Origin of the sequence: Streptacidiphilus cavernicola, from assembly GCF_042510955.1 — a bacterium.
In the GTDB taxonomy this organism is placed as follows: Bacteria; Actinomycetota; Actinomycetes; order Streptomycetales; family Streptomycetaceae; genus Streptacidiphilus; species Streptacidiphilus cavernicola.
The window spans coordinates 82,706-137,070 of record NZ_JBHFAB010000005.1; the positions used below are offsets into that span (position 1 = coordinate 82,706).

Sequence of the window (54,365 nt, forward strand, 5' to 3'; positions counted from 1 at the left end):
CGCGGCGTCCGCGGACGCCGCGCCCCTCCGGCCGTGCGGCGAGCGGGAGTCACGGCGGAGGCGTGATCGTCGTCGGTATGCTCGCGGTCCCGGTCCCGGCAGCCAGGAAGAAGAGGACCACGTGATCGAGTACGAGAAGGACGGCGCGGCCATCTACCGCGAGTCCTTTGCCACCATCCGGGCCGAGGCCGATCTCGGCGGCCTGCCCGCCGACCTCTCCCAGGTCGCGGTCCGTATGATCCACGCCTGCGGGATGGTCGACCTGGTCCGCGACCTGGCCTTCACCCCGCACCTGGTCTCCCGGGCCCGTGCCGCGCTCCGGGCCGGGGCGCCGGTGCTGTGCGACGTGACGATGGTGGCCAGCGGCATCACCCGCAAGCGCCTGCCGGCCGGCAACGAGGTGCTGTGCACGCTGGCCGACCCGTCTGTCCCGGAGCTGGCCGCCAGGCTCGGCACCACCCGCAGCGCCGCGGCCGTGGAGCTGTGGCGCGACCGCCTGGACGGCGCGGTGGTCGCCGTCGGCAACGCCCCCACCGCGCTGTTCCGGCTGCTGGAGCTGATCGAGGCGGGCGCGCCGCGCCCGGCCGCGGTGATCGGCGTCCCGGTCGGCTTCGTCGGCGCCGCCGAGTCCAAGCAGGCCCTGGCCGACCACCCGGCCGCCCTGGACCACCTGGTGGTGCACGGCCGCCGCGGCGGCAGCGCCCTCGCCGCAGCAGCGGTCAACGCCCTCGCCACCGAGCGGGAGTGACCGGGAGCCGACGGCCGTCGGGCGGTTCCCGGGCGTCACCGGTTCGGACTCCAGCGGGTGCCGACCCGTGCCCGCGCGTGGTGCGCTGGTGCGAGGACGACGAGCGAGGATGTGCGATGGCGCTGCCGGTCAACCCCCCGATCGAGCCGATGCTCGCCAAGTCCGCGGCGGCCGTGCCGACCGGCGGCTACCTGTACGAGCCCAAGTGGGACGGCTTCCGCTGCCTGGTGTTCCGCGACGGTGACGCGATCGAACTGGGCAGCCGCGGCGGCAAGTCGCTGACCCGCTACTTCCCGGAGCTGGTCGCCTCGCTGGCCGAGGCGCTGCCGCCGCGCTGCGTGCTGGACGGGGAGATCGTGGTGGTCAGCGGCAGCCGGCTCGACTTCGACCGGCTCGCCGACCGCATCCACCCGGCCGAGTCGCGGATCCGGCTGCTGGCCGAGCAGACCCCGGCCAGCTTCGTGGCCTTCGACCTGCTCGCGCTCGCCGACGAGGACCTGATGGGCCGTCCGCTGGCCGAGCGGCACGAGCTGCTGACGCACCTGTTCGCACCGCACCCGCGGGTGCGGGTGTCCCGCGCCACCCGGGACGCCGAGCTCGCCAGGACCTGGTTCCAGGCCTTCGAGGGCGCCGGGCTCGACGGCGTGGTCGCCAAACCGCTGGACGGCGCCTACCGGCCCGGCGAACGCGCCATGGTGAAGGTCAAGCACGAGCGCACGGCCGACGTCGTGGTGGCCGGCTACCGGCTGCACAAGAGCGGCCCGGTCGTCGGATCGCTGATGCTGGGCCTCTACCTGGACGACGGCGTCCTCAACTACGTCGGCGGCGCGAGCGCGTTCACCATGGCCAGGCGGGCCGAACTGGTCGACGAACTCGCGCCGCTGGTGCTGCGCGAGGGCGAGGACCACCCCTGGACCGGCGAGGACGACGGCGGGCAGCGGCGTCCGGGCACGCTCAACCGCTGGAACGCGGGCAAGGACCGGTCGTACGTCGTGCTGCGCCCGGAACGGGTCTGCGAGGTGCGGTACGACCAGTTGCGGGCGGACCGGTTCCGGCACAACGCGCGGTTCCTGCGCTGGCGGCCCGACCGCCGGGCCGAGTCCTGCGGCTACGGCCAGCTGGACCTGCCGGCCGCCTACGACCTCGCCGACGTGCTCGGCCCGGACACGCCCCGGCCCCCGGCCTCCTAGTCGGCCCCTGCCTCTGCTTCGTCGTGGCGGGCCCGGGACGGCTGGACCCGCTTGGGCTCGCCGGGCATCTTCGGGAACTCCGGCGGATAGGGCAGGTCGCCGAGCCCGCGGTCGCGCTGGTCCCGCTCGGCCATCTCCAGCAGCGCGTCCAGGGTGGCGGGCGCGTCGTCGATGTCCTGGTGCGCGTCGCCGCGCGAGGCGAACAGCGCGGGGACGGTGCGCACGGTGAAGTCGTCCGGGGCGACGTCGGGAAGCTCGCTCCAGCGCACCGGCATGGAGACCCGGGCGTTCGGCGCCGCGCGGGTGGAGTAGGCGGCGGCGAGCATCCGGTCGCGGGCCATCTGGTTGAAGTCGGCGAAGATCCGCTCGCCGCGCTCCTCCTTCCACCAGGAGGTGGTGAACAGGTCGGGGCGGCGGCGTTCGAGTTCGCGGGCGAGGGCGATGACCGCGCGCCGGGTGTCGATGAACGACCAGCGCGGTTCGATCCGCACCAGCAGGTGCAGGCCGCGTCCGCCGGAGGTCTTCACGAACGGCGCCATGCCCAGCTCGGTGAACAGCGCCCGTGCCTCCGCAGCGGCCTCCACCGCCTCGGCGAAGTCGGTGCCGGGCTGCGGGTCGAGGTCCAACCGCAGCTCGTCGGGGCGGTCGGTGTCCTCGCGGCGCACCGGCCACGGATGCAGCTCCAGGGCGTTCATCTGCACCGCCCACAGCGCCGTCGCCGGCTCGGTCACGCACACCTCGTGCCCGGTGCGCCCGCTCGGGAAGGTCACCTCCGCCGTCTGCACCCAGTCGGGCAGGCCCTTCGGCGCGTGCTTGGTGTAGAAGGAACTGCCGCCGTCGAGCCCGTTCCGGAAGCGGTGCAGCGCCATCGGGCGCCCGGCCAGCGACCGCATCAGCCCCTCGGCCACGGCGACGTAGTACTCGGCGAGTTCGAGCTTGGTGACCCCGACGGCCGGATAGCAGACCTTCTCCGGCGAGGAGATGCGCACGCGACGCCCGGCGACCGTGACAAAAGCCTCGCTACTGCTCATGTCCGAAGGCTAAGCGCCCGCTCCGGCCGCCGCACGCGGAGGTCAGCGGCCTGCCGCGGCGCCGATCCCGGCGACCGGCGCCCAGGCGAGGGCGCGCAGGCAGCCGGACCGGATGTCGTCGAGGTGGGGGGCGAGCTCCTCCGGGCTCTCGCCGTGGGCGCCCTGACGCACCGCCGTCAGGCCGGGGCCCAGCCGCAGGTGCAGCCCCCAGCTGAGGTGGGCCACGGCGAAGCCCCGGGCGACGGCCGGGCGCAGGTCGGCGCCGGCCAGCTCGCTGAGGGCGTCGCCGTGGACCGCGAGCAGCTGCTGCTCGTCCAGGCTCCCGGAGCCGCCGAAGGCCCGGTAGAGGGAGACGAAGGTGCCCAGGTCGAAACCGACCGGGCCGACGCCGACGTGCTCCCAATCGATCAGGAGCAGCGTGCCGTCGCCGTCCAGGCCCGCGTTGAGCGGCTGGAGGTCGCCGTGGACGAGGGTGGCCGGGAGTCCGGCGGCCAGGGCGTCCAGCTGTCCGGCCGCGTCCAGGCAGGCGTGCAGGGCGCGGACCTGCTCCGCTGTGAACAGGGTGCTGAGCCGGGGGTCGTCGGCCAGGGCGTCGAGGTTGTCGTGCCCGGACGGGATGTGGTGGGCGTAGGCGGCGTGGCCCTCGCGTTCCAGCCAGGGGGTGTCCAGCAGGTCCGGGTGCGCCGCGCCGGGCGCGTGGAGCAGGGCGGTGCGGGCGGCGAGCGCCCTGGCGGCGGCGGGGTCCCAGGGGCGGCGCAGGGCGGCGCCGACGTCGCGCATCACGATCCAGGTCAGGCCGTCGTGCCGGAGCAGGCCGACGTCCGGCGGCGTGGCCAGCCCGGAGGGCAGCAGACCGGGGATGCCGCTCGCGAAGAACCGGGCCTCGCGGCGGTCCAACTGGCTGTCGCGCGAGTCGAGCAGGGAGCCGTTCCCCCAGTCGGGGATCTTGACGATCCACTGGGCCGGACGCCCGTCCGCCGCGGTGGTGCTCACCCGCAGCACCGCCGCCCGGCCGAGCCCGGGGGAGAGGTCCTGCACCGCGAGCACCCGCCCGCCGACGCCCCAGGCGCCCTGGTGGGAGCCGAGGACGGCCTCGACCGTCGCGGGATCGGGCAGGTCGCGGTCGGTCATCTGGGCCCTTCGGGACAGCGGCGGGAAGGTCAGGAGAGCTGCGGGTCGCCGGACGCGGCAGGGGCGGCGGTAACGGCAGGGGCGGCGGTGACGGCGGGGGTGGCGCGGCCCTCGGGCTTGAGCCGGGCCAGCAGCGCCGGGAAGGCGATGGTCGGGAGCAGGTGCTGCCACAGCACCGTGATGCGTTCGCCCAGGTCCTCCCGCTTGCTGCGGGCCAGGGAGAACAGCTGGATGCCGGTGAAGGCGGCCACGAAGAGTTCGGCCGTCTCCCGGGGGACGACATGGGGCATCAGCTCGCCCTGGCGCTGTGCCTCGGTGAGCAGCTCCTCGATCACCTTGGCCCAGGCGTCCCAGGGGTTGATGGCGTCCTCGAAGGCGCTCTCGACGGCGAGCCTGGTACCGGCCCTGAGCATCGGGTCGTGTAGGACGCTCGCGGCGACGGCCTGGGTCAGGTCGATCGTGGCCTGCAGCGGCGACCCCTCGACCGGGGGGACTTCCACGCTGTCGATCTGCTCCTCCATCAGCGCTTTGGCCAGCGCCTCCTTGGAGGGGAAGTGGAAGTACAGGGCCCCTTTGGTGACCTGCGCCTCCTCCAGGATCTCCGCGATCGAGGCGCGGGCGTACCCGTGCCGGTCGAAGACGACGGCGGCGGCCCTGAGGACCGTGCGCCGGGTCTTCGCTGCCCGCTCCTGCTGAGCCATTGCCGTCTCTCCCACTCTTCCGAACCGGATCAGCATACGGGCGGATCATGGGGTGGATCAAACCGCTCGGTTCGTATTCTTTACGCCCCAATCAGTAAGGAATATGCAGCCTCTTATCAAGTTTTGGACCTAAATCCGTTGCAGATCCGACGGCCGTCCGCCTATAGTCCCCAAATAACAAACCGGATGGTTGGTTTACGGCAGTGTCCGCCTCAGAGAGTGGAGACAGCGTGAGAGCCCAGGAAGCGAGCTTCGTCCAGACGGTGCCCCGGCAGCTCGTCCACCGTGCCTCCGTATCGGAAGTCCTGGTCACCGGATGGGAGGAGACCGGCCCCGACACCTTCCAGGTGAGCGCGCAGTGGCCTCGGGCGCACAGCTTCTTCAGCCCGGTGGCGGGTACCTGGCACGACGGCATGCTGGTGGCGGAGACGGTCCGGCAGAGCGTGATGCTGATCGCGCACACCGGCTTCGGGGTGGCCCTCGGCGAACACTTCGTGATGTCGATGCTCGCCTTCTCGGTCGAGCCCGACGGCATGGAACTGGACGCGGTTCCGGCCGAGTTGACGCTGACCCTGGCCTGCGGCGACGTCCGGCGCGGGCGGCGCGGCCTGATCGGCATGCGCGCGGCCGTCACCCTGTACCGGCACGGCGTCGCCTTCGGCCGCGGATCCGCGCGGTTCACCATGGTCGGCTCGGCGGCGTACGCGCGGCTGCGGGCCGGGGCGGCCGGGGCCCGCGCGCCGCTGTGCCTGCCCGCCCCGGTGGACCCGGGGTCGGTCGGGCGGCACCGGGAGGACGACGTGCTGATAGCGGACGGCGGTCGCCCCGACAGCTGGCTGCTGCGGGTCGATCCGAGCCACCCCGTCATGTTCGACCACCCGGTCGACCATGTGCCGGGAATGGTGCTGATGGAGGGGATGCGGCAGGCGTCGCACCTGGTCTCGGGCATGTCCCGGGCGGTCCTGCTCGGCTTCGGCGCGGACTTCGCCCGCTACGCGGAGCTCGACCGTCCCTGCGTCGTCTCGGCCCGGCTGCGCGGGGTCAGGGCGGACGGCTGCGCGTCGGTCGCGGTCACCGTGGAGCAGGACGGGCACACCGCCGCCACCGGCCGGGCCCTGCTGATGCCGGTCGGCGCGGCCCGATGACCGGGAAGGCCGGGCGGCTGCACGGGAAGGTCCTGCTGGTCACCGGCGCCAGCAGCGGCATCGGCGCCGCCGCCGCGCGGATCTGCGCTGCGGAGGGGGCCAAGGTGGTCCTGGTCGCGCGCCGCGGGAAGCGGCTGGACGACCTCGCCGCCGACCTCGTCGCCCAGGGGGCGGAGGCGCTGCCCGTCGTCGCCGACGTGACCCGCCCCGAGCAGACGCTCGGGGCGGTCCGGGCCGCGGTGGAGCGGTACGGCCGACTGGACGGGGCGTTCAACAACGCCGGCTACGGCGAACCGCGTTCGCCGCTGCACCTGCTGCCGGAGGCCAGCTACGACGCGATCATGGACGTCAATGTGCGCGGGGTGTGGAACTGCCTGCGGGCGCAGATCCCGGCACTGCTGGCGGCCGGCGGCGGCTCCGTCGTCAACACCAGCAGCGTCGGCGGCCTGGTCGCGACCCCGGTGGCCGCCCCGTACGTCGCGGCCAAGCACGCGGTGATCGGGCTGACCAGGGCGGCGGCGGCCGAGTACGGGACCTTGGGCATCCGGGTCAACGCACTGGCCCCGGGGGCGACCAGGACCGAGATGCTGGACGACTGGATCGCCGCCTGCCCCGAGGTCGGGCCCCGGGTGCGCAGCACCGGGATGCTGCAGCGCACCGCCGCGGCGGAGGAGGTCGCCCGGGTCGCGGCCTGGCTGCTGAGCGACGAGGCGTCGTTCGTCACCGGTGCCGTGGTGCCGGTCGACGGTGGGGCGGTGGCGCTGTGACCGGCGGTCTGCTGGTGGCGGTCGACACCGACGGCGTGCTGCTCAACGACAGCTACAGCCCGGTGATCCGGGAGTTCACGGCTCGGCACGGCGTGCCCTACACCGCCGAGGTCGAGTTGGCGGTGTGGGGCCGCCCGCAGCGGGAGGCCGGGCGGGCGCTGGCCCGGATCTGCGGCCTGGACGCGTCCCCGGAGGAGGTCGTGGCGCGCTTCTTCGCCGACCGGGCGGCCTACCTGGAGCGCGAGCCGGTCCAGGTGCTGCCGGGCGTCCCGGAGTTCCTGGAGCGGCTGCGGAGCGCCGGGGCCCGGCTGGTCTGCTACGGCGGCCGGACCCGGAGCTACTTCGACGAGCATCTCGGGCACTTGGCCGGGTACTTCGACCGGGAGTGCCCGTACGTCGACGTCAACGCGATCCGGCCGGGGGTGCGGGAGATCCTCGACCGGTTCGGGGCCGCTCCCGGGCGGGCCCTGTTCATCGACGACGTCTCCCATGTCGCCTGGGCCTGCCGGGAGGAACGGGTCGGCTTCATCGGGGTGCCGCCGGGCGGTGCGCCGGGGGCGCAGCGCTCGGAGATGCGGCGCGCCGGGGTGCGGCACACGGTGGCCGGGGTGGCCGAGATCGACGACGCGCTGCTGGCCGCGGACTCCTTCTGGGAGTCTGACACCGTGAACTCGGCCGGGAGACCGTCCGGCTGAGTCGACGTCAACCGGGCCGGGCACCCCTTCGCCGGGGCGCCCGGCCCGGTCCGTGCCCCGACCTGTGCCCCGAGCCCCCGTTCAGCTGTCGCGGTCCGGGGTCAGGCCGGGTTCCAGCAGGTCCCACAGGGGTTCCAGCACGCCGGGGCGGAGCCAGTCCTCGCTGTTCCGGGAGAGCTCCTCCAGGCCGGCCAGCACCGCGGTCAGCAGCGCGGCCCCGGCCTGGGTCCGACGGTCCGGGGCCGCGCGGCCGGACAGCTGCTCCAGCGCGAAGTCCCGCCACTGCAGCCGGATGCCGCCGTCGCGGGCGGTGGACTCGCCGTCGCCGGCAGCGGACTCGCCGTCCAGGCGCAGCCCGGCCCGGAAGACCGGGTCCTCGGTGAGCCGCGCGGTCAGCGCGCGGGCGAAGACGAGCAGCCGCCGCCCGCCGCTGCCCGGCCCGGAGGCGGCCCTGCGCAGCAGCCGCCGCTGCGTCCGCAGGGCCTCGTCCCGCAGCGCTGCGCACAGCGCGTCCTTGGACGCGAAGTGGAAGTACAGCGAGCCCTTGCTGGCCCCGGCCCGCTGGGCGATGGCGGCCATGGTGGCGTCTCGGTAGCGGGACTCGTTGACCAGTTCCGCGGTGGCCCGCAGCAGCGCCGCCCGGGTGCGCTCGGCCCGATCCTGCATCTCGCCCCCTCTGTGTGCTCTGTCGCCTTCGTTGCAGGCTCAATAAAAACCTACCGCCTAAGCGGTAGGTTTTTCGGGCTCGGGCGGAAAAATCTTGACCGTCCAAGGGCTTCTTGACCGTATTTGCCAGGCTTTGCAGCGGTATAGATTGCCTAGACAAACCAACCGTCCGTGCGGTTTGCTTCTCAGGCAGGCCGACGGAGCACCCTCCGTCCCATGACTTGGAGGACGGATGGACACGAAGGTCGGGGCCGACACCCGAAGCATCGCCTTCGCTGAACTGTCGGCCCGCCGCGCCCCGCTGATGTGGGGTCAGCGTGCGATCTGGACCGGTCTGCTCTGGCGCGGGGAGCGGGCCTACCTCTACAACCAGCCGCTGCTGGTCCGGTTCGACCCCGCGGCCGAATCGTCCGTCCTGGCCGCCCTCGGCCGGCTGCTCGCCGAGAACGAGGTGCTGCGCACGGTCTTCCACCTCGACCCGAAGGAGCCCTGGCAGCAGGTGCTGGGGGAGGGCGTGTTGGAGCTGGACGTGCGTCCGCTCGGCGACCTCCCGGACGGCGCCGACGCGGCCGGGCCGCTCGCCGACCTGGTCCGGCGGCCCTTTGACTCATCGGCCGAACTGCCGCTGCGGGTCCGCCTGTTCGGCGACGGCGACGGCGGCGAGGTGTCGGCGGTCGGGATCGTGGCCCACCACCTGGCCCTGGACGGCTGGAGCCTGAACCTGCTGGCGGACCGGCTGCGGGCGCTCGTCGGCGGATCCACCGAACCCGGCCCGGAGGCCCAGCAGCCCTGCGACCGGGCCGAGTTCGAGGCGTCCGGGCAGGGCCGCCGGATCGCCGGGCGCACCCTGGCCTTCTGGGACGAGCGGATCCGGGCGGCGGACCCGGTGATGATCCGGGCGCTGCCCGACCCGACGCCGGACCAGGAGACCGCGACCCTGGTCTCGGCCCGGCTGGCCGAGGCGCTGCGGACCACCGCCGCACGGGCCGAGGTCAGTGAGACCGCCGTCCTGCTCAGTGCGGCGGGGGCGCTGCTGGGGGTGCTCACCGGTGCCCGCTCCGCCGCCTTCCGGGTGATCACGGCGCCCCGGTTCCGGCCGGGGACCCGCCACCTGGTGGGCGCCTTCAACCAGAACTCACTGCTCTGCACCGCCCCGAACACCCTCCCCCCTGGCGACGAACTGGCGGCCACCGCACGGGCGTTGATGGCCGCCTACCGGCACTGCGAGTGCGATCCGCTGGAGCAGGACCGGCGCATCGTGGAGGCCGGCGCCGCCCGCGGCGTGGCCACCGGCGGCTTCTGCTTCTTCAACGACATCCGCTTCGAGACCGCCTACCGGCCACCGGCTCCGGCGGCCCCGACGCCGCCCGCCGGCGACCGGCTGAGCCGGGGGAGCGCCCCGGCCAACTACGGCTCGATGTTCTTCCTGACCCTGGAGGAGCTCGGCCCCGGCGCCCGGCTGACCCTGGCCAAGGACCCGCGCTTCGTCGCCGACTGCGACCCCGCCGCCTTCCTGCGGGCCCTGGAGGAGTCGGTGGTCCTGGCCGCCCGCTCCGACGGTTCGGCCGCTCCCGCCGCCACCACCGATGTCCACGCCACCGCCGCGTCCCGCGCGGCGGCGGCCCTGGCGCTCACCGTACGAGAGGACGGAACGTCCCGATGAACCGACCGCACGACCGCCCGGCCCACTCCCTTCCGCTCGCCCCGCTCGTCTTCGCCGTGAACGACGACTTCGCCCTGCCGCTCGCCACGGCGCTGCAGTCGCTGGCCGACTGCGCGCCCGAGCTGATGGACCGGATCGACATCAGGGTGCTGCACGACGACCTGAGCACCGCCGCCCAGGACGGGCTGCGACGCCACGCTGACCGGCTGGGCACCCGCCTCGCCTTCCACCGGGTGGAGCAGCCCGAGTTGGCGTACAACCTGGAGTTCGGCGGCACCCACGCGCACTACCTGCGGCTGCAGATCGCGCACACGCTGCGCGAGGAGAGCCGGGTGCTGTACTGCGACGCCGACGTGCTGTTCCTGGCCTCCCCCGAGCCGCTGCTGCGGACCGGCACCGGCGGCCTGCCGGTCGCCGCCGTGCGCGACCCCACCAACCCGCGCTACCGGGGCGGCCAGGCCATGCCCGGCTGGGAGCAGCTCGGGGTGGACGGCGACGAGGAGTACTTCAACAGCGGCGTGATGCTGTTCGACCTGGAGGTCTGCGCCCGCGAGCAACTGTTCGAGCGCGCCTACGCGTTCATCCACGAGCACCCGGACAGCCTCCGCTTCTGGGACCAGGACGCGCTCAACTGGGCGGCCCGGCACCGCTGGACGCCGCTGGAGCGGCACTGGAACACCTTCCCGCTGTCCGCGCTGTTCCAGACCGAGTGGATGTTCTACACGGCCGACGACGTGGTGCCGCGGGCCACCCTGATCGCGGAGGAGCCCCGGGCCCGCATCCTGCACTACGTGTCGCCCGCCAAGCCCTGGAAGCCCGGCTTCCCGCCCGGCTGGGCGGACGACCTCTACCGGTCGGTGCTGCGCCGCACGCTCCCGGTGGAGGCGGCCGGATGAACGAGGAGCAGCTGACGGCCCGGATCGCCGAACTGCTGTGCGGGGTGCTCCGCGACCGTACCGCGGAGCAACTGCAGCCCGACAGCTGGCTGTTGGACCACCCCCGGTACGACTCGCTCGGCATGGTCGAAGTGCTGGTCCGGCTGGAGGAGGAATTCGACCTCGAAGTCGTCGACGAGATCGACCCCCGGGCGATGGCCACCCCCCGCGCCCTGGCCGCCCTGGTCGCCGCCTGGGCGCCGCGCACCGTCACCACCGCGAACGAAGGAAGCTGAGATGTCCGACCTGCTCGCACCCTCGTCTCCACCGCACGCCCTGGTCACCGGGGGCGCCGGCTTCATCGGCTCGCACCTGTGCGAACGGCTGCTCGCCGACGGGTACCGGGTGACCTGCCTGGACAACCTGTCCACCGGCAGCCTCCGCAACATCGCCGGGCTCACCGAGCGGCCTGGATTCGCGTTCCGGGAGCACGACGCCACCGAGGGCCTGGGCCGCACCGACCGGGTCGACCTGGTGTTCCACCTGGCCTCGGCGGCCAGCCCGCCGCAGTACCAGCGGCGGGCGGTGGAGACCCTGCGGGCCGGCTCGGTGGGCCTGTTCGCCGCCCTGGACCTGGCCGCCCGCGACGGCGCCCGGCTGGTCTTCGCGTCCAGCAGTGAGGTGTACGGCGACCCGGAGGAGCACCCGCAGCCGGAGTCCTACCGGGGCCGGGTCAGCACCACAGGACCCCGGTCGATGTACGACGAGGCCAAGCGTTTCGGCGAGGCGGCCTGCGCCGCCTACCGGACCTCGCGCGGTGTGGACGCCAAGATCGCCCGGCTGTTCAACACCTACGGGCCCCGGATGGACCCCGACGACGGCCGGATGCTGCCCACCTTCATCCGGCAGGCCCTCGACGGCGAGCCGCTGACCGTGCACGGCACCGGCCGACAGACCCGCAGCCTGTGCTACGTGGACGACACCGTCGACGGCCTGGTCCGGCTCGCCCGCGGCTCCTGGGCCGGACCGGTGAACATCGGCGGCTCCCAGGAACTGACGGTGAACGCCACCGCGCTCGCCGTCCTGGAGGCGGTCGGCGGCCACTCGCCGATCACCTACCTGCCCGCGCTTCCGGACGACCCGGCCCGCCGCCGCCCGGACACCGCGCTGGCGCTGCGGCACCTGGGCTGGCGGCAGACCACCGGCCTGGACGACGGGATGCGGGCCACCGTCGCCTGGTTCCGCGAGCGGCTCGCCGCCCGCGCCGTGGCCGGCTGACCCGGCGCCCCCGACCCCCCTTCCGACCGACCACCGACCACCGAACAGGGAGTGCTCCCATGTCCTTCGACCTCAGCTCCTTCGACCGCGCCTACTGGCAGGACCGCAACGTCCTGGTCACCGGCGGCGCGTCCTTCATCGGCTCGCACCTGACCGACCTGCTGGTCGAGCTCGGCGCGCGGGTCTCCGTCGCCGACGACCTCAGCAGCGGACGCCGCGAGAACCTCGCCGACCAGCTGGAGCGCGACGCGATCACCTTCCACGAGGTGGACCTGCGCGACGCCGAGTCCGTCCGCACCGTGCTGACCGGTGTCGACACCGTGTTCCACCTGGCCGCCGCGCACGGCGGCCGGGGGTATGTGGACCTGCACCAGTCGGCCTGCGCGGAGAACCTCTACCTGGACGGCCTGGTCTTCCGCACCGCCGCCGGACTGGGCGTGGACAAGGTCGTCTTCGCCTCCTCCGGCTGCATCTACCCACTGCACATCCAGGGCGACCTGGACAGCGAGCTCAAGCTCACCGAGGACCTGGCCGGCCCGCCCTACAACCCCGACGGCATGTACGGCAACGCCAAGCTGATGGGCGAGCTGACACTGCGGGCGATGCACCAGGACACCGGCCTGAAGGCGGCGTCCTGCCGCTACTTCACCGTCTACGGGCCGCGCGGCATCGAGAACCACGCGGTCATGGCGATGATGGGCCGCGCGCTGGTGCGGCAGAGCCCCTTCGAGATCTGGGGCGACGGCCGGCAGATCCGCAACTGGACCCATGTGTACGACATCGTCCGGGGCACCGTCCTGGCCGGGGAGCGGATCAGCGACGGCAGCGCGGTGAACCTCGGCACCACGGAGCGGGTCACCGTGCTGGACGCGGCCCAGACGATCTGCGAACTGGCGGACCACACAGCGGAGTTCGCCTTCCGTACGGACATGCCGGTGGGGCCGGTCAACCGGGTCGCGGACAACACGCTGGCCGCCGAACTGCTCGGCTGGACCCCGCAGGTGCCGTTCGCGGAGGGGGTCCGCAGCACCTTCGCCTGGTACCGCGCCCACCGCGACCCGGCCGTGCTCGGCGAGGTGCTGGAGTCGCTGCTCACCTCGCGCGGCGAGCACGTCCCGGTCCTGACCGGGGTCTGATCCCGCCCCCGTCAGCCCCGAACCCGACAGGAGACCAAGCGATGACCGGACGCGTGCTGATGTTCCCCTGGCAGGTCGGCGCCGGGCACACCGGGCGCTGCCTGCACCTGGCCGCCCGGCTGACCCGGGCCGGCTACCGGGTCAGCCTCGCCGCCGACCCGACCGGGCGGATGGCGCGGGACGCGGGCGTGCCGACGCTGGGGCCCGCCCCGGCGCCGCGCAGGCCGATGGCCCGGAACAGCTCCGGCTACCTCACCGTGGCCGGTCCCGGGGACGCCTTCGCGGCGGCCGGCTACTACCACCCCGAGGTGGTGCGGCGTCAGGTCGAGCGGGACCGGGCCGTCATCGCCGGGCACCGCCCCGACCTGGTGGTCACCCACATGGATCCGACCTGCGTGCTCGCGGCGGCAGCCGAGGGCGTGCCGGTGCTCTCGGTGGCCGACGCCGACTTCCTGGTCACCGGGAGCGCGCCGTGGATGCCCTGGCTCGGCCCGGGGGCCAGGCCGAGCCGGTTCCCCGATCCGCTGCCGGCCTTCCGGGCCGAGCAGCGCAGGCTCGGCCTGGACCAGGCCGAAGAGGTCGGCGACCTGCTGGTCGGCGCCGCCACGCTGATCGCCAGCGTGCCGGAGCTGGAGCGGCCCGACCCGCGCTACGACGACCTGCCGGGCCTGCACTACGCGGGGCCGATGGTCTGGGACCCGGACCGGGAGGGGCTGCTGGCCCGACGCCTGCGGGACTTCGGCCGGGGCGCACCGCTCCGGGTGTACGCGTCGGTCGGCGGCGGCCAGGTCGCCGCCGACCTGCTCGGCGCGGGCGTGGCCGAGGCGGCCCGCCGCCGGGGCTGGGCGCTGCTGCACTCCGGCGGCCTGAACTCCGGCGGCCCGGCCGACGGCGGCGCGGGCCAGGACCGATATGCCGCAAGCAGTCTGATCATGCGTCAGGGCTTTGGCGGCATCAACGCCGCCTGCGCCTGGGCCGACGTGGTGGTCTGCCACGGCGGGCACAGCACCGTGCTCGCGGCGCTCGCCGCCGGGAAACCGGTGGTGGTGGCCCCGGCCATGTCGGAGAACGAGGCCAACGGGCGGCAGCTGGTTCAGGAGCGCGGTGCGGGCCTGGTCCTGGCCGCCACCTCGATCGGCCCGGACGACCGGCTGCTGCTCGCCCCGCGCGGCGGCGCCCCCCGGCCGGTGGCCGAGGGACTGGCGCGGGCGTTCGCCCCCGAGGCCTTCGCCGCCGCGGTCGAGGAGGTCGGCGCCGACCCCGGGTACCGGGCGCGGGCCCGGGAGCTGGGGCGGGCCCTGGGCCGGGCCGAGCAGGACGCCGAACCGCTGCTGGCCCGGGTCCTGGCCGGGCTGCCCGCGGCCCGGACTGCCACCGCCCGCACCGCCACCGCCGTACCGGCGGGCCCCGGGTGAACCGGCGGCCGGAGCCCGCTCCGTCCCACCACTCCCCACCCCACCGAGCGAGGAGACACCGAGCGTGACACGCACCTATCTGTTCCAGCCCTGGAGCCACGGAGTCGGCTTCGGGTACATCGGCCGGGCGCTGACCATCGCCACCGAACTGCGGGCCGCCGGACACCGCTGCGTCTTCGCCTGCGACGCCGCCGAGGGGCTGGTCGCCCGCAGCGGCTTCGAGATCGCGACCCAGCGCGGCGCGCACAGCCGGGCCGTCCCCGACATGGGCCGCCGCCAGGGCAGCTACGTCTCGATATCCGACCTCGACACCGCGTTCGCCATCGCCGGCTACTACCACCGGCACCGCGTCCTGGAGGACGTGCGGTCCGACCTGGAGACGCTGGACGAGGTGCGTCCGGACGCGGTGGTGGTCGACATGCAGCCGACCGCCGCGATCGCCGCCCGCAGCCGGGGCATCCCGCTGATCTCGGTCGGCGACTCCGACTTCTTCCGCTCCACCGACAACAGCTGGATGCCGTGGATCGACGGCGGCGCGACCGTCCGTCCCTACCCCTCCTGCGTGCCGGCCTTCAACGCGGCGATCGAGCAGGTCGGCGGTCCGACCGTGGAGCACGTCTGCGACCTGCTGCGCGGGGACCTGACCCTGGTGGCCTCGACCCCGGAACTGGAGGCCGGCCAGGAGCCGCTGCCGACCGGCGACGACATCCGGTTCATCGGCCCGGTCTTCTGGGACCCGCCGTGGACCACCGTCGCCGACGACCTGCGCGGATTCGGCGAAGGCCGGCGCAAGGTCTACATCACCCTCGGCCACGGCGGGAAGTCCACCGCCGACCAGCTCAAGCCGATCCTCGAAGCCTGCGACGACCCGGGCATCGCGGTGTTCCTCTCGCACGGCTTCCGCGGCGACCACGCCCCGGCCCTGCCCGGCAACGTCCGGGCGGGGGTGTTCACCGGCATCTCCGCGCCCATCGGCTGGAGCGACCTGGTGGTCAACCACGGCGGCTACAGCACCGTGCTGACCAGCCTTCAGCAGGGCAAGCCGCAGGTGGTCATCCCGTTCATGTCCGAACAGGAGGCCAACGGCGTGCTGTTCGTGGAGGGCAACGACGCGGGCTTCGTGCTGCGCCGCACCGAACCCGCGACCGGCAACGCCCACTACACCCACCGGCTGCGCTACTCCGGCCTTTCCGCCGACGGCGGCTACGACGCGGGGGAGTGGCGGCTGGCCGTCGAGGAGGCCCTCGGCGACCCCCGCTTCGCCCTCGGCGCGGCCCGCGCCGCCGACCGGATGCGGCCCTGGATCGAGGGCCGCTCCTTCCCCGACCTGTTCGACCGGTTCCACGGCGGACGCCTCCCGTCCGCCGCCCTGAGCACACCCCTGGAGGCATGATGAACGAGCAGCAGGTGTTCGACCGGGTCCGCGACATCATCGTCGATGTCAAGAGCGCCACCTCGCCGGTGGACCGCGCACAGCTGACCCGGGAGACCGCGCTGGAGCAGCCGCCGCTGTCGATGGACTCGCTGGACTTCGTCCAGTTCGTGGTCGGCGTGGAGGAGAGCTTCGGCATCATCGCGCAGGACAGCGACTTCCTCGGCCTGAACACCATCGCCGACAGCGTCGCCCTGATCCTCGGCTGGGACAGCGATGGCTCTCCCCGCTTCGCCTGAACCGGTCGGGTTCACCGACGACAGCTGCCACCACGCCGTCCTGGGCACGCTGCTGCTGGAGCGGGCCCCGGACGCGGACCCGGCCGGGGTGCTCGGCAACACCACCGCCACCCGGGCCGGTCCCGACCCCGGCCCGGTCGGCTTCGGCGACACCTTCCCGGCCCTGGGCCGCGCGCTGGCCGCGCGCGGCCTGGGCTGGGAGCGGCACCCGGTGCACCGGCCCGGGGCCTGGACCGAGGCACTGCGGCGGATGGCCGCCGGCGAACGGCTGATCACCGTGGTCGACCCGTTCCACCTCTCCTACCACCGGCAGGACTACGGGCTCGCGCACGGACTGCACGCCGTGCTGCTGTCGCTGCCGCGGGGGCCCGGCGGCCCGGTGCTGCTGGACGACCCGATGACGGCCACCCGGTACACCGGCCCTGTCGACCCGGACGAACTGGAACGGGCGCTGTTCGCGGACGACTTCGGCCAGACCTGGACCCTGCTCGGCCCCGGTCTGCCGGAACCCGTCCCCGGCGGCTCCCCGCTCGCGGACGAACTGCGCGGCCACGCCGCCGCGCTGGCCGACACCCCGGTGCCGGACGCCGAGGGCGGGCTGACCGCCGGTCAGCTGCTGGACCTGCTCGACCGGTCACTGCCGGAGACGATGACCGCGGTCGCCCGGCTCGGCCGTCCCGAGGCCCGCGCCGGAGCCGACCAGGCCCGCCGCCACGCCACCAACATCACCCGGGGGCTGTGGAACACGGCCCAGACCATGCGCTGGTTCGCCCGCTACCTGCACCACGTGCGGGAGCAGCACCCCGGCTCGGTTCCGGAGGCGGCACTCACCGCCGCCGGAACCCTGCCCGGACAGTGGTCGGCGCTGCGCACCCTGCTCCTGCGCGCGGGCCTGAGCAGCGGCGACCGCGCCGAACTGCTCGCCCAGCGGCTCCGGGGCCAGCTCCGGAGCACCGGCGCGGCCACCGAGGCGCTGGCGACCGCGCTGGCCCGGACCCGGCCCTGAGCGGTCCTTCCCGACCCGCCCCACCGAATTCCCAGGAGTGTCCCGATGACCGTCCGTCCGACCATCCCCACCGCGATCGTGACCACCACCATCCGCGTCCCCTACCTGCTGCGGGACTACCTCGCCCAGTTCGACCGGCTCGGCCACCCGCCGGTCTCGGTCTACGTGGTCGGGGACCGCAAGAGCCCGGCCACGACCCGGGAGTGGATCGCCTCGCTGCCCTGGGGCGAGCACCGGGCGACCTACCTCGACGTCGAGGACCAGGAGCGCTGGAACGCGCGGATACCCGCGCTGCGCACCCTGCTGCCGTGGAACTCCATCCAGCGCCGCAACCTCGGCTACCTGGTCGCGGCCCTGGAGGGGGCCGAACGGATCATCAGCATCGACGACGACAACCACGTCACCGACGCCGACTTCCTGGCCGGCCACGCCCTGGTCGGCGCGACCGCGACGCTGCCCGCCGTCAGCACCCCCTCCCGCTGGGCGAACCCGTCCGACGTGCTGGTGAGCGACGGCCCCCGGATCATCCACCGGGGCTACCCGACCACCCGCCGGGAGACCGTCGAGCCCTGGACGCTGACCCCGCGCACCGGCCGGGTGGTGGTCAACGCCGGGCTGTGGGTCGGCGAGCCGGACGTGGACGCGATCAGCCGGATCGCCGCCCCGGCCCAGTCGCTGGGGATCAAGCCGGACGCCGCCCTGCCGTTCGCCCTGGACCGGGGCACCTACGGCCCCTTCAACTCGCAGAACACCGCCTTCCACCGGGACCTGCTCCCGGCCGCCTACCTGGTGGTGATGGGGCCGGAGTACCGGGGCGTGCGGATCGACCGCTACGACGACATCTGGATGTCGTACTTCACCAAGGCCCTGACCGACCACCTCGGCGACCTGGTCGCCTACGGCGGTCCGCTGGTCCGCCAGGACCGCAACGACCACGACCTGCTGGTGGACCTGTGGGGCGAACTGCCCGGCATGGTGCTCACCGAGCGGCTGGTCGAGGCGGTCCGGGACACGCCGCTGACCGGCGGCGACTACCTCAGCTGCTACCGCGAACTGATCGAGGGCCTGCGGAGCCGCCTCACCGGCGACCGTGCCGCCGCCCCGGAGCGAGACCTGTTCACCGCGGTCCTGGACGGCATGGACGCCTGGGCCGACATCTGCCAGGAGGTCACCACCCATGTCTGAGACCATCCGTGACACCGCGTCCGACCGTGACACCGCGTCCGACCCCACCCGGCTGGCCGGGAACGTCGCCCTGATCACCGGGGCGGGTTCCGGGATCGGCGCCGCGACCGCCCGGCTGTTCGCCGAGTCCGGCGCGTCGGTCGTGGTCCAGGACCTCGACGAGGCGGCGGCCGAGCGGGTCGCCGCCGAGATCACCCGGGCCGGCGGCGCCGCCGCCGCGTCCGGCGGCGACGTCCGGAGCGAGAAGGACTGCCGCCGCGCCGTGGAGACCGCGGTGCAACAGTTCGGCGGCCTGGACACGGTGTTCTGCAACGCCGGGGTGTTCGAGCCCGGCACGGTGGAGAACCAGTCCCTGGACGACTGGGACCTGCAGATCGACACCCTGCTCAAGGGCACCTTCCTGACCTGCCGAGCGGCGGTCCCGGCGCTGCGGGCCCGGGGCGGCGGCTCGATCGTCCTCAGCGGCTCCAACTGCGCCCACATCGGCTGCCAGGGCCGCTTCGCCTACACCGCGGCCAAGTCCGCGATGCCGGTGCTCGCCAAGCAGCTGTCCAACGACTACTTCCACTCGGCCGGGATCCGGGCCAACTGCGTCTCCCCGGGCTTCGTGCTGACCGAGATGACCACCGAGACCTGGCGGCGGCAGACCGGGGCCGAACCGGGCACCCCGGTGCCCGACCACGTCGCCGAGAAGTGGCAGTCCCCGCTGGCCATCGCCCAGACCGTGGCCTTCCTGGCGTCCGATGCGTCCAGCGACATCGCCGGGGTCACCATCCCGATCTCCCGCACCGGGCTGCTGCGGGTCGCCATGATGAGGATGGTCTAGCCGTGGACGGATTCGCGGGCCGGCCCGCCTGGCGGCTGACCCCCCACCTCTACGCCTGGCAGGCCGGTACCGGGCCCGCCGCCGACGCCGTCCCGCCGGGGCTGCCCCGGGGCCTGGCCGACGCGGCGGGGGCCGGCTTCCCCGCGGTCGAGTGCGGGCTGTCCTGGATCACCCGGGCGGCCCGCGGCGCCCGGCACTCCGGCGCCGACCTGCTGGCCGGGACCGGACGGGCGCTGCGCGAACGGGGACTGGAGCTCGCGGCCGTCTTCGTCAGCCTCGGCACCGGTGCCGACGCGGGCACGGTCGAGGCCGTCGCCGGGCTCACCCGGGCGGTGGCGGCCGAACTCGGCACCCGCGTCCTCAACGTGGTCACCGTGCCGTCCCCCGAGGAGCGCGGCGACCGGCCGGTCAGCTGGGACGGCCCGGTGGACCGGGTCGCCGGGCCGCTGGCCGCGCTCGGCCGTGCCCTGGAGCCCGACGGCGTCCGGGTGTGCTGGCACCCGCACGACGAGTCGCTGCGTGACGACGCGTCAGGCGCCCGCCGGGTGCTGGACGCGGCCGGCGCCGCCCCGCTCGCGGTCTGCCTGGACGTCGGCTGGGCCGAGCGCTCCGGCACCGGGACGCTGCGCGTCCTGGACCTGCTCGGCGACCGGGTCGGCTCGCTGCACCTGCGTGACCTGACCGCCGACGGCGACTGGTGCGACGCCCTCGGCGAGGGGGTGTTGGACCTGCCCGGCATCGCCGCCCGGCTGACCGGCAGCGCCTTCGCCGGTCCGGTCGCGGTCGAGCTGATGGCGGAGCGGCGCCGGTCCACACCGCTGGACCCGGCGCGGGCCGCCGCCGACAGCGCGCGGGCGCTGGCGGCGCACGGGCTGCTCCGGTCGGAGGCACGGCGATGAGCACGGCGGCCGGGAGCACCGCGCCGACCGTGGTGGTCGGCGGCGGCGCGGCCGGGTGCGTGGTGGCCCGGCGGCTGGCCGAACGCGGGGAACCGGTGCTGCTGCTGGAGGCCGGCTGCGACGACCCGGCCGTGGCCCGCGCCCTGGCCGGCCCCGGCCGGATTCCGGCCGGGGCCGACTGGGGGGTGACCGCGACGGTCGACGGGCGCGACGCCCCGCTGCGGCTGCCCCGGATCCGCGCCCTCGGCGGCACGTCGCTGATCCAGGGCGGCATCGCCCTGCGCGGACTGCCCGGCGACTACGACGCCTGGGGCGCCCTGGCCGGGCCGTCCTGGAGCCACCGGGGGCTGCTGCCCTACCTGCGCCGACTGGAGGCGGACCAGGACTACCCGGACGACCGGGGCCACGGCACGGACGGCCCGCTGCCGATCTCCCGGCCCGGCCCCGCCGCCCGGCAGCCGCTGCACACCGCGTTCCTGGACGGCTGCGCGGAGTTGGGCCTGCCCTCCTGCGAGGACCACAACGGCGGCGGCGCCGGCGGCGCGGGCCCGGTCCCGCTGGCCGGGGACCGCCGGGGCAAGGCCACCGCCCGGGACCGCTACCTGGAACCGGTGCTGGAGCACCCCGGCCTCACCGTCCGCACCGGGGTCGAGGCGGTGGCGCTGGAGTTCGCCGGCGACCGGGCCGTCGGCGTCCTGGTGCGGGCCGCGGACGGCGGGGCCCCGCGGCGGATCCCGGCCGGGCGGGTGGTGCTGGCGGCCGGCGCGGTGGGCACCCCGGCACTGCTGCAGCGCAGCGGGATCGGCGACCCGGCGGCGCTGCGCGCGGCCGGACTGCCGGTACGGGCGGCGCTGCCCGGCGTCGGCACCCTGCTGCGCGACCACCCGGCGGTGCACCTGCCGTTCGGCCTCGACAGCGGCCACGGGACCGAGGGGCGGCCGTGGTTCCAGGTGCTGCTGCGGCTGGCCGCGGGCCAGGTCGACGGTCTCGCCGACACGGCCCTCGAGGTCTACCACGACTTCCGGCTCGGCCTGCCGCTGGCCCACCGCCGCGCCCTGCTGGTCGCCTCGCTGCTGAGCAGCGAGGGCACCGGCGTGGTCGAACCGGGGGCCTTCCCCGGTCCGCCCCGGGTGCGCTTCCACTACACCGGCCGCGACCTGGCCGATCTGACCGCGGCGGCGGCGCTGGGCCTGCGCTGGCTGGGGACCGGGGCCGCCAGGACCGCGCTGCGGCCCCGCCGGGTGCACGCGCCCGGCGGCTCGGCCGGGGTGCTGCACGCCCTGACCACCGCTCACCACCTGCACGGCGGCGCCCCGATGGGGGACGACCCGGACACCGGCGGCGTGGTCGACCGGCAGGCCCGGGTGCACGGCCTGCGGGACCTGTGGGTCGCCGACGTGAGCATCTGCCCGGTCCCGGTGCGCGCCAACACCCACCTGCTCGCCCTCGCCGTCGCCGAACGGGTCAGCGACCTGCTGACCGCCGCGACCGATCCCGCTCCGGGAGGCTGACCATGGCTCACTCACCGACACCGACCCGCACCACCGCCCCGGCCACCACCGCGCCGCTGGACCCGCAGGACCGCGCCCGGCTGGCCGCCGCGGTGGACCGCGCCGCCCGTCTCGACCCGGACACCGGCACCGCCGCCGTACTCGGGGCGCTGCTCCCGCCCGCCGAGCTCCGCGAGCTGGCCGGGCTGTGCGTCTACGACCACAGCGCCCTGCTGCTGTTCCCGCCCGACCACGACGCCCTGCTCGTCGCGCTGGCCGATCTCGGCCTGAGCGCCGGGGCGCTGGTGCCGAGCGTCGTGGTCAAGCAGCGGCTGGCCGAACGGCACGGCCCCGCCCTGGCCGGGGCCGACGTCCGGATCACCCATGCGTCGGTGCCCGGCCGGGGCGGGGCGGCCGGTTCGGTCGTCGAGATCTTCTCCTGTCCGGCGGCCCAGGCGGGCCCGGACGTGCGCGCGGCCGAACGGCGGGCGGAGACCGAGCAGCACACCGCGCTGCGGGTGGTCTCCACCGCGCCGGACGCGCTGGACCGGGCGGTGTCGCTGCTGGTCGACCGGGCCGGCTTCTGCCCGGACGGCGGCGGCTACAACCCGCACGAGCAGCGCGCGGCCGGCGGCACCACGGTCCGCTACCTGGCCCGGGTCGGCACCGCGCCGGACCGGCTGGTCCGGCTGGAGCTGAAGCGGCACGGCCGGCACGGCGGCGACGCGCCGGTCCCGGCCGTGTGGAGCGAGGACGTCGCCCGGGTCTACCGGGCCAACGCGACCCATGCCAACGCGACCCATGAGGGAGAACTGTGATGATCGAGGTCTCGGGCCTGGCGCGGCTGCTCGCCGACGCGCCCGCCGAGGACGACGCCCCGGCCCTGCTCATCCCGGGCGAACTGCCCGCCAGCTACGGGGACCTGCGCCGGGAGACGGCTGCCGCGGCGGCGCTGCTGGAACGCCGCGGCGCCCGGGGCCGACTGGTCGCGCTGCAGGCCGAGGGCGCGGCGCAGCTCGTGGTCTGGACCCTGGCGGCCGGGGTGGTCGGGGCGGCCGTCTACCACGTGCCGCCGGGCCAGCCGGACGACGAACGGGAGCGGGTGGCCGCCGCGGCCGGGGCGCACCTGGCGGTGACCGTCCCGGTCCGCCGCGCGGCGGAGTTCTCCGAGCTGCCAGGCCCGCACGCCGACGGACCGCACGCCGGGGGCCCGGCCCCCGACGGCCCGGCCCCCGACGGCCCGGCCCCCGAGGCCGGAACGGTGCTGTTCCACACCTCCGGCTCCTCCGGGGTGCCCAAGGGCGTGGCGCGCAGCGAGCGCAGCCTGTGCGTGGAGGCGGGCGCGGTCGCCGCGCACCTCGGCTACGCCCCCGGCGACGTGGTGCTGTGCGCGGTCCCGCTGCACCACGCCTACGGCTTCGCGCTCGGGGTCACCGCGGTGCTGTCGGCCGGGGCGACCCTGCTGGCCGCCCGTCCGGCCACCCCGCGCCGACTGGCCGCGGTGCTGCCGGAGCACGGGGTGACGGTGCTGGTCGCCGCGCCGGGCCAGTACGCGGCCTGGGCGCAGGGGGCGGTGCAGCGCCCGCCCGAGCCGCTGCTGCGGCTGTGCGTCAGCTCCGGGGCGCCGCTCAACGCGGCGACCTGGTCCGCGTTCCGCGAGGTCTGGGGGCGCGAGGTGGCCCAGCAGTACGGCTCCTCCGAGTGCGGGGCGATCAGCGTGGACCTGCCGCCGAGCGGCGAGGAGGGCTGCGTCGGCTCCCCGTACCCGGGCGTGCTGCTGGAGGCCGGGGTGCGCGACCGCCCGGGGCCGGTGGCCGTGCGCAGCGCGCACGCGTCCTCGGGCTATGTCCCGGCGAGCGCGGGCCGCTGGCCGCAGGACGACCCGGACGGGCCGCTGACCACCGGCGACCGGGGCTGGATCGACGAGCGGGGACGGCTGCGGCTGGCCGGCCGCCGCAGCGACCTGGTCAATGTGCACGGCCTGAAGGTGGATCCGGCGCAGGTCGCCGGGGCGCTCGCCGGGCACCGCGCGGTCGGCGACTGCGCGGTGGTGGGGGTGGACCGGGGCGTCGGCGGCGACCAGTGGCTGGCCGCCTTCGTGGTGTTCGCCGGCGCCCCGGTGGCCGAGGCGACGCTCTACGAGCACTGCAAGGAACTGCTGTCCGCGCACAAGGTGCCGCGGCGGATCTTCGCGCTGGACCGGCTGCCGCTCACCGCGAGCGGGAAGACCGACGTCCGCGCCCTGGCCCTGCGCGCCCGCGAGGGCTGACGGAGCGTCAGTACCAAGCCGCCGAGCACCGACCACGACAACGGCCCGCCCCGGGCCGAGGATACGAGGAGCACCGTGAACCCGACCGACCGTGCCGTGCTGGTGCACGCCGACGGCCTGACCAAGCTGCACCGGCGACGCGGCGGCGAGCCCGTGCACGCCGTGCGCGGCGTCGACTTCCGGATCGTCAGCGGCGAGACCTACGGCTTCCTGGGCCCGAACGGCGCCGGGAAGTCCACCACCATGCGCATGATCTGCTGCGTCTCCGAGGCGTCCGGCGGGACCCTGCGGGTGCTCGGGCTCGACCCCGCGACGGACGGTTCGCGGATCCGTTCCCGGATCGGCGTCGTCCCCCAGGACGACACCCTGGACCGGGAACTGACGGTCCGTGAGAACCTGCTGGTCTACGGCCGCTACTTCGGCATGAGCCGGGCCGCGCGGGCGGCCAGGGCGGACGAGCTGCTGGCGTTCGCCCGGCTGGAGGAGAAGGCCGGCACCCGGGTCGACACCTTGTCCGGCGGGATGCGGCGCCGGCTCACCATCGCCCGCTCGCTGGTCAACAGCCCGGAGATCCTGATCCTGGACGAACCCACCACGGGCCTGGACCCGCAGGCCCGGCACCTGCTGTGGGAGCGGCTGCACCAGCTCAAGGAGCAGGGCGTGACGCTGATCCTGACCACCCACTACATGGACGAGGCCGAGCAGCTGTGCGACCGCCTCGCGGTGATGGACCAGGGCCGGATCGTCGCCGAGTCCACCCCCGCCGCGCTGATCGCCGAGCACGCCGGCCGGGAGGTGCTGGAACTGCGCTTCGACCGGCAGGACCGGGCCACCGCCCTGGACAAGGTCCGCACCCTGACCGGCAGCGGCGCCGCGGACCGGGTCGAGGAGCTGCCGGACCGGGTGCTGGTCTACGGCCCGGACGCGGACGCCGCCCAGGAACAGGTGCAGGCCCTGGGGCTCTCCCCGACCGCCACGCTGGTCCGCCGGGCCGGCCTGGAGGACGTCTTCCTGCGCCTCACCGGCCGCACCCTGGTCGACTGACCGGCCGTTCTGCCTGCCCCGCGCACCCGTCCCGCGCACCGTCCGACCGACCTGACAACCCCACCGGAGGGGACCGTGAACCTCGCACTGCGCGAGACCTCGTACTGGCTGCACCAGTACCGCCGCACCTGGCGGGGCACCGTGGTGATCAGCATCGTCAACCCGCTGCTGTTCCTGACCGCGCTCGGCCTCGGCCTCGGCTCGCTGGTGGACGGCAGCGGCGGCAGCCGCCCCGGCGGCCTGCCCTACGCGACCTTCCTGGCCCCCGGCCTGCTGGCCGGGGCCGCGATGCAGACCGCCTTCATCGAGGGCGCCTTCTCCGTCTACAACGCGGTGCGCGGGCAGCAGAACTACCGGGCCACAGCCGCCACACCGCTCGCGCCCGGCCACATCCTCGGCGGGCACTATCTGTTCATCGGCTTCCGGCTGCTGACCAGCTGCGCGGCGTTCGCCCTGGTCATGGCGGCGTTCGGGATCGACCGCTCCTGGCGGGCCGCGGCCGTGGTCGGCTGCGCGACGCTGACCGGCCTCGCCTTCGCCGCCCCGCTGATGGCGCTCGGCGCCGCCGCCGAACGGCACAGCACGCTGATGGCGGTGTTCCGCTACCTGGTGATGCCGATGTACTTCTTCTGCGGGACCTTCTTCGCGGTCAGCCAACTACCGCTCTGGGCACGGTCCGTGGTCTACCTCACGCCGCTGTGGCACGGAGTCGCGCTGTGCCGGTCGATGGCGCTGGGCCAGGGGACGGCAGCCATGGAGCTGCTGCACACCGGCGTCCTGCTGCTGTTCGCCGCGGCGGGCCTGCTGCTCGCGCACCGGGCGTACCGGCGCACCCTGCACGGCTGAGACACCGGAACCGTCCCGCCCGACCCGAGGAGCACACCCCGCCATGTCCGTCACCGCCCCCTCCGCCGTCACCCTTCGGCCGCCCCCCGCCGCCGACCGTGCGACGGCGCGCACCCGCCGCCTGCTCGCCCTGGTGCACCGCAACCTGCTCCAGTACCGGCACAGCCCGCTGGTGCTGCTGTCCGGGGTGTTCGAGCCGCTGATGTACCTGCTCTCGGTGGGCGTGGGCATCGGCCGCCTGGTCCACCACGTCCCCGGGCTCGACGACCCCAACCTCGGCTACGCGGCCTTCGTCGCCCCCGCGCTGCTGGCCACGGCCGCCATGAACGACGCCATGAGCGAGACCACCAACGTGTTCTACAGCAAGCTCCGGGTGGAACGGGTCTACGACTCGGTGCTCACCACCCCGTTGGACGTCACCGACGTGGTCCTCGGCGAGACCCTCTGGGCGGTACTGCGCGGGCTCACCGCCGCCGTCGGCTTCCTCGCCTTCGCCGCGGCCCTCGGGATGCTGCACAGCGCCTGGGTGCTGCTGGTGCCGGTCTGCGCGCTGCTGATCTCCTTCGCCTTCGCCACCGTGGGCCTGACCGTCGCCACCTACATCCGGGGCTGGCAGGACTTCCAGTACGTCCAGGTCGCGATGCTGCCGATGTTCCTGTTCGCCACCACCTTCTACCCGCTCGGGGTGTACCCGCGCCCGCTCCAGTTCGCGGTCGAGGCGACGCCGCTGTTCCACGCGGTGGAACTGGTCCGCGCGGTCTCGCTCGGACACTTCGGCCCGTCCCTCGCCGGACACGCGGCCTACCTGGCGGTGATGGGCCTGCTCGGCCTGTGGGCCGCCACCCGGCGGCTGCGCGCCGTTACCGCCTGAGCTGCCCGCCTTTCCTTTCCTGCTCCCGTTCGCCCTCCCTCCCGATCCGGGACCGACACCCAAGGGGAACCGTGTCCGTACGAGCCCGCGACGTCACCTTCAGCTACGGCAGCCATGTCGTCCTGACCGGACTCGACCTGCTGGTCGACGGGTCCGACCGGCTGGCGGTGGTCGGACCCAACGGCTCCGGCAAGTCCACCCTGCTGCGGCTGCTGGCGGGGGAGGAGCAGCCCGAGCAGGGCGCCGTCACCAGCACCGGCACGGTCGGGCTGCTCCCGCAGGAGCGCGACGTGCGCCCCGACGAGACCGTCCTCGCCTACCTGCAGCGCCGCACCGGCACCGGCGCCGCCGAGGCCCGGATGCTCGCCGCCGCCGACCTGCTCGCCGAACAGCCGGGGGCGGCGAGCGAGGACGGCTACGCCGAGGCCCTGGAGCGCTATCTCGCCCTGGGCGGAGCCGATCTGACGGTCCGTGCTGCCGCCGTGCTGGCGGAGCTGGGGCTGCCGGAGGACGTGGAGCGGCAGAGCGGCTCGCTCTCCGGCGGCGAGCGGGCCCGGCTCGCGCTGGCCGGGATCCTGCTGGCCCGGTTCGACACCCTGCTGCTGGACGAGCCCACCAACGACCTGGACCTGGACGGCCTGGAGCGGCTGGAGGCGCACATCGCCGGGCGGCGCGGCGGACTCGCGGTGGTCTCCCACGACCGGGCGTTCCTGGAGCACATCGCGAGCGACGTGCTGGACGTCGACGTGCACACCGGCCGGGCCACCCGCTACGGCGGCGGCTACCGGGCCTACACCGAGGAGCGTGCGCGCGACCGGCGGCACGCCCACGAGGAGTACCAGGCCTACGCCGACGAGCGGGACCGCCTGGTGGCCCGCGCCCGCACCGCCCAGGAGTGGGCCGCCAGCGGCGCGCGCACCGCGCGGAAGGCCACCGACGGCGACAAGATGCTGCGCCACGGACGGATCCAGTCCGCCCAGCGCACGGGAGCCAAGGCAGCGGCTGCGCTGCGCGACGTCCAGCGGCTGGAGCAGGTCGAGGAACCGCGCAAGGAGTGGGAGTTGCACCTGCGCTTCGGGACCCGGCAGCGCAGCGGGGACCGGGTGGCCGCGCTGGAGCGGGCGGTGGTCCGGCGCGGCGGCTTCCGGCTCGGCCCGGTCGACGTCAGCCTCGGCTGGGGCGACCGGGTCGCGCTGACCGGGCCCAACGGCGCCGGGAAGTCGACCTTCGTGCAGGCCCTGCTCGGCCGGGTCCCGCTCGCCTCCGGCAGCCGCGGCCTGGGCGCCTCGGTGGTGGTCGGCGAGATCGGGCAGACCCGGGCCACCTTCGACCCGGCCGCCACGGTGGTCGACGCGTTCCGTGGCCGCAGCGGCCAGGCCCCCGCTGACGCCCGTACCCTGCTCGCCAAGTTCGGCCTCGGCTCCGACCATGTGCTGCGCCCGGTGGGATCGCTGTCCCCGGGCGAGCGCACCCGGCTGGACCTGGCGCTGCTGATGGAGGCCCAGGCCAACTTCCTGGTCCTGGACGAGCCGACGAACCACCTCGACCTGCCCGCGATCGAGCAGCTCGAATACGCCCTCGGCCACTTCGACGGAACGCTGCTCGTGGTCAGCCACGACCGCAGGTTCATCGACCGGCTCGGCCTGACCCGTCGACTGGTCGCGGCCGACGGCACCGTACGCGAACAGGACTGACCGCCCGTCACCAGGAGGCACGCCATGCCAGAGCCGTCCGCGCCGCCCGATCCGTCCGCGCCGCCCCGCTGCCCCTTCGGCGCGGAGCAGCCGAGCTTCGCCGCGGAGCAGCCGAGCGCCGACCCGCCGCTCCGCCAGGTCCGGATCGACGGCGGCGCCCAGGCCCTGCACGCGGTGCTGCACGGCGACGTGGTCCGGGTCCTGGTCGACCCGGGCTTCAGCCGCGACCTGCGCCGACCCGGCGACCCGCGGAAGTTCCCCGGACTCGACGTGACCGGCGGCGGCGCGACGCTGACCGGCATGGACGCCCCCGAGCACACCCGGCTGCGGCGACTGCTGCAACCCGCGGTGGGCCGGGTCCGGACCGAGCGCTGGCGTCCGCAGGTACGGGCCGCCGCGTGCGCCCTGGCCGACGCCCTCGCCGCCCGACCGCAGCCGGCCGACCTGGTCAGCGGCTACACCCGGGTGCTGCCGACCGGGGTGATGGCCCGCATCCTCGGCGTCGAGGAGCCCGACCGGGAGCGGTTCCAGGCGGACACCCGCGCCTTCCTCTCGGTCACCGCCGCCTCCGCCCGGGAGCGGGTGATGGCCGTCCGCCGACTGCTCGCCCACGTCGACACCCTCATCGCCACCGCCCGCCGGCGGCCGGAGCAGCAGTCCGACGGCGGCGACGGTGACGGCGTGCTCGGCGTGCTGCTCGCCCAACGCGACGACCACGGCGACCCGTTGGACGGCGCCGAACTCCGCAACGCGGTGTTCGGCCTACTGGTCGGCGGCTACCAGACCACCGCCGCGACCCTGGGACGCGGCATGCTCGCGCTGCTGCGCGACCCCGAGGCCTACCGGGCGCTGGTCCGGGATCCGGCGCTGATCCCCGGCGCGGTGGAGGAGATCCTCCGCTACGCGCCGCCGGACGACGGCGGGATGCTGCGCCGCGCGGTCCGCCCGGTCGACCTGCCGTCCGGCACCGTCGCCGAGGGCAGCGTCGTGCTGCCGTCCATGCGCGCCGCCAACCGGGACGCCGCCGTCTTCGCCGACCCGGACCGCTTCGACATCACCCGCGCGCCCAACCCCCACCTGACCTTCGGCGCGGGCCCGCACTACTGCCTCGGCGCGGCCGTGGCCCGGATGCAGCTGCACGAGGGCATCGCGGCCCTCCTGGACCGCTTCCCCACCCTCCGCCTGGCCGACCCCGCCGCCCCGGTCCACTACGAGGACGGGCTGATGGTCGACACCCTCACCGACCTCCCGGTCACCTGGAACTGAGCCGAGGCCGGCGGGGCGCCGAAGCCCCCGTCACTCCCGGAACCCGGGGACGACGAGGGCTTCGGCGACGGGCTGACGGCGCTCCGAGCGCGTGCCGCGGTCCGGGCCCCGGTCAGTCGATGCCCTCGACGATGCGGAAGTCGCGCTCGACGCCGTCGGAGAGGACGGCCAGCGCTTCCTGGTAGGCCGCACTCTCGTGCGCCGCGACGGCCTGCTCGAAGCTGTCGAACTCGATGAGGACGGTGCGCTCGGCGATTCCGGCGTCATGTGCCACGACTGCACCGCCCCGCACGAGAGTCCGCCCGCCCCCGGCCTTGACGGCCACCGCGGCCAGCCTGCTGTAGGCAGCCAGCTTCTCGGGGTCGGAAATGGTTCGGTAGGCGCTGACCCAGTAGCCCTTGGGCATGGAACCTCCAGTGTGGGAACGAGTGCGTCTGACGTGCGCGTCGGTCCCGAGCGTATGTCCTCCAGCGTGCTCCAGCGTGCTCTGCCCGGATCGAGGAGCCGTCCGGCGCCAACAGTCCCGTTCTGTCGTCAGTCGGTAGGGTCCCGTCTCCGACTAGGTTGAGGCGTATGAGCCAGATACCGTTCGATCCCGTCGCGCACAACCGTCTCGCCTGGGACCGTGAGGTTGAGGAGGGCAACGAGTGGTCGCGCCCGGTCGGCCCGGAGGTGATCGCGCGGGCGCGGGCCGGTCAGTGGTCCATCGTGCTGATCGGGTACGAGTCGGTCGACCCGGCCTGGTTCCCGCCGGACATCGGCGGCTGCGACGTGCTGTGCCTGGCCTCCGGCGGTGGACAGCAGGGGCCGGTGCTGGCTGCGGCGGGTGCGCGGGTGACCGTCTTCGACAACTCGCCCCGCCAACTGGCGCAGGACGAGACCGTCGCGGCGCGGGAAGGGCTCGACCTGCGTACCGTGCTCGGCGACGCGCGCGACCTGAGCGCGTTCTCGGACGCCTCGTTCGACCTGGTCGTCCACCCGGTCTCCAACCTGTTCATCCCGGAGCTGGCGCCGGTCTGGCGCGAGTGCCACCGCGTGCTGCGCCCCGGCGGAACGCTGCTGTCCGGCTTCCTCAACCCGGACGTGTACCTCTTCGACGCCGAACCCCTGGAGGCGCGCGGGGAACTGGTGGTGCGTCACCGCCTGCCCTACAGCGACGTCACCCACCTGGAACCCGCCGAGCGGGAACGGCTGTGGGGCCTGGACGCGCCGGTTGAGTACAGCCACACGCTCAACGAACAGCTCGGCGGGCAGATCGCCGCGGGGTTCGCCATCACCGGCTTCACCGAGGCGCCGCACCAGTCGAACGCCACCACCGGCTGGCTCCCCGGCTACTTCGCCACAAAAGCCGTCAAGTCCGACGCCGGCCACTGACTTCTACCGGCCGGGACAGGGCTAGCAGCACCGCCGAGCGGCAGCCCTGGCGGGCGCCTGCGCGGTAGTGGCGGCGGTCGATCAAGCCACCCGAACGCCTTCGCTTCGAAGGCCGATAGGGTCCAGAAACAGATGGTCAAGCACGTTGGACCCGAATTGCCGGAACCCCTGAAAGTACGCGATTTCCGCAGCACCCCCGGATAAACCCGCAGATCACGCAGCCTGCTCCTCGCGCCCGCGGGGATGGTCCCTCGACGACCTGTCCCGCCGGGCCGCCGGCGAACTGCTCCTCGCGCCCGCGGGGATGGTCCCGTGCGCCGCTGCCGGAGATCCCGTCGCTTGTCCGCTGTCGGTGCCCTGCTCGTTTCCTCCGGGTCAGAGCGGCAGTCGTGCCGCGCCCGCGGCGAAGGCGGTGACCGTCTCCAGGTCGTAGCTGCCGAAGTCCGAGCCCAGGTCGGTGACCACCTACGTGGCGGTGTCGGTGCCCAGTACGGCTGCGCTCCACGGGGCCTGACCGAGAGTCAGCCCGCAGATCATTCCGGCCGAGAAGCGTCGCCGCAGCCGGAGATGTCGACCACGTCCGCCACGAACACGGGGATGCGGCGCATCTCCCCGCCCTCCGTAGCCACCACCGCGCCGCGCCGTGCCGTCGGTGACGGCGATGCAGCCGGTGCCGCCCAGGTGCAGGTGGTCGCAGGCGGCGATGGCGTCCCACGTCACGCCCTGCGCGGGCCCTGGCCGTTCAGGCCCCTGCGCTCGCGGTGCTCGCCACGATGCCGCCACTGGTGTCACCGCGGTGGTCAGGCGACCGGCTCGATGCCGAGGTCAGCGAGCAGGCCGCGAATGCGCTGCTCGATCCGGTCGCGGATCGGGCGGACGGCGTCGACACCCTGGCCGGCTGGGTCCTCCAGCTTCCAGTCCAGGTACCGCCTGCCGGGGAAGTACGGGCAGGCGTCGCCGCAGCCCATCGTGATCACTACGTCGGACGCTTGCACCGCCTCGACGGTCAGCACCTTGGGCACCTCGGCGGAGACGTCGATGCCGACCTCGGCCAGGGCCTCGACCACGGCCGGGTTCACGCTGTCAGCAGGGGCGGACCCGGCGGAGCGGACCTCGACCCGGTCGCCGCCGAGGCGGGTGAGGAAGGCGGCGGCCATCTGGGAGCGGCCGGCGTTGTGCACGCAGACGAACAGCACGGACGGGACGGCGGGAGTACTCACGGGTTCTTCCTCCGAGGCGGGAACAGCGGGGCGGGGTTCAGCGGCCTGCGGCAACCGGGTGGTGCTCGCCGTGCGGGACCACGGCGTCCACGGCGTCCGCGACGGCCTCAACGTCCACGACGTCCTCAACGTCCACGACGGCCTCGGCCTGCTCGACGTCCTCGGCGTCGGCCGTGCCGGGGCGGCTGAACATCACCGCTACCAGCACGACGCCGATTGCCAGGCCGACGAGCTGCGCGGCGACGAACGGCAGCGCCGAGCCCGGGGCGATGCCCGCGGAGGTGTCGGTGAAGGTGCGCCCGATGGTGACGGCCGGGTTGGCGAAGCCGCTGGAGGAGGTGAACCAGTACGCGGCGCCGATGTAGGAGGCCACCGCGACCGGCGCGAAGTGCGCGCGTTCGGCGCGGGCCAGGCCGAAGACCAGCAGCACCAGCCCTGCGGTGGCGACGACCTCGCCCAGCCACAGGTGCGGCGCCGAGCGGTTGTGGGTGGAGAACCGCACCAGCGGCTCGGCGAACATCGCGTCCGCCAGCACCGCCCCGCCGATCGCACCGCCGATCTGGGCGGGCACGTAGGCGGCGACCTCGCGCAGGCTCGGGCCCTGGCCGTCGCGGCGCCCGGTCCACCAGGCGGCCAGCGTGACCACCGGGTTGAAGTGTGCGCCGGAGACCGGGCCGAGCAGGGCGATCAGCACGCCCAGCCCGAACACCGTGGCCAGGGAGTTGGCGAGGAGCTGCACACCGACGTCCTGGGACAGCTTGGCGGCCTGGATGCCGGAGCCGACCACGACGGCGACCAACGCACCGGTCCCGACGAACTCCACCACCGTGCGGCGGTGGAGCGGAGCTGTGTCGGTCATCTCGCAGCCTGCGCGGACGCGGACGCGGTGGCGGCCGGGGCCTGGAGCAGGGCGGACAGCTTGGCCAGAGCGGGCGGCAGCACCCAGTAGTAGACCCAGGTGCCGCGCCGCTCGGAGCCGACCAGGCCCGCCTCGCGCAGCACCTTCAGGTGGTGCGAGATCGTCGGCTGGGAGACGTCGAACGGACCGGTCAGGTCGCAGACGCACGCCTCGCCGCCCTCGTGCGAGGCGATCAGCGACAGCAGCCGCAGCCGCACCGGGTCCGACAGGGCCTTGAACATCTTCGCCAGGTCGGCGGCGGCTTCCTCGCCCAGGGGCTCGCGGACCAGCGGCGAGCAGCACCCGGCCGCGTCGTCCTGGCCGAGCACCGGCAGTTCCAGATTCGACATACGTCTATGTTGACAGCCATCTATCCGAAGAGGCAAGCTCACTGTATCGACAGACGTCGATACAAGGCCTTGGATCGAGGAGCACCACCATGTCCCGTGTTCAACTCGCCCTGCGCGTTGCCGACCTCGAAGGCTCCATCGCCTTCTACTCCAAGCTCTTCGGCGCCGAGCCGGCCAAGCGCCGCCCCGGCTACGCCAACTTCGCCGTCGCCGAGCCCCCGCTCAAGCTCGTCCTCATCGAGGGCGAGGCCGGCGGGGACACCCGCCTGGACCACCTCGGCGTCGAGGTCGAGACCACCGAGCAGGTCATCGCCACCACCGCCCGCCTCAGGGACGCCGGCCTGGCGACCTTCGAGGAGAACGACACCTCCTGCTGCTACGCCCTCCAGGACAAGGTGTGGGTCACCGGCCCCGGCCAGGAGCCGTGGGAGGTGTACGTCGTCAAGGCCGACGCCGACACCCTCGGCAAGAGCGCCGGGTCCGCCGGGTCCGCCGGGGCCGCCCCGGACGCCTGCTGCGGCACCACCGCCTGCTGCACCTCCGACGAGCAGGCCGTCGACCCGGCCCGGAGCCCGGCCGAGGCGAAGACCGCCGCAGGCTGTGCCTGACTTGTGCCGCCCGTCGCGGCAGGTCCACCGCAACATCATCTGGCGGAACAACCGCCTCGCCGGCCGACGCTTGCGCGAATTCGTAGCCCCTGGCGGTTCAGCGGTCGAAGTAGAAGCCTGCGTCGAGGTCGGCGAGCAGGGTGGGGTGGGCCGGTGTCCAGTCGAGCAGTTGCCGGGTTGCCTGGTTCGGCATCCTGACGTCGATGCCGATGAAGGGGAAGGCCTTGAAGTGCTCGGCTGCCTGCTCCGGTGACAAGCTCACCGCCTCGATGTCCAGGTGGTGGGCGACGTTCTCGGCGATGGTGCGGACCGGGACGCCGGCTTCGGTGGCACCGGTGACCTGCGAGCCGGCCGGGGCCCCCGCCACCGCGAGCGCCCAGACGCGGGCGACGTCGAGGGTGTGGCCCGCGGCCCAGGTGTTGCTGCCGTCGCCGATGTAGCCGGCGATGCCGGTCTGGCGGGCGATCCGGAGGTACTGCGGGATGAACCCGTGCCGGTCGCGCTCGCTGTGGGTGACGTTCGGGACCGCGACCAGGACGGTGCGCACGCCGCGCTTGGTGTACCCGTGGATGGCGAGCGCGACCTTGGCGCGGGGGTTGGGGTGGTTCACCAGGTCCTCGACGCGGCCCATGCCGATGCCGAGGAAGGCCTTGCCGGTGTCGACGAGTTCGCCGCAGATCGCGTGGACGACCTCCTCGTCCTGTGCGGCGGCCTCGGCGAAGCGGCCGGACGCGATGCCCTCGTGCTGGAAGCCGAGGTGGACGACCGCGTCGGTGTTGCGGGCGGCTTCGCGCAGGCCGTCGAGGTCGGTCAGGTTCCCGCGGCGGGCCTCGGCGCCCATCGCCTGGACGGCGGCGGCTGCCTCGTCGGAACGCGCGAGGCCGACGACGTCGTGACCCGCGTGGATGAGCTCGGGGACAACGGCGGAGCCGATGTGGCCGCTGGCACCGGTGACGAAGACGCGCATGAGGATCTCCCTGAAAGTGATGTGACTCGGTAACGTCACCGTACCACCGTGATGTTACCGAGTCACATCGCCTAGGATTGCCTCCATGGCGCGATGGGAACCGAACGCACGGGAACGGCTGGTACGCGCCGCGGTCGAGCTGTTCGCGGAGCAGGGGTACGAGGCGACGACGGTCAACGAGATCGCCGAGCGGGCCGGGGGGCTGACCAAGACCACGTTCTTCCGGCACTTCGCCGACAAGCGCGAGGTGCTGTTCGCCGGACAGGAGATCCACAACCGGATCGTGGCCGAGGCGATCGCCGAGGCACCTGCAGCGGCCACGCCCCTGGAACTGGCCAGTCTGGCGCTGGACGCACTCGCGTCCTCGTTCGCGCAGGACCGGCGGGACATCGGGCGGCGGCTTCGGGCGGTCCTTGCGAACAGTGCGGAGCTGCGGGAGCGCTCCGCCTCCAAGCGGGCGGCGTTGTCCGAGGCGATGGCGCAGGCGCTTCGCGCGCGGGACGTCCCGGAGCTCGTCGCCGATCTCGCAGCCGAACTGGGGACGCGCGCGTTCTACGGCGCGTTCGACCGATGGACGTCGACGGCGGATCAGCGGACTCTCGTCGAGTACGCGCGACAGATGTTCGGCGAGTTGAAGGCAGCTGTGTCCGTGCTCGAATAGCCCACTGGGCCGGTCTCCACTGCCCGCGCCGACTCCCGGTCCGGCTTGTTCTCCACACCGCACTCCGCTTCGGCGCCCGGTGGTGGCCGCAGCGCAGATCGCACGCACGCGCCAGGGCTTCAGTCGCGGGTGCGGCTCTGGGGTGATGCGGTGGGGTCGGTGAGGACGACGCAGCACTCGCCGGGGCTGGGGGCCAGCACTGCCTGCACGGCCGTGGCGTCCAGGCCGTGCAGGTATCCGTCGAGGAACGCGTGGTTGAGTCCGCAGACCAGCTCGGCTGCCTGGCCCGCGAGGGGGTGGAAGGGGCAGTTGCGGAGCCTGACCCGGGTCGGGGTCTCGCGGACCGGCTCGTATCCGTAGGCGTCCAGCATCCGTTCGCACATCGTTAGAGCGCGCTCGGTGCCGAGACGGCCGGGGCGGCTTCGCTCGCGCTCCTGTTCTCCCAGGCGCCGACCGGCGTCGGCGGCTGCGCCGGTGGCCGCGGCTGCGGCGGTGTGCCCGTCCGTCTGACCGAGCACGCCTTCCAGGAGCAGGCCGGCAAGGAGCTCGTGGCGGCGCTGCGGGATGCTGACTGCGATCTGCAGGTCGGTGGGCTCGTACACCTTCGGCTGCCGGCCGACGCGACGCGGTGCGCCGGGGTCTCCGTAGCGGGCACGCAGCAGTCCGGCAGTGACCAGCTTGTCGAGGTGGAAGGCGGCGAGCTTGCGGGAGACGCCTATGCTCGCCGCTGCCTCGTCCCTGGTCACCGGCCGTCCGGCGCGGCGGATGAACGTGAACATGCGCCGCCGCGACTCCTCTGCGAGCACGCTCACGGAGTCGATGGCGTCGACCGCTCCGTGCGGCGACAGGGCCGGTTCCTCACTCGTCACGCGTCCAACATAACTCCAACAGCCATGGACGTGATGAGCAGTTCCCTCTCTGGGCTGGTGAGCTTGACGAGGGTAGCGAATAAAGACAAGACTTGTTGGCGAAAAGCGGCAGCGAAGCAGGAGCGCACGCTCGCCGTCCGTACGCACCTGTGGAGGGACTATGAACACCTGGACCGGCGGTCCCCTGCACGTGGCCGCGGACACGAGCGGCATGGATCTGGACGCCGCCGAGGAGGCCGCCTCCCGGTTCCTCAAGGCGCTCGGCGTCTCCACCGACTCGGAGAGCCTGCGCGACACCCCGGGCAGGATGGCCCGCGCCTACGCCGAACTGTTCACGCCGCGCCCGTTCGACCTGACCACGTTCCCCAACGACGAGGGCTACGACGAACTCGTCCTCGCCCGTTCCATACCTCTGCGCTCGGTGTGCGAGCACCACCTGCTGCCGTTCGTCGGCACCGCCCACGTCGGATACCTGCCCGGTGCCCGGATCCTGGGCCTGTCGAAGCTCGCCCGCGTCGTCGAGTACTTCACCTGCCGGCCCCAGGTGCAGGAACGCCTGACCAAGCAGGTGGCCGACTGGCTTCAGGAGAACCTGGACCCCAAGGGCGTGGGAGTGGTCATCGACGCCGAACACACCTGCATGACACTCCGCGGCGTCCAGGCCACCGGCGCCCGCACCCTCACCTCCAGCCTGCTGGGCATCCTGCGCACCGACGCGCGCTCCCGCGCGGAGTTCCTGGCATGCACCGGCGTCACCGGCACCCGCTGAACCCTCACCACCACCACGGCAGGGACTTCCATGGAAATCTGGATCAACCCCACCTGTTCGAAATGCGCGTCCGCGCTCTCGCTCCTGGACGAGGAAGGCGCGCAGTACACGGTGCGCCGCTACCTGGAGGACCCGCCGACCGGGGACGAGCTGACCGAACTGCTGCAGCGGCTCCACCTGGAGCCGTGGGACATCGCCCGTACCTCCGAGCCCGCCGCCGCAGGGCTGGGCCTGGGGACTTGGCCCAGGGATCCCGACAGCCGTCAGCAGTGGATCGACGCGCTCGCCGCGCACCCGGTGCTCATCCAGCGCCCCATCATCACCGCCGACGACGGCACCGTGGTCATCGCCCGCAGCGAGGACGCCGTCCGCTCCACCATGCCCGCGACCGAGAGGAACCGATGACGATGGCCACCACCGACAACGCGTACGTGATCGTCGGAGCCGGCCTGGCCGGCGCGAAGGCGGCCGAAGCCCTGCGCGAGGAGGGCTTCGCCGGACGCCTGTTCCTCATCGGCGAGGAGCGCGAGCACCCCTACGAGCGCCCCCCGCTGTCCAAGGGCTACCTACTGGGCAAGGACGAACGGGCCTCGGTCTACGTACATCCGCTGGAGTGGTACCGCGACCACGACGTGGACCTGCGCCTGGACACCCGGGCCACCGCCCTGGACACCGCGAACCACCTCCTCACCCTGGCCGACGGCAGCCGACTGCCCTATGCCAGGCTGCTGTTGGCCACCGGCGCCGCACCCCGCCCGCTGAACGTCCCCGGAGCGGACCTGGACGGTGTGCACCAGCTCCGCAGCCTGGAGGACAGCGACCGCCTGCGGGCCGCGTTCCGGGCCGAGGCCCGTGTCGTGGTCATCGGCGCAGGCTGGATCGGCCTGGAGGCAGCCGCGGCGGCCCGGACCGCCGGCGCGCAGGTCACCGTCCTGGAGTCCGCCGAACTCCCCCTGCTGCGGGTCCTCGGCCCGCAGGTGGCGCAGATCTTCGCCGACCTGCACCGTGAGCACGGCGTGGACCTGCGCCTCGGGGTCCAGGTCGACCGGATCACCGGCACCACCGGCAGCGTCGCCGCGGTCCGGCTCGCCGACGGCACACTGATCGACGCCGATACCGTCCTGGTGGGCGTCGGCGTCAGCCCCAACACCGCACTGGCCACCGCGGCAGGCCTGGACGTCGACAACGGCATCACCACCGACGAGCACCTGCGCACCTCCGCACCCGACGTCTACGCCGCAGGCGACGTCGCCAACGCCCACCACCCGCTGCTCGGCCGCCGCATCCGCGTCGAGCACTGGGCCAACGCCCTGAACCAGCCCCGCACGGCAGCCCGTTCGATGCTCGGCCAGGACGCCGTCTACGACCGCCTGCCGTACTTCTTCACCGACCAGTACGACCTCGGCATGGAGTACACCGGCTACACCGAACCCGGCGGCTACGACCAGGTGGTCTTCCGCGGCGACACCGCCTCGCGCGAGTTCATCGCCTTCTGGCTGTCCGGCGGACGTGTCCTGGCAGGCATGAACGTCAACGTCTGGGACGTCGTCGAGCCGATCCAACGCCTCATCCGCTCCGGCGAACCGGTCGACCCGGAACGCCTCACCGACCCGGACGTCCCCCTGGAGAGCCTGCTCACCGACTGAACGAGGCCGGGGTAGCGCATCGCCACTTCACCGCTGCCTGTTCCGAGCGGCCATCAGCAGGCACGCAAGCCCCACGAACACTGCCGTGGTGGCTGCCGCGTTCACACGAGCGAGCGGAGCTGTTCGCGCAGCCACGCAGGGTCGGGGTTGGTGTGCGGGCGACCCGCCAGGACTACCGTGGGCACCGTCTCGTTCCCGTCGTTCACCTGCCTCACCGTCTCCGCCGCAGCCGCGTCACGCCAGATGTTCACCCAGTGCGCGCGGCGGGCGTCGCGGCCAAGGCGCATGCGAAGTCGCATGCAGTAGGTGCAGCCGGGCCGCCAGAAGACGATCGGGCGGCCGTCGGCCTCGGCGCGGCGTCGGGCCTCTGCGTTGTCCACCGACCGCGGGAAGATCAGCGGCGAGACCGCCGCAGCGAGCGCGAGATACACCGCCAGGAGGACTGCGCCGGTGCCGACGTGGCCCGAGGAGATCAACCAGGCGGCAACGATCGAGCCGGCGAGCAAGACCAGCGCCGACGGCACCCATACACGGATCATGAAAGCCGACGATATCAACTCTGCAACGCTGCGGCCCAGATGGCCCTTGCCAGAGGATTGTCGGCCGCTGCGCCGTATCTGCCGCTCCGGGACAACTCATCGGTGGCGGCCCGAGTCGCGGGTGTGCAGGTGGCGGCCTGCGAACAGGTGGCGCCGGGGATGGCCAGGACGAAGGGGCCACGCTCTGCTGCTGAGTGTGGACTGAACCGTCGACGACGCGGCCCGGCCGGGTATGCGCCGGATCGTGGACGACTACGTCGAGGTGCAGCCGTTCGGCGGACACGTTCCCCTACGTCCGCGAGGCCCTCCGTGTCGTTCCTCCCGTACTGGGGGACACAGCTTCGCGCGCCTGGTTTCAGCCGATGAAACCGGGCTATTCGGACGGAAGGGGCTTATACCCCAGGATGCTCCGACGACTGCGAAACACGAGGTGGACGGCATGCCCGCAGGATCGAACGCCAAGCGAGAGCGCCAGTACGAACACATCAAGGACAGCGCCCGCAAGCGCGGAGAGACCGAGAAGCGTGCGGAGGAGATCGCGGCCCGTACCGTCAACAAGGAGCGGGCGCGCGCCGGCGAGTCGCGTACGGCCTCCCGCAGTTCCACGCACGACATGTCCTCCTCCGAGCGCGGTGGCAAGCGCTCGCACTCCGGCGCGGCCGGGCCCACCCGGGACCAGCTTTACAATGAGGCTCGGCAGCGTGGCATCAAGGGCCGCTCCAGCATGACGAAAGCCCAGCTCAGCAAGGCCCTCGGTCGCTGATCCCGCCGTTCCCGGTCGCCGTGCGGGGCGGTTCGAGTGTTCGAGCGCCGGGTGGTGGATGCCGACGTGCCGGGCTCGGTGCTGGTGCACCGTGCGGACTCGCCCACCGGCGCGATGCTCTGGCGCTGTCCTTCAGCAGTGCGTGTCCGCGGAGACGACGCATCCCGACGCGCCGACCTCGCTGGACGACTGGATCCTGTGCGTGCACTGGCTGCAGCACGGCCCGGTCTCCGCCGACACCGAAGCGGCACTGCCGCAGGTGCTGGCCACGATCCGCGCGCACTACGCGGAACGCGGCCGGGCCGCGCCCTCCCGCATGGAGGTGCGCGGCCCGGACCACGGACTGCTGCTCACCGTCGAGTGAGACCGACCGGCTCGACGGCGTAACCGTCATGCCTTGTGCTGCATGCTGCTGCGGGCCGGGTTGGCCTGCTGCTCGGCCTTGGGGTCCTTCTCGCCGGCCTTGGCGTGGACGCCTTCGCGGATGCGGCGGCCGACGTCGGGGTCGATGGCGGTCCAGTACTCGAAGGCGCGGTGCAGCACGGGTTCGCTGACGCCGTTGAGCAGGTGGCCCACCACGTTGTCCACCAAGCGGTCGCGGGCGCCGTCGTCCATGATCTCGCGCACCAGGGTCCCGGCCTGGCCCCAGTCGTCGTCCTCGGGGTGGTCGACGTAGGCGGCGCGGGTGATCTCGCCGCTGACACCCCAGCTCGGCGGCGGCCCGGAGACGGCGGGGTCCGCTGCGGGGCCGCCCTTGGAGTTGGGGGCGTAGACCGGGTCGGCGGTCTTCCGGTACGCCATCGCGCCGTCCTTGGAGTACGAGTGGACGGGCGCGGTGGGTGCGTTGACCGGCAGCTGCTGGTAGTTGGCGCCGATGCGGTGGCGGTGGGCGTCGCCGTAGGCGAACAGCCGGGCCAGCAGCATCCGGTCGGGGCTGGGGCCGATGCCGGGGACGAGGTTGTTGGGCTGGAAGGCTGCCTGTTCGATCTCGGCGTGGTGGTCGGTGGGGTTGCGGTCCAGCGTGAGTCGGCCGACCTCGACGAGCGGGTAGTCGCCGTGCGGCCAGACCTTGGTCAGGTCGAACGGGTTGAACCGGTAGTCGGCGGCGTCCTCGTAGGGCATGAGCTGCACGTACATCGTCCAGGACGGGTACTGCCCGTCGCGGATGTGCTCGAACAGATCCCTGGTGTGGTAGTCGGTGTCGACGGCGGCCATCTGGTCGGCCTCGTCCTGCGTGAAGCACTCGATGCCCTGGTCGGTCTTGAAGTGGTACTTCACCCAGGTGCGACGGCCCTCGGCGCTGGTCCACAGATAGGTGTGGGAGCTGTAGCCGTTCATGTGCCGCCAGGTGCGCGGGATGCCCCGGTCGCCCATGAGCCAGGTCACCTGGTGGGCGGTCTCGGGTGAGAGGGTCCAGAAGTCCCACTGCATGTCGTGGTCGCGCAGGTTGTTGTCGGCGCGCCGCTTCTGCGAGCGGATGAAGTGCTGGAACTTCATCGGGTCCTTGACGAAGAACACCGGGGTGTCGTTGCCGACCATGTCGTAGTTGCCCTGCGAGGTGTAGAACTTCAGGGCGAAGCCGCGCGGGTCGCGCCAGGTGTCGGGCGATCCCCGCTCGCCTGCGACGGTCGAGAACCGCGCCAGCGCCTCGGTCCGCGTGCCGGGCTGGAACACCGCAGCCCGGGTGTACTCACTGACGTCACCGGTGACCTCGAAGTGCCCGAACGCGCCGCTGCCCTTGGCGTGCGGCTGCCGCTCCGGGATCCGCTCCCGGTTGAACTGCGCCATCTGTTCGATCAGGTACGCGTCCTGCAGCAGGATCGGGCCGTTCGCGCCGGCGGTGAGCGAGTGCTCGTCGCTCTCCACCGGTGCGCCCGAGTCGGTGGTCGTTGCGGGGATCTCCGCCATAGGGTGCCTACCTCTCTGTGATGCCGACCGGGGTCCGCGGTGCACGCAGGACCGGTACCAGGCGCTTAACCCCGCCCCGACGCACTAAACCGCATACGCACAACTCCCGCTACCGGGAGCTTCCCTCGCCGAGACGGCGGTCGAGATCGTCGATGAAGCCGGGATAGGCTGCAGCGATGTCGTCCAGGTCGATCAGCGGCGGCAGGTCCTGTGCGTCCTGACGCTCCAGCAGCCACCGGACGGACTGGTCGACCACCGCGGCCTCGTCGGTCACCGCGGCTGCGACGCGGCGCAGCACGTCGGGGGTGACGCGCACCACCGTGTCGACACCTTCGGGACGGACGAGATACTCGAGGTCGCCCTGCGCCTGGATCTCCATGCTCCCCATGCGGCTCCTACCCCCGGACCTCGGCGAATTCGGCGACCATGGTGTCGTCGAAGGCGGCCAGGTCGTCCGGCCCGGTCAGCTCCGGTTGCTCGATCCCTTCGGGGGCGACCAGAAAGGCGACGGTACGTCCTGACAAGGTGTTCATGGTGACGGCTCCTCGGTGCGGTGCCTACGGCTCGTCCGTATGCGCTCCCTTCCCGCCTAGCCACGCCTCCCTCAGCCAAACACCTGGTGGCTGCCTGTCCTTCGGCCGGTCAGGGTCGGTTCGGAACGGGCAGGTGCAGGGCGACGGTGCCCGCCACGCCGGCACGTGGACTGCGTGCACGAAAGAACAGCCAGTTCCATCCAGCGTTCAACATGAGGTTGACGCCCACGCTGGCGGCCAGCGCGCGCTTCTTGGCAGGTGGTGCCTTGGTTAGGGCATGCCCGGTGGCCGCAGCGATGACGGCGTAGAGCGGGGCCGGTGTCGAAGTCTGCGATGGGTGCGCCCGCTGGGTTCCGACCCGGAGGACGGCCTTCGCTGAGTTCGATCTCGGGTCACACCCGGTACACATGAGAGGCGTCCGAGTGCTGTGCGGTTGCTCCAAAGACGGCGTCGCTGCAGGCCGGAAAACCCGTGGCCTGCAGCGACGCCGTTGTTGTAAATGTGAAAGACCCCAGGCCAGATGCCCTTTAGAGGTCGAAGTACAGCTCGAACTCGTGCGGGTGGGGGCGGAGGGCGATCGGGAGGACTTCCTGGGTGCGCTTGAAGTCGATCCAGGTCTCGATCAGGTCGGCGGTGAAGACGCCGCCGGCCAGGAGGTAGTCGTGGTCGGCTTCGAGGGCTTCGAGGACGGCCGGGAGGGTGGCGGGGACCTGGGGGACCGAGGCGTGCTCGTCCGGGGCCAGCTCGTAGAGGTCCTTGTCGACCGGCTCCAGTGGCTCGATCTTGTTCTTGATGCCGTCCAGGCCGGCCATCAGCATCGCCGAGAAGGCGAGGTACGGGTTGGAGGACGGGTCCGGCGCGCGGAACTCGATCCGCTTGGCCTTGGCGTTCGCGCCGGTGATCGGGATGCGGATCGCCGCGGAGCGGTTGCGCTGCGAGTAGACCAGGTTGACCGGGGCCTCGAAGCCGGGGACCAGGCGGTGGTACGAGTTCACCGTCGGGTTGGTGAAGGCCAGCAGCGAGGGCGCGTGCTTGAGCAGGCCGCCGATGTAGTAGCGGGCCATGTCGGACAGGCCCGCGTAGCCCTGCTCGTCGTAGAACAGCGGCTCGCCGCCGGTCCACAGCGACTGGTGGCAGTGCATCCCCGAGCCGTTGTCACCGAAGATCGGCTTGGGCATGAAGGTCGCGGTCTTGCCGTTCCGCCAGGCGACGTTCTTGATGATGTACTTGAACAGCATCAGGTCGTCGGCCGCGGCCAGCAGCGTGTTGAACTTGTAGTTGATCTCGGCCTGGCCGGCCGTGCCGACCTCGTGGTGCTGGCGCTCGATCTGCAGGCCGGCCCTGGTCAGCTCAAGCGACATCTCCGCGCGCAGGTCGGCGAAGTGGTCCACCGGCGGGGCCGGGAAGTAGCCGCCCTTGTAGCGGACCTTGTAGCCACGGTTGCCGCCCTCCTCGACCCGCCCGGTGTTCCAGGCGCCGGCCTCGGAGTCGATCTCGTAGAAGGACTTGTTCTGCTTGGTCTCGAAGCGGACGTCGTCGAAGACGTAGAACTCCGCCTCGGGGCCGAAGTAGGCGGTGTCGGCGATGCCGGAGGAGGCGAGGTACGCCTCGGCCTTCTTGGCCACGTTGCGCGGGTCACGGCTGTACTGCTCGCCGGTGATCGGGTCGTGGATGAAGAAGTTGATGTTGAGGTGGGAGTCCTTGCGGAACGCGTCCAGACGGGCCGTGCTCAGGTCGGGGACCAGGGCCATGTCGGACTCGTGGATCGCCTGGAAGCCGCGGATCGAGGATCCGTCGAACATCAGGGTCTCGGTCGGGTCGAAGGTCTCCGCGGGCACCGTGAAGTGCTGCATCACACCTGGAAGGTCGCAGAACCTGACGTCGACGAATTTGATGTCGTTCTCCGAGATGTACCGCGACATCTCGTCGGCGTTGCTGAACATCCAACCTCCTCGGCCCGGCGGAGCGCCAGGATTGCGGGTGCGGACCGCCGGTCGCCCGGCGGTACCGGTGTGGCCCACGATAGGAACAGGGCGTTTCTTGTCTGTGACTCGCATGTTTCGCGGATGTTAACCGCACCAGGTCAACAGGGGGACGACCCTTGCGGCGCCTGGTCTTCGCGGCTCTGATGATCGTGTCATTGTTTCACTCTCCGGAGCTGGACTAGACCAATTTCGGCGCTATGTCCCGGTCCCTACCCCGGCCGCCGGGCGTCAGTCCCCGGGCGGCTACTGTGGCGTTGTGGACGACAGTAGAAATGCGCTCGGATCGTGGATCGAAGGCCCCAAGGTCGGCCCTGAGCAGACGGACGGCGCCCCCGAGTACCGGGGCCAGCGGCTCGGCCTGCCCGAGCAGGGCAGCGGGTCGATGGCGTCGACCGGCCGCCGGGTGGCGGCGCTCGTCGTCGACTGGTGGCTGTGCGTGCTCGTCGCCTACGGGCTCATCGCCCACGACGACCTGGCGCGGACCAACGACTGGGCCTACTTCGTGTTCTTCGTGCTCAGCGTACTCACCGTGGGCACCATCGGCAGCACGCCGGGCAAGCGCCTGCTGGGCCTGCGGGTGGTGCGCGCCGACGGCGCGCGGGCGACGCTCGGGCAGGTGGCGCTGCGCACCTTCCTGATGATGCTGGTCATCCCTGCGGTGATCTGGGACCGCGACGGCCGCGGTATGCACGACCGCCTGGTCGGCACGATCGAGGTCCGGATCTAGCACGGCGGGCGATAAAGAACACAGCGAAAGCGGCGGCCCCGGTCGCGCGTCCTTCCCTTCGGGAGGTTGCGCGGCCGGGGCCGTCTGTTGTCTCGGTGGTCTCAGAAGTCTCGGTGGTCGGTCGCCCGGTGGCCGGTCGTCTCAGGAGCGGCGCCGGCGAAGCCGGTCAGCGGCCCTTGGGCATCCGCGCGTTCTTGGGCATCGGGCCCTTGGGGATCGGCGCGTTGGTCATCAGGTCGCCCATCGCCCGCAGCCGGTCGTTGATCTGGGTGACCTGGGACGCCGGAAGCGTCCGCGGCATCTTGGTCAGGTGCATCTGCAGCCGCTTCAGCGGGATCTGGCCCTCGCCGTCGCCCACGATGATGTCGATCACCGGGACGTCGCCGGCCGACTTGCTCATCTTGCGCTTCTCGGCGGCCATCAGCGGCCGCAGCCGGTTGATGTTGCCCTCGCCGACCAGGACGATGCCCGGACGGCCGACCGCGCGGTGCACCGCGTCCTGCTGCCGCGTCGCGGCGACCACGGGGGTGACCGTCCAGCCGCGCTTGATGTTGTTCAGCACGGCCGCTGCCGCGCCGGGCTGCCCGTCCATCTGCCCGAAGGCGGCCTTCTCGGCCCTGCGGCCGAAGACCACCACGGCGGCCAGCACTCCTGCGAAGAAACCCAGCACGCCCAGGGCGATCGGGTGTCCGACCAGGAAGCCGATAACGAGGAGCACCGCGAAGGTGCCGAGCCCGATACCGGCGATGATGAGACCGATCTTCGGGTCGACCCGCTTGGTCATGGTGTACGCCAGACGGATCTGCTTGAGCCGTCCGGGGTTTTCGTCGGTGGTTTCCTGCCTCGCCATGGGCCCATCGTACGGGGCGACCACCCCTGAATCCCAAGCCCGGGGGCCTGAGTCCGTATCGGGTTGATCTCGTTGCGTTCGAACGGCCCTGCGGAGCCCCGCAGGGCCACCCGCTGAGCCCCGCAGGCCTGCCCGTTGAGCCTGCAGGCCGGCCCGCGGACGCCGTCAGCGGGCGGAGCGGATCTGGACCCGGCTCACGTCGTCGCGGTCCTGCGCATGGCGCCGGTTCTCGCAGACGGCGTCCCAGGCGTTGCGGCGCGCGGTCTGCTGGCCGCCGCCGAGCAGGACGGACTCCGCCATCCGGAGCGCGTCACCGACCGACCGGAGGCCGCCGGTGAACAGGCCGCCGCCGCTGCCGGTGCTGAGACTGCCGGTGACCGACGGCCGCCCGGTGGACTGCGCTCGCGTTGCCGACTGCATGCTGAACCACTCCCCTCGTGGTCGTGCTGTCTGTCCGGGGTGCAGTTGTCGAGACTGCCACCCCATCGTCACCACACCGTGTTACCGCGCGGTGACCCCCGGGTCAAACGTTGGGAAACCCTCGTACAGGATTTCGGACGTCCTCAGACTGTGCTGCCGCGGTGCTCCAGCGCCTGCCGGTACAGCCGGCCCGCGCGGTAGGAGGAGCGGACCAGCGGGCCGGACATGACGCCCGCGAAGCCGATCTCCTCGGCCTCCTGCTGCAGCTCGACGAACTCGTGCGGCTTGACCCAGCGCTCGACCGGGTGGTGCCGGGGGGAGGGGCGCAGGTACTGGGTGATGGTGATCAGCTCGCAGCCCGCCTGGTGCAGGTCCCGCAGGGCCTCGCTGACCTCCTCGCGGGTCTCGCCCATGCCCAGGATCAGGTTGGACTTGGTGACCAGGCCGACCTCGCGGGCCGCTGTGATCACTGCCAGTGACCGCTCGTAGCGGAAGCCGGGGCGGATCCGCTTGAAGATCCGCGGCACCGTCTCCACGTTGTGCGCCAGCACCTGCGGGCGGGACGAGAACACCTCGGCGAGCTGCTCGGGCACCGCGTTGAAGTCGGGGATCAGCAGCTCGACGCCGGTGGTCCCAGTGGGGCGCTCGGCGGTCACCGCGTGGATCTGGCGCACCGTCTCGGCGTACAGCCAGGCTCCGCCGTCCTCCAGGTCGTCGCGGGCGACGCCGGTGATGGTGGCGTAGTTGAGGTCCATCTTCAGCACCGACTCGGCGACCCGGCGCGGCTCGTCGCGGTCGAAGTCGGCCGGCTTGCCGGTGTCGATCTGGCAGAAGTCGCAGCGCCTGGTGCACTGGTCGCCGCCGATGAGGAAGGTCGCCTCGCGGTCCTCCCAGCACTCGAAGATGTTGGGGCAGCCCGCTTCCTGGCACACCGTGTGCAGGCCCTCGGACTTCACCAGCGACTGCAGCGCGGTGTACTCGGGGCCCATCTTCGCCCGGGTCTTGATCCACTCCGGCTTGCGCTCGATCGGGGTCTCGCTGTTGCGGACCTCCAGTCGCAGCATCTTCCGACCGTCGGGTGCGACAGCGGACACGTAGCGGCTCCCTCGATGTTGATGAGTGTCAGGCGAGTCCCCAGGATACGCCTGCGATTCCATGGCCCGGACGGGCCCCGGAACAGTCTTCAGACGGCAACCGCGGCCGGGGACGGCTGATTCCCGTGTTCCTCAAGGCTCTCGGACGCCAGTACGTCGTTCAGGTGCCGCTCCACCGCCGGCAGCGCCTCGGCGACGGTGACGTCCCGGCCCAGCTCGCCGCTGAGCGAGCCGACCCCGGCGTCGCGGATGCCGCAGGGGATGATCTGGTCGAACCAGGTCATGTCCGGGTCGCAGTTCAGGGCGAAGCCGTGCATGGTCACCCCGCGGGCGACCCGTACGCCGATCGCGGTGAGCTTGCGGTCGTCGCCGCGCTGGCCCGCGTTGGAGGCGGCGTACTTGGGGCCCGCCAGCCGCGGGTCCAGGCCGAGCTTGGCGCCCATCCGCAGGGTCAGCGCGCCGATGTTCACCACCCGGTCCGCGTCCACGACCGCACCGGGGAGCTCCTGGCCCAGCACCCAGACGCCGCTGCGGCCCTCGATCCGGGTGGTGGCCACGCCGAAGCCGGCGCAGGCCCGGATCAGCGCCTCCTCCAGCCGGCGGACGTAGGCGACCACGTCCATCGGCTCCGGCAGCTTGACGATCGGGTAGCCGATCAGCTGACCGGGGCCGTGCCAGGTGATCTCGCCGCCGCGGGTGACCGCGACCACCGGGGTCCCGTCCAGCGGGTAGTCCTCGGGGCGGGTGCGCCGCCCGGCGGTGTAGACCGGCTGGTGTTCGAGCAGCAGGACGGTGTCCGGGATCTCGTCGGCGACCCGCAGCGCGTGCAGCCGCTGCTGCTCGGCCAGTGCCTCCTCGTACGGGACCGCCCGCTCGCCGATGCCCAGGTGCACAAACCGAAGTCCGCCGCTGCCCACTGCCGTCACCCCTTGTGCCTTGTGTCGCTCCGCCGGTCCGCCCGCCTGTCCGCAACTGTACGCCGGAAAACGCCAGCAGAATGACAGATATTGAAATCTGTCATCGCATCGTGCATACTTGTCTCCGTACCCGCTCTTGCACACCTCCGAGAGGACCGACCGCCATGAACCTCCGCCAGCTCGGCAGCACCGGCCCCCGCGTCTCCGCCCTCGGCCTCGGCGCGATGGGCATGTCCGGGATGTACGGCCCGTCCGACGAGGCCGAGTCCGTCGCCACCATCCACGCCGCGATGGACGCCGGGGTGACCCTGGTCGACACCGGTGACTTCTACGGCATGGGCCACAACGAACTGCTGATCAGGGACGCCCTGCGGAGCAGCGGCCGGGCCCGGGACGAGGTCGCGGTCAGCGTCAAGTTCGGCGCCCTGCGCGACGTCGACGGCGGCTTCTGGGGCAACGACGCCCGCCCCGCCGCGGTCAAGAACTTCCTCGCCTACTCACTGCGCCGGCTCGGCACCGACTACATCGACATCTACCGCCCGGCCCGGCTCGACCCAGCCGTCCCGATCGAGGAGACGGTCGGCGCCATCGCCGAGATGATCCAGGCCGGCCACGTCCGGCACATCGGCCTGTCCGAGGTCGGCGCGGAGACGCTGCGCCGGGCCAACGCCGTCCACCCCATCGTCGACCTGCAGATCGAGTACTCGCTGATCTCCCGGGGGATCGAGGCCGAGATCCTGCCCACCGCCCGCGAGCTGGGCATCGGCATCACCGCCTACGGTGTCCTCTCCCGCGGTCTGATCAGCGGCCACTGGTCGGCGGACCGGCCGTTGGCCGCCGGGGACTTCCGCGGCGCCAGCCCCCGCTTCAGCGCCGACAACCTCGGCGCCAACCTGGCCCTGGTCGAGGCGCTGCGGGTGATAGCCGAGGCCAAGGGCGTCAGCGTGGCGCAGACCGCCATCGCCTGGGTGCTGGCCCAGGGCGAGGACATCGTGCCGCTGGTCGGCGCCCGCACCCGGGTCCGGCTCGAAGAGGCGCTCGGCGCCCTCGACCTCAAGCTCGACGCCGCCGACCTGCGGGCGGTCGAGGCCGCGATGCCCGCCGAGGCCGCCGCGGGCGACCGGTACATTGCTGCGCAGATGGCACACCTGGACAGCGAGAAGTAAGGCCGGAAGAACAGCGATGGCGGAAGCAGCGCTCAGCACCGAGCAGATCCTCGAAGCGGCGGAGGACGTCCTGCGCCGCTTCGGGCCCGCCAAGGCGACCGTGGTGGACGTGGCCCGTGCGCTCGGCGTCAGCCACGGCACGGTCTACCGCTACTTCCCCAGCAAGGCCGCGCTGCGGGCCGCGGTGACCCAGCGCTGGCTCGACCGGGCGCACGCCGAGCTGCCTGCCGTGGCCGCCGGGCCGCAGTCGCCGGAGGTCCGGCTGCGGAGCTGGCTGGAGACGCTCTACCAGGCCAAGAAGCGCAAGGTGCTGGACGATCCGGAGCTGTTCGCCACCTACTCGGTGCTCGTCGACGAGAGCAGCGCGCTGATCGACGAGCACCGGACCGAGCTGGAGAACCAGCTCGCCGGGATCATCGCCGAGGGCCTGGAGGACGGCGTCTTCGCGGACGCCGGGGACCCGCTGACGCTGGCTCACATCGTCTTCCAGGCCACCGCCCGCTTCCATGACCCGGCCTACGCCCCGACCTGGTCCGCCCCGAGCGCGGACCAGGATTTCGCGGCCCTGGTCGGACTACTGCTCCGGGGTCTCGCGGCGCACTGAGCCGTATGCGTCATCCTGACGCTCCATCACCACAACGGGGGGCTGCTGTCACTCGATCGGACGATTGTATGGGCAGAATCGGCCATACGGGTCAAATGCTCGCTACATTCACGCCGTTCCCGTAGGGAGCTCGCGACGTACTCCGGGGGGCGCATCCTCCGGGGCGGAGCGTGCACCCGGAAGGTGTGTGGCACATGCCCCAGCGGCCCGTAACCGACCGACCGTCGCCAGAGGCCCGACCCGACCGTTCGGGTGTCCCTGCCCCGTCAGGCGCGCCCGCCCGGCAGGGGCCGCCCGAGCGCCCGGCGTCCGCCGAGCGCTCCCGGTCGGTCGACCCGCGGCTCGCGGTCGAGCGCCCCTCGGTCGCGCGCTCGCAGAACCAGCGGCTGGCCGCGCTGATCGACGAGGCGGGCTTCTCGCACGCCGGGCTGGCCCGCCGGGTGGACCAGCTCGGCCTGGAGCACGGCCTCGACCTCCGCTACGACAAGACCTCGGTGACCCGCTGGCTCCGCGGCCAGCAGCCCCGCGGCGCCACCCCGGCGCTGATCGCCGAGGTCTTCACCCGCCGCCTCGGCCGTCGGCTCTCGGCCCAGGACCTCGGCCTCGACGCCTGCGCGCCGGTCTACGCCGGGCTGGAGTTCGCGGAGACCCCGGCCGAGGCCGTCGACATCGTCAGCAGCATGTGGCGCAAGGACACCGGCGCGCACTCCGAACTGCGCCGGATCGCCTTCACCCCGGCCGGTCTTGTGGTGCCCAGCCGGGACTGGCTGATCGGCCGCAGCGACGACCGGGTGGCCCGGGAGACCGCACAGGACCTCGGCGTCGGCCCCGGCCCGGTCCGCCTCCCGGCCAGGCCCGGCGGCCTGGCCCCGGGCATCCCGGCGCAGACCCGCCGCCCGGCCCTGCCCGGCGCGCTGGGCGCGGGCGCGGCGTCCGGAGCGCTCGGCGGCCACGGTGCGCCCGGCGGCCACGGCGCGGCGGGGCACGGGGTGCTCGGCGCGCACGGCGAGCTGCCGCCACCGCCGCCGTCCCCGCGCGGGCTGGTCCGGGTCGGCCGCGGCGACGTCGCCGCGGTGCACGCCGTCGGCGACCTGTTCCGCTCGCTCGACAACGCCTATGGCGGCGGCCACGCCCGGCAGGCGCTGATCCGCTACCTGGAGAGCGAGGCCGAGCCGATGCTCCGAGGCCGCTACAGCGAGCCGATCGGCCGCTCGCTGTTCGGCGCGGTCGCCGACCTGACCCGGCTGGCCGGCTGGACCTCCTACGACATCGGCGCACACGGGCTGGCCCAGCGCTACTTCGTCCAGTCGCTACGGCTGGCCCAGGCCGCCAACGACCGGCTGTACGGGGCGTACATCCTGGTCACCATGAGCCGCCAGGCCGTCTACCTCGGCCACGGACGGGAGGCGGTGCAGCTGGCCAGGGTGGCCCAGCAGGGGATCGGCACCGCCGCCCCCACCGCGGTCCAGGCGCTGATGCACGCCGCCGAGGCGCGCGGGCACGGCCTGATCGGGGACGCCCGCTCCTGCACCACCTCGCTGGTGCGGGCCGAACGGGCGCTGCAGACCGCCCGCCCCGGCGACGACCTGCCGGGCTGGGCCCGCTTCTTCGACGAGGCCCAGCTCGCCGACGAGTTCGGCCACTGCTACCGCGACCTGCAGCAGTGGCGGCCCTGCGCGCAGCACGCCGAGCGTTCGCTGCGGCTGCGGGCGGCCGGGTTCGCCCGCAGCCGGGTGTTCTGCCGTACCGTCCTGGCGACGGCCAGGCTGGGCCTCGGCGAGGTGGACGAGGCCTGCTCGTCCGCGACCGAGGCGCTGCGCGGCGCCACCGAGATGCGGTCGCTCCGCGCGGTGGAGTACCTCCGCGACTTCAGCCGCAGGCTCGCCCCGTACCGGGGCACGGCCGCGGTACGGGGCTTCGAGGAGGCGGCCCACAACGCCGGGATCATCTGACGCCGGGTGGGCGCGCCCCGCCTGAGTGCCGCCCGGTCGGGACGTCCCGTCTGGGCAGCGATCGGGGGTGCCCCGGCGGGGCGTCCGTCGGCGGCGGTGCGGTGGGCTGTCCGGCTGCGGGGTTACGCCGCCAGCTCCGCGCCGGGGTCGATCGGGAGGCCCAGGTCGTGCAGCACCGCCGCGGCGGCCCTGCGGCCGGAGGCCAGCGCGCCTTCGGCGCTGCTGGTCTCCCGGTGGTCGCCGCACACGTAGAGCCCGTGCAGCACCCGCACCGGGCGGCGGAACTGGTGCGGCGGGGGCATGGTCGGCAGGGCGTCCGGGAGGTGACGCACCGCCAGGAACTCCCAGCCGGAACTGTCCGCCCCGTGCAGCGCCGACAGCCGTCGGCGGACGGCGGGTTCCAGCGAGGCGGGTCCGCCCGCGTCGAAGGAGCGTCGGCCGAGCACGGTGGTGGCGACCAGCGACGCCCCGGCCGGGGCGTAGGAGCGGTCGACCGCGCTGAGCACCAGCGAGTGCGCCACCAGGCTGTCGCGTTCCGGGTCCAGCAGCAACTGCGGCTCGGGGCAGGGGGATTCCGGGCCCGGAGGCTCGGGTGCGGCGTGGTAGTAGGTGGTCACCGGGTGGTATCCCGGCTGGTGCAGCCCGGGGAGCAGGTCCCCGGCGGCACGGGCGTCGGTGGCGATCACCACCGCCCGGCAGCCGATCCGGCCGTGCCGCTCGGTCTCCACACCGTCCGCCGAGACCGAGGTGACCCGCACGCCCACCTGGACCGTCCCCGGTGGCAGCGACTCGGCCAGCTGCCGCGGCAGAGCGGCGACGCCCTGGGCGGGCAGGCAGAGCCGCCCCCTGGCGTAGTCGCGCAGCGCCAGGTCGGCGACCCTGCTGCTGGTGCCGAGCGCGGGGTCGCCGAGCAGGGCGACCAGCAGCGCCCGGAGGAAGCCCTCCGAAGGGGTTCCGGCCAGCGGGAGACCGGCCAAGGGGAGTCCGGCCAGGGGGAGTCCGGCCAGGGGGAGTCCGAGCAGGCCCTTCCCGGCCAGCGCCTGGGCGGTGGTCCGCTCCGGACGCTCCATCAGCCGCTCGGCGGGGGTGGCGGCGAGGCGGGCCAGCGCGGCGCCGAGTCGAGCCCGGTTCCAGGCGTCCCCGGCTCGGTTGCGGTATCCCTGACGGTGCGCCACCACATCGACGGTGAGGGGCCGGAGGGTGAGCCGGGGGACGTCCAGCAGGTCGTTCAGCTCGGGGACGGCGTTGTTGAGCAGGTGGGCGCCGTGGTCCAGGCGGAACCCGTCCCGCTGGCGGGCGGCCATCCGGCCGCCGATCCGCTCGGCGGCTTCCAGGACGGTCACCGAGAGGCCGGCGTCGGCGATGCGGCGTGCCGCGGCGAGGCCGGCCAGGCCGGACCCCACGACCACGGCGTCCACCGGCTTCCGCCGAGGGTGCGGGAGCGCTTGGGGGAGCGCTTGTACGGCGGGGTGCGGGGCCGCGGGGTGCGGCGGCAGGAGGCGGTGCGGGTGCGGGACGGCCCGCGGCGCGGGTGGTGCGGCGGGGTGCGGCGCGGCGGGGTGTGGTGCGGGATGTGCGGCGAGGCCCGGGGCGGGCTGGGCCGTGAAGTGTGGGACGGGTGGTGCCGTGGGATGTGCGGTGGGGCCCGGGGCGGGTTGTGGGGTCGAGCGGGCTGTGAGGTGCGGAGCGGGCTGGGTTGCGGGGTGTGGGACGGGTGGTGACGCGGGCTGCGGGACCGGCGGTGACGCGAACTGTGGAGCGGGCTTGGCCGCAGGCTGCGGGAGGGGTTCCGACACAGGGCATGGCGCGGGGTGCGGAACAGGGTGTGGAACGGAGTGCGGGGCGGGCTGTGACGTGCGCTGTGGAGCGGGCTGCGGGGTGGCGTGGGTGCTGCGGTTGCGTGGCGGGGGTGGTGGCGTTGCTGGCACGTGACGGCTCCCTCCGGGGTCGGGGGCGTCCCTGTGACCGGACCCGACCGGTTCCCAGCTCATGCCCGGTCGGAGTCGGGGTCAGACAGGGCGGTTCCGCCCGCGGCGG

58 protein-coding genes are annotated in these 54,365 nt (G+C 73.2%); 37 read left to right on the plus strand and 21 right to left on the minus strand.

Going from position 1 to position 54,365, the window contains the following annotated elements; genetic code table 11:
- The first annotated feature begins 121 nt into the window (after positions 1-121).
- Positions 122-748 carry a precorrin-8X methylmutase gene (locus ACEZDE_RS08490; RefSeq protein ID WP_380534123.1) on the plus strand — a complete coding sequence of 209 codons (627 nt, stop codon included), beginning with the start codon at positions 122-124 and terminating at the stop codon, positions 746-748.
- Between the two features lie 116 nt (positions 749-864).
- Positions 865-1,938, plus strand: coding sequence for an ATP-dependent DNA ligase (locus ACEZDE_RS08495; protein WP_380534125.1), 1,074 nt, complete (start codon positions 865-867; stop codon positions 1,936-1,938).
- Here ACEZDE_RS08495 and ligD read toward each other — a convergent pair.
- From ligD to ACEZDE_RS08510, 3 genes are read right to left on the minus strand one after another with little or no spacing between them, the layout of a single operon-like run.
- Positions 1,935-2,969: a non-homologous end-joining DNA ligase gene (gene ligD / locus ACEZDE_RS08500; RefSeq protein ID WP_380534127.1), complete on the minus strand. Its 1,035-nt coding sequence runs from the start codon at positions 2,967-2,969 to the stop codon at positions 1,935-1,937. The genes ACEZDE_RS08495 and ligD overlap by 4 nt on opposite strands.
- 42 nt (positions 2,970-3,011) lie before the next feature.
- Positions 3,012-4,100 carry a phosphotransferase family protein gene (locus ACEZDE_RS08505; RefSeq protein WP_380534129.1) on the minus strand — a complete coding sequence of 363 codons (1,089 nt, stop codon included), beginning with the start codon at positions 4,098-4,100 and terminating at the stop codon, positions 3,012-3,014.
- A gap of 29 nt (positions 4,101-4,129) precedes the next feature.
- Positions 4,130-4,801: a ScbR family autoregulator-binding transcription factor gene (locus ACEZDE_RS08510; protein ID WP_380534131.1), complete on the minus strand. Its 672-nt coding sequence runs from the start codon at positions 4,799-4,801 to the stop codon at positions 4,130-4,132.
- A gap of 230 nt (positions 4,802-5,031) precedes the next feature.
- Between ACEZDE_RS08510 and ACEZDE_RS08515 the strand changes: the two genes are divergently transcribed.
- Genes ACEZDE_RS08515 through ACEZDE_RS08525 form a run of 3 tightly spaced genes read left to right on the plus strand, consistent with a single transcriptional unit; the run spans position 5,032 to position 7,408 of the window.
- Entirely contained in the window at positions 5,032-5,946 is a 915-nt protein-coding gene (locus ACEZDE_RS08515; RefSeq protein ID WP_380534133.1) for a ScbA/BarX family gamma-butyrolactone biosynthesis protein, read from the plus strand.
- On the plus strand, positions 5,943-6,713 hold the full coding sequence (locus ACEZDE_RS08520) for an SDR family NAD(P)-dependent oxidoreductase (RefSeq protein WP_380534135.1): 771 nt from the start codon (positions 5,943-5,945) through the stop codon (positions 6,711-6,713). Before ACEZDE_RS08515 ends, ACEZDE_RS08520 begins: the two co-directional genes overlap by 4 nt.
- Positions 6,710-7,408 carry an HAD family hydrolase gene (locus ACEZDE_RS08525; RefSeq protein WP_380534137.1) on the plus strand — a complete coding sequence of 233 codons (699 nt, stop codon included), beginning with the start codon at positions 6,710-6,712 and terminating at the stop codon, positions 7,406-7,408. Before ACEZDE_RS08520 ends, ACEZDE_RS08525 begins: the two co-directional genes overlap by 4 nt.
- A gap of 81 nt (positions 7,409-7,489) precedes the next feature.
- Here ACEZDE_RS08525 and ACEZDE_RS08530 read toward each other — a convergent pair whose 3' ends face one another.
- Positions 7,490-8,074, minus strand: a complete 585-nt coding sequence (locus ACEZDE_RS08530; RefSeq protein WP_380534139.1) for a TetR family transcriptional regulator — start codon at positions 8,072-8,074, stop codon at positions 7,490-7,492.
- A gap of 232 nt (positions 8,075-8,306) precedes the next feature.
- Here ACEZDE_RS08530 and ACEZDE_RS08535 point away from each other — a divergent pair, with 232 nt between their 5' ends.
- From ACEZDE_RS08535 to ACEZDE_RS08630, 20 genes are all read left to right on the plus strand, one after another.
- Positions 8,307-9,737, plus strand: a complete 1,431-nt coding sequence (locus ACEZDE_RS08535) for a condensation domain-containing protein (RefSeq protein ID WP_380534141.1) — start codon at positions 8,307-8,309, stop codon at positions 9,735-9,737.
- Entirely contained in the window at positions 9,734-10,633 is a 900-nt protein-coding gene (locus ACEZDE_RS08540) for a glycosyltransferase family 8 protein (protein ID WP_380534143.1), read from the plus strand. Before ACEZDE_RS08535 ends, ACEZDE_RS08540 begins: the two co-directional genes overlap by 4 nt.
- Positions 10,630-10,908: an acyl carrier protein gene (locus ACEZDE_RS08545; protein ID WP_380534145.1), complete on the plus strand. Its 279-nt coding sequence runs from the start codon at positions 10,630-10,632 to the stop codon at positions 10,906-10,908. Before ACEZDE_RS08540 ends, ACEZDE_RS08545 begins: the two co-directional genes overlap by 4 nt.
- Position 10,909: 1 nt before the next feature.
- Positions 10,910-11,890: an NAD-dependent epimerase/dehydratase family protein gene (locus ACEZDE_RS08550; protein ID WP_380534147.1), complete on the plus strand. Its 981-nt coding sequence runs from the start codon at positions 10,910-10,912 to the stop codon at positions 11,888-11,890.
- Between the two features lie 59 nt (positions 11,891-11,949).
- Positions 11,950-13,026: an SDR family NAD(P)-dependent oxidoreductase gene (locus ACEZDE_RS08555; protein ID WP_380534148.1), complete on the plus strand. Its 1,077-nt coding sequence runs from the start codon at positions 11,950-11,952 to the stop codon at positions 13,024-13,026.
- Between the two features lie 41 nt (positions 13,027-13,067).
- Positions 13,068-14,441: a glycosyltransferase gene (locus ACEZDE_RS08560; protein WP_380534150.1), complete on the plus strand. Its 1,374-nt coding sequence runs from the start codon at positions 13,068-13,070 to the stop codon at positions 14,439-14,441.
- 64 nt (positions 14,442-14,505) lie between these two features.
- A complete protein-coding gene (locus tag ACEZDE_RS08565; RefSeq protein WP_380534152.1) occupies positions 14,506-15,834 on the plus strand; it encodes a glycosyltransferase in 1,329 nt (442 codons plus the stop codon).
- Positions 15,831-16,112 carry an acyl carrier protein gene (locus ACEZDE_RS08570; RefSeq protein ID WP_380534154.1) on the plus strand — a complete coding sequence of 94 codons (282 nt, stop codon included), beginning with the start codon at positions 15,831-15,833 and terminating at the stop codon, positions 16,110-16,112. Before ACEZDE_RS08565 ends, ACEZDE_RS08570 begins: the two co-directional genes overlap by 4 nt.
- On the plus strand, positions 16,090-17,118 hold the full coding sequence (locus ACEZDE_RS08575; protein WP_380534156.1) for a hypothetical protein: 1,029 nt from the start codon (positions 16,090-16,092) through the stop codon (positions 17,116-17,118). The genes ACEZDE_RS08570 and ACEZDE_RS08575 overlap by 23 nt, the downstream gene beginning before the upstream one ends.
- Before the next feature lie 45 nt (positions 17,119-17,163).
- Positions 17,164-18,303: a hypothetical protein gene (locus tag ACEZDE_RS08580; protein ID WP_380534158.1), complete on the plus strand. Its 1,140-nt coding sequence runs from the start codon at positions 17,164-17,166 to the stop codon at positions 18,301-18,303.
- Positions 18,296-19,129 carry an SDR family NAD(P)-dependent oxidoreductase gene (locus tag ACEZDE_RS08585; protein WP_380534160.1) on the plus strand — a complete coding sequence of 278 codons (834 nt, stop codon included), beginning with the start codon at positions 18,296-18,298 and terminating at the stop codon, positions 19,127-19,129. The genes ACEZDE_RS08580 and ACEZDE_RS08585 overlap by 8 nt, the downstream gene beginning before the upstream one ends.
- A gap of 2 nt (positions 19,130-19,131) precedes the next feature.
- Positions 19,132-20,028, plus strand: a complete 897-nt coding sequence (locus tag ACEZDE_RS08590) for a sugar phosphate isomerase/epimerase family protein (protein WP_380534162.1) — start codon at positions 19,132-19,134, stop codon at positions 20,026-20,028.
- On the plus strand, positions 20,025-21,539 hold the full coding sequence (locus ACEZDE_RS08595) for a GMC family oxidoreductase (protein WP_380534164.1): 1,515 nt from the start codon (positions 20,025-20,027) through the stop codon (positions 21,537-21,539). Before ACEZDE_RS08590 ends, ACEZDE_RS08595 begins: the two co-directional genes overlap by 4 nt.
- 2 nt (positions 21,540-21,541) lie before the next feature.
- Complete coding sequence (locus tag ACEZDE_RS08600) at positions 21,542-22,336, plus strand: hypothetical protein (protein WP_380534166.1); 795 nt, start codon at positions 21,542-21,544, stop codon at positions 22,334-22,336.
- Positions 22,336-23,787, plus strand: coding sequence for an AMP-binding protein (locus tag ACEZDE_RS08605; RefSeq protein WP_380534168.1), 1,452 nt, complete (start codon positions 22,336-22,338; stop codon positions 23,785-23,787). Before ACEZDE_RS08600 ends, ACEZDE_RS08605 begins: the two co-directional genes overlap by 1 nt.
- A gap of 75 nt (positions 23,788-23,862) precedes the next feature.
- The gene (locus ACEZDE_RS08610; protein ID WP_380534169.1) at positions 23,863-24,831 is read left to right on the plus strand and encodes an ABC transporter ATP-binding protein; all 969 of its coding nucleotides are present in this window, start codon (positions 23,863-23,865) and stop codon (positions 24,829-24,831) included.
- Positions 24,832-24,906: 75 nt separating this feature from the next.
- Positions 24,907-25,677 carry an ABC transporter permease gene (locus tag ACEZDE_RS08615; protein WP_380534171.1) on the plus strand — a complete coding sequence of 257 codons (771 nt, stop codon included), beginning with the start codon at positions 24,907-24,909 and terminating at the stop codon, positions 25,675-25,677.
- 43 nt (positions 25,678-25,720) lie between these two features.
- On the plus strand, positions 25,721-26,548 hold the full coding sequence (locus tag ACEZDE_RS08620; RefSeq protein ID WP_380534173.1) for an ABC transporter permease: 828 nt from the start codon (positions 25,721-25,723) through the stop codon (positions 26,546-26,548).
- A 71-nt stretch (positions 26,549-26,619) separates the two neighbouring features.
- The gene (locus tag ACEZDE_RS08625; RefSeq protein ID WP_380534175.1) at positions 26,620-28,242 is read left to right on the plus strand and encodes an ABC-F family ATP-binding cassette domain-containing protein; all 1,623 of its coding nucleotides are present in this window, start codon (positions 26,620-26,622) and stop codon (positions 28,240-28,242) included.
- Positions 28,243-28,266: 24 nt separating this feature from the next.
- Positions 28,267-29,508, plus strand: a complete 1,242-nt coding sequence (locus ACEZDE_RS08630; protein WP_380534177.1) for a cytochrome P450 — start codon at positions 28,267-28,269, stop codon at positions 29,506-29,508.
- 112 nt (positions 29,509-29,620) lie between these two features.
- Here ACEZDE_RS08630 and ACEZDE_RS08635 read toward each other — a convergent pair whose 3' ends face one another.
- Positions 29,621-29,914, minus strand: a complete 294-nt coding sequence (locus ACEZDE_RS08635; protein WP_380534178.1) for a DUF1330 domain-containing protein — start codon at positions 29,912-29,914, stop codon at positions 29,621-29,623.
- Between the two features lie 167 nt (positions 29,915-30,081).
- Here ACEZDE_RS08635 and ACEZDE_RS08640 point away from each other — a divergent pair, with 167 nt between their 5' ends.
- Positions 30,082-30,882 carry a class I SAM-dependent methyltransferase gene (locus ACEZDE_RS08640; RefSeq protein WP_380534180.1) on the plus strand — a complete coding sequence of 267 codons (801 nt, stop codon included), beginning with the start codon at positions 30,082-30,084 and terminating at the stop codon, positions 30,880-30,882.
- A gap of 800 nt (positions 30,883-31,682) precedes the next feature.
- On the opposite strand, the gene ACEZDE_RS08645 is transcribed toward ACEZDE_RS08640, so the two are convergent.
- Genes ACEZDE_RS08645 through ACEZDE_RS08655 form a run of 3 tightly spaced genes read right to left on the minus strand, consistent with a single transcriptional unit; the run spans position 31,683 to position 33,350 of the window.
- Positions 31,683-32,102, minus strand: a complete 420-nt coding sequence (locus ACEZDE_RS08645; protein WP_380534182.1) for an arsenate reductase ArsC — start codon at positions 32,100-32,102, stop codon at positions 31,683-31,685.
- Positions 32,103-32,139: 37 nt separating this feature from the next.
- On the minus strand, positions 32,140-32,961 hold the full coding sequence (locus ACEZDE_RS08650; RefSeq protein WP_380534184.1) for an aquaporin: 822 nt from the start codon (positions 32,959-32,961) through the stop codon (positions 32,140-32,142).
- Complete coding sequence (locus ACEZDE_RS08655) at positions 32,958-33,350, minus strand: ArsR/SmtB family transcription factor (RefSeq protein ID WP_380534185.1); 393 nt, start codon at positions 33,348-33,350, stop codon at positions 32,958-32,960. The genes ACEZDE_RS08650 and ACEZDE_RS08655 overlap by 4 nt, the downstream gene beginning before the upstream one ends.
- Before the next feature lie 89 nt (positions 33,351-33,439).
- Here ACEZDE_RS08655 and ACEZDE_RS08660 point away from each other — a divergent pair, with 89 nt between their 5' ends.
- Positions 33,440-33,958: an ArsI/CadI family heavy metal resistance metalloenzyme gene (locus ACEZDE_RS08660; RefSeq protein WP_380534187.1), complete on the plus strand. Its 519-nt coding sequence runs from the start codon at positions 33,440-33,442 to the stop codon at positions 33,956-33,958.
- Positions 33,959-34,055: 97 nt separating this feature from the next.
- Here ACEZDE_RS08660 and ACEZDE_RS08665 read toward each other — a convergent pair whose 3' ends face one another.
- Entirely contained in the window at positions 34,056-34,925 is an 870-nt protein-coding gene (locus tag ACEZDE_RS08665) for an NAD-dependent epimerase/dehydratase family protein (RefSeq protein WP_380534189.1), read from the minus strand.
- An 85-nt stretch (positions 34,926-35,010) separates the two neighbouring features.
- Here ACEZDE_RS08665 and ACEZDE_RS08670 point away from each other — a divergent pair, with 85 nt between their 5' ends.
- Positions 35,011-35,586: a TetR/AcrR family transcriptional regulator gene (locus tag ACEZDE_RS08670; RefSeq protein ID WP_380534191.1), complete on the plus strand. Its 576-nt coding sequence runs from the start codon at positions 35,011-35,013 to the stop codon at positions 35,584-35,586.
- A 119-nt stretch (positions 35,587-35,705) separates the two neighbouring features.
- On the opposite strand, the gene ACEZDE_RS08675 is transcribed toward ACEZDE_RS08670, so the two are convergent.
- Positions 35,706-36,455: a transcriptional regulator gene (locus tag ACEZDE_RS08675; RefSeq protein ID WP_380534193.1), complete on the minus strand. Its 750-nt coding sequence runs from the start codon at positions 36,453-36,455 to the stop codon at positions 35,706-35,708.
- 160 nt (positions 36,456-36,615) lie between these two features.
- On the opposite strand from ACEZDE_RS08675, the gene folE reads away from it, so the two are divergent.
- The 3 genes from folE to ACEZDE_RS08690 are packed head-to-tail and all read left to right on the plus strand — an operon-like array spanning position 36,616 to position 38,870.
- On the plus strand, positions 36,616-37,224 hold the full coding sequence (folE, locus tag ACEZDE_RS08680; RefSeq protein WP_380534195.1) for a GTP cyclohydrolase I FolE: 609 nt from the start codon (positions 36,616-36,618) through the stop codon (positions 37,222-37,224).
- 30 nt (positions 37,225-37,254) lie between these two features.
- Complete coding sequence (locus ACEZDE_RS08685) at positions 37,255-37,629, plus strand: ArsC/Spx/MgsR family protein (protein WP_380534196.1); 375 nt, start codon at positions 37,255-37,257, stop codon at positions 37,627-37,629.
- A gap of 2 nt (positions 37,630-37,631) precedes the next feature.
- Positions 37,632-38,870: an NAD(P)/FAD-dependent oxidoreductase gene (locus ACEZDE_RS08690; protein ID WP_380534198.1), complete on the plus strand. Its 1,239-nt coding sequence runs from the start codon at positions 37,632-37,634 to the stop codon at positions 38,868-38,870.
- A 101-nt stretch (positions 38,871-38,971) separates the two neighbouring features.
- On the opposite strand, the gene ACEZDE_RS08695 is transcribed toward ACEZDE_RS08690, so the two are convergent.
- Positions 38,972-39,409, minus strand: a complete 438-nt coding sequence (locus ACEZDE_RS08695; RefSeq protein WP_380534200.1) for a glutaredoxin domain-containing protein — start codon at positions 39,407-39,409, stop codon at positions 38,972-38,974.
- Between the two features lie 439 nt (positions 39,410-39,848).
- Between ACEZDE_RS08695 and ACEZDE_RS08700 the strand changes: the two genes are divergently transcribed.
- Together ACEZDE_RS08700 and ACEZDE_RS08705 are read left to right on the plus strand one after the other, a co-directional pair.
- Positions 39,849-40,172: a plasmid stabilization protein gene (locus ACEZDE_RS08700; RefSeq protein WP_380534202.1), complete on the plus strand. Its 324-nt coding sequence runs from the start codon at positions 39,849-39,851 to the stop codon at positions 40,170-40,172.
- A gap of 142 nt (positions 40,173-40,314) precedes the next feature.
- Positions 40,315-40,536 carry a hypothetical protein gene (locus ACEZDE_RS08705; RefSeq protein ID WP_380534204.1) on the plus strand — a complete coding sequence of 74 codons (222 nt, stop codon included), beginning with the start codon at positions 40,315-40,317 and terminating at the stop codon, positions 40,534-40,536.
- Positions 40,537-40,562: 26 nt separating this feature from the next.
- Here ACEZDE_RS08705 and ACEZDE_RS08710 read toward each other — a convergent pair whose 3' ends face one another.
- The 5 genes from ACEZDE_RS08710 to glnA all read right to left on the minus strand — a co-directional run bounded on the left by ACEZDE_RS08710 (position 40,563) and on the right by glnA (position 44,556).
- Positions 40,563-42,080, minus strand: a complete 1,518-nt coding sequence (locus ACEZDE_RS08710) for a catalase (RefSeq protein WP_380534206.1) — start codon at positions 42,078-42,080, stop codon at positions 40,563-40,565.
- 109 nt (positions 42,081-42,189) lie between these two features.
- Complete coding sequence (locus tag ACEZDE_RS08715; RefSeq protein ID WP_380534208.1) at positions 42,190-42,459, minus strand: hypothetical protein; 270 nt, start codon at positions 42,457-42,459, stop codon at positions 42,190-42,192.
- Positions 42,460-42,475: 16 nt separating this feature from the next.
- Positions 42,476-42,613 (minus strand): hypothetical protein, encoded by a 138-nt coding sequence (locus ACEZDE_RS08720; protein WP_380534210.1) that lies wholly within the window; start codon positions 42,611-42,613, stop codon positions 42,476-42,478.
- A gap of 109 nt (positions 42,614-42,722) precedes the next feature.
- Positions 42,723-43,022: a tryptophan-rich sensory protein gene (locus ACEZDE_RS08725; RefSeq protein WP_380534211.1), complete on the minus strand. Its 300-nt coding sequence runs from the start codon at positions 43,020-43,022 to the stop codon at positions 42,723-42,725.
- Positions 43,023-43,140: 118 nt separating this feature from the next.
- Positions 43,141-44,556, minus strand: a complete 1,416-nt coding sequence (gene glnA, locus ACEZDE_RS08730) for a type I glutamate--ammonia ligase (RefSeq protein WP_380534213.1) — start codon at positions 44,554-44,556, stop codon at positions 43,141-43,143.
- A gap of 298 nt (positions 44,557-44,854) precedes the next feature.
- Between glnA and ACEZDE_RS08735 the strand changes: the two genes are divergently transcribed.
- Complete coding sequence (locus ACEZDE_RS08735) at positions 44,855-45,325, plus strand: RDD family protein (protein ID WP_380534215.1); 471 nt, start codon at positions 44,855-44,857, stop codon at positions 45,323-45,325.
- Positions 45,326-45,491: 166 nt separating this feature from the next.
- Here the strand turns inward: ACEZDE_RS08735 and ACEZDE_RS08740 are convergent, their stop codons facing one another.
- The 4 genes from ACEZDE_RS08740 to lipB form a co-directional block, all read right to left on the minus strand.
- Positions 45,492-46,175, minus strand: coding sequence for a DUF4191 domain-containing protein (locus ACEZDE_RS08740; RefSeq protein WP_380534217.1), 684 nt, complete (start codon positions 46,173-46,175; stop codon positions 45,492-45,494).
- A gap of 165 nt (positions 46,176-46,340) precedes the next feature.
- Positions 46,341-46,595 (minus strand): hypothetical protein, encoded by a 255-nt coding sequence (locus ACEZDE_RS08745; protein ID WP_380534219.1) that lies wholly within the window; start codon positions 46,593-46,595, stop codon positions 46,341-46,343.
- Positions 46,596-46,738: 143 nt separating this feature from the next.
- On the minus strand, positions 46,739-47,689 hold the full coding sequence (lipA, locus tag ACEZDE_RS08750) for a lipoyl synthase (RefSeq protein ID WP_380534221.1): 951 nt from the start codon (positions 47,687-47,689) through the stop codon (positions 46,739-46,741).
- Positions 47,690-47,778: 89 nt separating this feature from the next.
- Positions 47,779-48,606: a lipoyl(octanoyl) transferase LipB gene (lipB, locus tag ACEZDE_RS08755; RefSeq protein ID WP_380534558.1), complete on the minus strand. Its 828-nt coding sequence runs from the start codon at positions 48,604-48,606 to the stop codon at positions 47,779-47,781.
- 164 nt (positions 48,607-48,770) lie between these two features.
- Here lipB and ACEZDE_RS08760 point away from each other — a divergent pair, with 164 nt between their 5' ends.
- The 3 genes from ACEZDE_RS08760 to ACEZDE_RS08770 all read left to right on the plus strand — a co-directional run bounded on the left by ACEZDE_RS08760 (position 48,771) and on the right by ACEZDE_RS08770 (position 52,328).
- Positions 48,771-49,772 carry an aldo/keto reductase gene (locus tag ACEZDE_RS08760; protein WP_380534223.1) on the plus strand — a complete coding sequence of 334 codons (1,002 nt, stop codon included), beginning with the start codon at positions 48,771-48,773 and terminating at the stop codon, positions 49,770-49,772.
- A 16-nt stretch (positions 49,773-49,788) separates the two neighbouring features.
- Positions 49,789-50,376 (plus strand): TetR family transcriptional regulator, encoded by a 588-nt coding sequence (locus ACEZDE_RS08765; protein ID WP_380534225.1) that lies wholly within the window; start codon positions 49,789-49,791, stop codon positions 50,374-50,376.
- 194 nt (positions 50,377-50,570) lie between these two features.
- Positions 50,571-52,328, plus strand: a complete 1,758-nt coding sequence (locus ACEZDE_RS08770; protein ID WP_380534227.1) for a regulator — start codon at positions 50,571-50,573, stop codon at positions 52,326-52,328.
- Positions 52,329-52,450: 122 nt separating this feature from the next.
- Here ACEZDE_RS08770 and ACEZDE_RS08775 read toward each other — a convergent pair whose 3' ends face one another.
- Positions 52,451-53,746: an NAD(P)/FAD-dependent oxidoreductase gene (locus tag ACEZDE_RS08775; protein WP_380534229.1), complete on the minus strand. Its 1,296-nt coding sequence runs from the start codon at positions 53,744-53,746 to the stop codon at positions 52,451-52,453.
- Positions 53,747-54,365 lie beyond the last annotated feature (619 nt).

Coding starts and splice junctions, on each gene's coding strand:
- ACEZDE_RS08720 (WP_380534210.1), bottom strand. CDS start 42,613: ATGAACACCTTGTCAGGACGTACCGTCGCCTTTCTGGTCGCCCCCGAA.
- ACEZDE_RS08715 (WP_380534208.1), bottom strand. CDS start 42,459: ATGGAGATCCAGGCGCAGGGCGACCTCGAGTATCTCGTCCGTCCCGAA.
- ACEZDE_RS08550 (WP_380534147.1), top strand. CDS start 10,910: ATGTCCGACCTGCTCGCACCCTCGTCTCCACCGCACGCCCTGGTCACC.
- ACEZDE_RS08510 (WP_380534131.1), bottom strand. CDS start 4,801: ATGGCTCAGCAGGAGCGGGCAGCGAAGACCCGGCGCACGGTCCTCAGG.
- ACEZDE_RS08770 (WP_380534227.1), top strand. CDS start 50,571: ATGCCCCAGCGGCCCGTAACCGACCGACCGTCGCCAGAGGCCCGACCC.
- ACEZDE_RS08710 (WP_380534206.1), bottom strand. CDS start 42,080: ATGGCGGAGATCCCCGCAACGACCACCGACTCGGGCGCACCGGTGGAG.
- ACEZDE_RS08505 (WP_380534129.1), bottom strand. CDS start 4,100: ATGACCGACCGCGACCTGCCCGATCCCGCGACGGTCGAGGCCGTCCTC.
- ACEZDE_RS08630 (WP_380534177.1), top strand. CDS start 28,267: ATGCCAGAGCCGTCCGCGCCGCCCGATCCGTCCGCGCCGCCCCGCTGC.
- ACEZDE_RS08695 (WP_380534200.1), bottom strand. CDS start 39,409: ATGATCCGTGTATGGGTGCCGTCGGCGCTGGTCTTGCTCGCCGGCTCG.
- ACEZDE_RS08560 (WP_380534150.1), top strand. CDS start 13,068: ATGACCGGACGCGTGCTGATGTTCCCCTGGCAGGTCGGCGCCGGGCAC.
- ACEZDE_RS08535 (WP_380534141.1), top strand. CDS start 8,307: ATGGACACGAAGGTCGGGGCCGACACCCGAAGCATCGCCTTCGCTGAA.
- glnA (WP_380534213.1), bottom strand. CDS start 44,556: ATGTTCAGCAACGCCGACGAGATGTCGCGGTACATCTCGGAGAACGAC.
- ACEZDE_RS08540 (WP_380534143.1), top strand. CDS start 9,734: ATGAACCGACCGCACGACCGCCCGGCCCACTCCCTTCCGCTCGCCCCG.
- ACEZDE_RS08670 (WP_380534191.1), top strand. CDS start 35,011: ATGGCGCGATGGGAACCGAACGCACGGGAACGGCTGGTACGCGCCGCG.
- ligD (WP_380534127.1), bottom strand. CDS start 2,969: ATGAGCAGTAGCGAGGCTTTTGTCACGGTCGCCGGGCGTCGCGTGCGC.
- ACEZDE_RS08650 (WP_380534184.1), bottom strand. CDS start 32,961: ATGACCGACACAGCTCCGCTCCACCGCCGCACGGTGGTGGAGTTCGTC.
- folE (WP_380534195.1), top strand. CDS start 36,616: ATGAACACCTGGACCGGCGGTCCCCTGCACGTGGCCGCGGACACGAGC.
- ACEZDE_RS08740 (WP_380534217.1), bottom strand. CDS start 46,175: ATGGCGAGGCAGGAAACCACCGACGAAAACCCCGGACGGCTCAAGCAG.
- ACEZDE_RS08660 (WP_380534187.1), top strand. CDS start 33,440: ATGTCCCGTGTTCAACTCGCCCTGCGCGTTGCCGACCTCGAAGGCTCC.
- ACEZDE_RS08655 (WP_380534185.1), bottom strand. CDS start 33,350: ATGTCGAATCTGGAACTGCCGGTGCTCGGCCAGGACGACGCGGCCGGG.
- ACEZDE_RS08530 (WP_380534139.1), bottom strand. CDS start 8,074: ATGCAGGATCGGGCCGAGCGCACCCGGGCGGCGCTGCTGCGGGCCACC.
- ACEZDE_RS08745 (WP_380534219.1), bottom strand. CDS start 46,595: ATGCAGTCGGCAACGCGAGCGCAGTCCACCGGGCGGCCGTCGGTCACC.
- ACEZDE_RS08725 (WP_380534211.1), bottom strand. CDS start 43,022: ATGTGTACCGGGTGTGACCCGAGATCGAACTCAGCGAAGGCCGTCCTC.
- ACEZDE_RS08690 (WP_380534198.1), top strand. CDS start 37,632: ATGGCCACCACCGACAACGCGTACGTGATCGTCGGAGCCGGCCTGGCC.
- ACEZDE_RS08685 (WP_380534196.1), top strand. CDS start 37,255: ATGGAAATCTGGATCAACCCCACCTGTTCGAAATGCGCGTCCGCGCTC.
- ACEZDE_RS08575 (WP_380534156.1), top strand. CDS start 16,090: ATGGCTCTCCCCGCTTCGCCTGAACCGGTCGGGTTCACCGACGACAGC.
- ACEZDE_RS08595 (WP_380534164.1), top strand. CDS start 20,025: ATGAGCACGGCGGCCGGGAGCACCGCGCCGACCGTGGTGGTCGGCGGC.
- ACEZDE_RS08580 (WP_380534158.1), top strand. CDS start 17,164: ATGACCGTCCGTCCGACCATCCCCACCGCGATCGTGACCACCACCATC.
- ACEZDE_RS08640 (WP_380534180.1), top strand. CDS start 30,082: ATGAGCCAGATACCGTTCGATCCCGTCGCGCACAACCGTCTCGCCTGG.
- ACEZDE_RS08605 (WP_380534168.1), top strand. CDS start 22,336: ATGATCGAGGTCTCGGGCCTGGCGCGGCTGCTCGCCGACGCGCCCGCC.
- ACEZDE_RS08635 (WP_380534178.1), bottom strand. CDS start 29,914: ATGCCCAAGGGCTACTGGGTCAGCGCCTACCGAACCATTTCCGACCCC.
- ACEZDE_RS08495 (WP_380534125.1), top strand. CDS start 865: ATGGCGCTGCCGGTCAACCCCCCGATCGAGCCGATGCTCGCCAAGTCC.
- ACEZDE_RS08585 (WP_380534160.1), top strand. CDS start 18,296: ATGTCTGAGACCATCCGTGACACCGCGTCCGACCGTGACACCGCGTCC.
- ACEZDE_RS08600 (WP_380534166.1), top strand. CDS start 21,542: ATGGCTCACTCACCGACACCGACCCGCACCACCGCCCCGGCCACCACC.
- ACEZDE_RS08555 (WP_380534148.1), top strand. CDS start 11,950: ATGTCCTTCGACCTCAGCTCCTTCGACCGCGCCTACTGGCAGGACCGC.
- ACEZDE_RS08700 (WP_380534202.1), top strand. CDS start 39,849: ATGCCCGCAGGATCGAACGCCAAGCGAGAGCGCCAGTACGAACACATC.
- ACEZDE_RS08620 (WP_380534173.1), top strand. CDS start 25,721: ATGTCCGTCACCGCCCCCTCCGCCGTCACCCTTCGGCCGCCCCCCGCC.
- ACEZDE_RS08765 (WP_380534225.1), top strand. CDS start 49,789: ATGGCGGAAGCAGCGCTCAGCACCGAGCAGATCCTCGAAGCGGCGGAG.
- ACEZDE_RS08665 (WP_380534189.1), bottom strand. CDS start 34,925: ATGCGCGTCTTCGTCACCGGTGCCAGCGGCCACATCGGCTCCGCCGTT.
- ACEZDE_RS08520 (WP_380534135.1), top strand. CDS start 5,943: ATGACCGGGAAGGCCGGGCGGCTGCACGGGAAGGTCCTGCTGGTCACC.
- ACEZDE_RS08570 (WP_380534154.1), top strand. CDS start 15,831: ATGATGAACGAGCAGCAGGTGTTCGACCGGGTCCGCGACATCATCGTC.
- ACEZDE_RS08760 (WP_380534223.1), top strand. CDS start 48,771: ATGAACCTCCGCCAGCTCGGCAGCACCGGCCCCCGCGTCTCCGCCCTC.
- ACEZDE_RS08545 (WP_380534145.1), top strand. CDS start 10,630: ATGAACGAGGAGCAGCTGACGGCCCGGATCGCCGAACTGCTGTGCGGG.